Consider the following 41,327-nt stretch of genomic DNA (forward strand, 5'->3'; position numbering starts at 1 on the left):
ATGGATAATCCTTCATACTCCAATACTGGACCCACGGTCCGCCGCGGTCACCGGGAAAACCGAACACTTTCCCAACACGTTCTAAGGATTCCCCATGAGCACGGCAGCATTCCTGCAGGACTTCCACCACGTGGCCACCATCGGCGCCACGGCGAACAACGGCGTCGACCGCCAGGCCGCGACGCCGGCGGACGCGCGGACCCGGGCATGGTTTGCCCGCTGGGTGCAGGATGCCGGATATGCGCTGCACGTGGACGGGATCGGCAACATGTTCGCGCTGCTGGAGTGGACGCCCGGGGCACCGTATGTCCTGGTTGGTTCACATCTGGACAGCCAGCCCCTGGGCGGCCGCTTCGACGGCGCGTACGGCGTCGTGGCCGCACTGCACGCCGCACGCCGCATCGATGTCGCCGTCGCTGAATCGGGCAGCGCCCCCGCGTTCAACCTTGCTGTGGTCAACTGGTTCAACGAGGAGGGCGGGCGGTTCGCCCCCAGCGTCATGGGCAGTTCGGTGTTCGCCGGACTGTTCGACGAGGATGCCATGCTGGCCGTGACCGACTCGGCCGGCACCACGGTGCGGGAGGCGCTGGCGGGGATCGGCCACCTGGGGTCCGACGCACGCCCCACGCCGGTGAGCTACGCCGAAATCCACATCGAACAGGGCCGCATCCTGGAGCGCGAGGGCATCCCGATCGGACTCGTGGACAGCAGCTGGTACACGCAGAAGCTGGACATCGAGGTGCTGGGCGAGCAGTCGCACACCGGAGCCACGGCCATGGCGGACCGCCACGACGCCCTGGTCGCGGCAGCGAAGATCGTGCTCATGGTCAACGACGTCACCAAGGATTTTGCGGAGGAAGCCCTCGTCTCGTCGATCGGGCAACTGGCGCTGGAACCGAATTCGCCGATCGTCGTGGCCCGTCGGGTCCACATGGTGGCCGACCTGCGCTCCGGGGACCCGGAGATCGTCAAGGCCGCACGGGCCACGTTGCTCAGGGACATCGCGGAACTCGCCCGCGCCCACGACATCCGGATCAACGTCTTGGACTTCGACATCCGGCCCATCCGGCGCTTCCCCGAAGCCGGGCTTGAGCTCACCGGCAAGGTCGCCCGCGAGCTGGGACTGGCCTCGCGCCGGATCCAGACGATGGCCGGCCACGACGCCGTGGCGATGAACACGCTGGTCCCGTCCGTCATGCTGTTCATCCCGAGCGTTGACGGCGTCTCCCACTGCGAGCGGGAGTTCTCCACGGATGCGGACATGGCCACCGGCGTCGACATGCTCACCCGGGTGGTGCACAAGCTGGTGGATGGCGCGCTCGCCGGGGACACGGACCGCTGCTTTGCCGCGGCCGGGGGGCGGGGCTGACGTGACGGACCTCCACTACCTGGACGCCGGCACCGCCCTGGGCCTGTTTCGCCGCCGGGAGCTCTCACCCGTGGAATTGATGCGGGCCGTCATCGACCGCGCGGAAAACATGGACGGGCACGTCAACGCCCTGACCGAGACGCTGTTCGACGACGCCCTGGCCGGGGCCCGCGACGCCGAGGACCGGTACCGGCGGGGCGGGGAACTGCCGCCGCTGCTGGGCATCCCGGTCGCGGCCAAGGAGAAGCACGGCATCGCGGGCCGGACCCTGTCCCAGGGCCTGGTGGCGTGGCGGGACAACGTCGCCGCGGAAAGCCACCCCGTCATCCGGCGGATCCAGGCGGCCGGCGGCATCATCCACGCCCGGACGGCCACCCCCGAATACAGCTGCGCCACGGTGACGCACTCCCCGCTGTGGGGCGTGACGCGCAACCCGTGGAATCCGCGCTATTCCCCGGGCGGGTCCTCCGGCGGGTCCGGGGCGGCCCTGGCCGCCGGGTTCGCGCCCCTCGCCACGGCCTCGGACATCGCCGGATCGACCCGGCTGCCGGCGTCGTTCACGGGCACCGTGGGCTTCAAGGCGCCCTACGGGCGCATCCCCGGCTTGGCCCCGCTAGCGGCGGACCACTACCGGGGCGACGGGCCCATGGCACGGACGGTCGCCGACGCCGCGCTCTTGGCCAACGTCATGGCCGGCCGGGATGCCGGCGACCATGCAACCCTGGCCACGGGACCGGACCTGCCCGCCCGGTACGACTCGGTCGCCGGCCTGCGGATTGCGCTGTGCATCCGGCTGGGCGACTACCGCGTGGCGGCCGACGTGGAACGCAACACCCGGGCCGTGGCCACCGCGCTGCGCGATGCCGGGGCCGTCGTGGAGGAGATAGCCCTGCCCTGGACCTCCGCGCGGATCAGCGAGACCATGTTCACCCATTTCGGCCACCTGCTGGGTCCCGCCATGGAGGACGACACCGCCGACGCCCCGGAGCTGCTGGCCGGCTACACCCGGCGCTTCATGGCGGATGCCCGGGGGGCGGCGGCCCGCAACCGGCATCTGGACGGGCTGCGGGCGGAGGCGCGGATCCAGGCGGAACTGGCCGCCGCCATGGCCGGCTTCGACGCCCTGCTCTGCCCGGCCTCCGCGGTGCCGGCGCTGGAGGCCGACGGAGACTACCTCGACGGGATCGACGTCGACGGCGTGCACCTGGACCACTATTGGCAGGCCCACATGACGGCGCCCTTCAACATCAACAACCGCTGCCCCGTCCTGGCCGTGCCCAGCGGCATGGCCGACTGCGGCATCCCGACCGGCGTGCAAATCGTCGGCCACCCCTTCGACGATGCGATGGTGTTCGGGATCGGCGCCGCCGTGGAGGAGCTGCTCCCGTGGCGGGACAGGCGGTGCATGATGGGGGCATGACCCGAATCACATCAGCCGCCGGCAACCCCAGCGTCGGTGACCTCCGGGAGGCCGGCGTCCGTCTCATCATCGGCACGGTGGTGAACGCCGCGGGCATCACGCTGGCCAAGGGCGTCCCCCTGGCACGGCTGGCGGCATTCCAGCAATCGGGCATGGGGGCCGCACCCGTGTGGGATGTCTTCACCAGTGGCGGCGACATCGCCTACACGGGCGGCATCGACGCCGTCGGTGACATGCGCCTGAAAATCGACCCCAACGATTTGCGTGTCCTGGGCGCAGGCAGGGCGTGGGCGCCCGGAAGCCTTTTCCGCCAGGACGGATCGCCCGCGCCAACCTGCCCCCGCCGCGCACTCCGCACTGTCGAGACGAGCCTCGGGGACGCCGGATTCCGGGCCCTCGTCGGCCACGAGCTCGAATTCGTGCTCGTGGCCCCGGACGGCTCCCCGCTGGAAACCACTCCCTGGGTGCCCTACGGTGCCACCGGGCTCTTCGACCGGGCCGGATTCCTGGATGACCTGCTCGTGTCGCTGGACGGGGCCGGTATTCCGCCAGAGCAGATCCACGCGGAATACGGCCGAAACCAGTTCGAATTCTCGCTGCCCCCCGCCGGGCCGGTGGCGGCGGCCGACGCCGTCGTGCTGGCCAGGATCGTCGTCGGTCTTGCCGCCAGGGCCCACGGCCTCCGGGCGTCCTTCTCCCCGTCCCCGTTCCCCGGCGTGGTCGGCAACGGGGCCCACCACCACCTCTCCCTGTCACGCAACGGCGTGCCACTGTTCGCCGGGGGCACCGGGCCGCACGGGATATCGACGGCGGGCGGCGCCGCCATCGGGGGAATCCTTGCGGGTCTGCCGGACATCCAGGGGTTTCTCACCGGTTCGATCCTGTCGGGAGGCCGCCTGGCGCCGGGCGCCTGGTCCGGGGTCCACTTGTGTTGGGGCCTGGAAAACAGGGAGGCGTCCGTCCGTTTCCTGGCCGACGGCGAGGGCAACCCGCACGGGGCCAATGTCGAGGTGAAGATCGTCGACCCGTCGGCCAACGTCTACCTGGCCTCCGCCTCGATCCTGGCCCTTGCGCTCGACGGCCTCCGGACGAACCATCGGTTGCCGCACGAGATGCCGGGGGACCCGGGGAGGCTGACCGACCAGGAACGCAGGGCCGCCGGGGTGGAGCTGCTCCCCAACTCCCCGGCCCTGGTCATCGACACGCTCGACCGGTCACGGTTGGCGCGACGACTACTGGGTGATGACATCGTCGATGTGACCGTCGCCGTCCGCCGCCATGAACAAGCAACGTACGGTGGGATGGCACCGGACGAGCTGGCCAGTCGTTTCCGACTCGCCTAGTCGATCTGATGGCCCCGGATTCCTTTGGCGACTTCGTCGACCAGGTCAGCCTGATCGACCATCACGTCCATGGGGCGTTTCGCGTCGATGGCAGCGAGGCCCGTTTCCAGAACGCCCTCAACGAGGCCAACAACGAACCCCTGGTCCGGCCGGCGGAAGCGTACGAATCGCAGCTCGGCTTCGCGGTCCGGCGCTGGTGCGCGGGGCTCCTTGACCTGCCGCCTCATGTCGAGCCCGCGCAGTACTGGCGCCGCCGGAGCGAACTCGGCGAACATGAGGTGGGTCGCCGCATGACCCGCGCCGCGGGAGTGAGCGACTGGCTGGTCGACACCGGATTCACGCCCACCGACTGCCTTGGCCCCGATGACATGGCCGCGATCTCGGGCGGCAACGCGTACGAGATCGTGCGGCTGGAGGCGGTCGCCGAGTCCCTGATGGCCGACATCCCGAATCCGGCGGACTACGCCGACGCATTCGGCAGGCGCCTGCACGAACGTGCCCGGTCCGCCGAACGCCGGTCATGCTGCTGCACTGCTACCCGTTCGAACGGGAGGCCGGATACCTGGCCCAAGCGTTCGAGAACGTGTACCTGGATGTGGGACTGGCGGTGAACTTCACCGGGGCCGGAGCCGGGCCCTGGTGGCCCACTCCCTGGAACTGGCCCCCTTCACCAAGATCCTCTACTCCTCGGACGCCTGCGGCCCCGGCGAACTGCACTACCTCGGCGCCCGGCTGTGGCGCAACGCGATCGCCACGGTCATCGGTGGATGGATCGACAACGATGACTGGTCCGAGGCCGACGCCCGCAGGGTGGTCCGTCTCATCGCCCGCGACAACGCGCGCCGGGCCTACGCGCTGCCCTGAAGCGCCACCTCGGTCAGCGGGACCGCGGCCGATCGCTCGCACGTGCTGGCCACGGGCACGGCCTGCCCTGAGCGGGCGCTGGCCAGCAGCGACTCCATGACGTCCAGGACGTGGAACGCGAGCCGCCCGCCGGCGCGCGGCTGCGCGCCGGCCGCCGTCGTGGCCAGGTCCTGCACGCCGATGCCGCGGGACGAACCCACGTAGCCGGCGGACACCGGCACCGGCTCCCACCCTTCGCCGCCGAGCCGGTGCACCGACACGTCGCCGTCGAAGTGGTTCGGGTCCGGCACCACCAGGGATCCGCGCTCGCCGTGGACCTCGATGTTCGCCGACCGCGTTGCCACGGCGTCGAAGCTCATGACGAGCGTCGACAGGGCCCCCGATTCGTGGACCAGCACGCCGCTGACGTGCGTGTCCGTGGCCACCGGGATGACCTCGCCGGCGCGCGGGCCGGAGCCGATGGTGCGCTCCGCGCGGGTGTGCGCCGCGGATCCCACCACCGACCGCACGGGTCCCAGCAGCGTCACGAGCGCGCTGACGTAGTACGGGCCCATGTCCAGCAGCGGTCCGCCGCCGGGCTGGTAGTAGAAGTCCGGGTTCGGGTGCCAGCGTTCGTGCCCGGGGGTGACCATCGTGGCCGTCGCCGCGATCGGCGCGCCGATCAGCCCGTCGTCGATGGCCTTGCGGGCCGTCTGCGTGCCGGTGCCCAGCACGGTGTCCGGTGCGCAGCCGACGACGACGCCGGCGGCCACGGCGGCGGCGAGAACCTCGCGTGCCTCGTCGGTCGTGGCGGCCAATGGCTTCTCGCCGTACACGTGCTTGCCGGCGGCGATCGCCTTCAATGCGATGCCGGCGTGGGCTGCCGGGATGGTGAGGTTCAGGACCAACTGCACCTCGTCGTCGTCGATCAGTTCATCGACGCCCAGTGCGCGCACGCCCGGGTGCGCGGCGGCCACGGCCTCGGCGCGGGCGTGGTCCAGGTCGGCGACGGCCACCAGGCGCACGTTCGGAAGCTTCGGGAACGTTTCGAGGTAGGCGGCAATGATCGTGCCGGCCCCGATGATGCCGACATTGAGCGGGTTCAGCGGCTGGCCCACAGCAGGCCCCTTTCGATGATGGTCTTGACGTTGGTGTCCTGCAGGACGTCGACGCTGTGGCCGGGGGTGGCCACGAAGATCCGGCCCGCACCCCACCGCCGGGTCCACACGGCGGGCGCGATGACCGGACGGTGCCACGGGTCGAACGCGCGGGCCGGCAGCGTGGTGGTCGCCAGCACGTCGATGTAGTCGTCCGTGAGCACCCAGTACTGCTCGGTGGTGAGGCTGAAGTCGTCGATCCCGGCCGTGATGGGGTGCCGGCGATCGGTGATCTCGACCCGGTAGTCCAGGAAGTTGTCCGACGCATCGCCCACGCGTTCGTCCGGGTGCTTGCCGGGGTGGCAGGCGAACTGGCCGCCGATGAAGTGGAGGTAGTCGGAGGAGTTGCGGTAGGAGTCGGCGATGCCGCCGTGCCAGCCGGCCAGGCCCGTGCCGGCCTCCACGGCGCCCATCAGGCCGGCGAGCTCGTCGCGTTCGATCGTGTTCATGGTGTTGCACTGGACGATCAGGTCGACGCCGGCCAGGTACCCGGTGTCGGTGTAGATCTTCGGGCCCTCCTCGATACGCACGTCGTAGCCGTTCACGCGCAGGAACGGGATGAACAGGTCGGTGGCTTCGACGGGCTGGTGCCCGTCCCAGCCGCCGCGCACCACGAGGGCGGATTTCGTTTCGGTCATGGTCTTCGCTTCCTTGGTGTGGTTATTTCGTGGCGAATGCGGCGTCGAAGGAGGCCGTGGCGGGGGTGATGGTGGCCAGGCGCCGGGCCAGGGCGAGCGCCTCGGGGGCGCCGACCAGCCGGTCCATGCCGGCGTCCTCCCACTCGACGCTGGTGGGCCCGGCGTAGCCGATGGCGTTGAGCATGCGGAAGATCCGCTCCCACGGCACATCGCCGTGCCCGGCCGTGACGAAGTCCCAGCCGCGCCTCGGGTCGCCCCAGGGCAGGTGCGAGCCGAGCCGGCCGTTGCGTCCGTCCAGCTGCTTCACCGATTCCTTGAGGTGCACGTGGTAGATCTTCTCGGCGAAGTCGGCCAGGAACATGGCCGGGTCCAGGTCCTGCCAGATGAAGTGCGACGGGTCGAAGTTCAACCCGAACCCTTCCCGGTGCCCGATCGCCTCCAGCGTCCGCTTGGTGGTCCAGTAGTCGTAGGCGATCTCCGACGGGTGCACCTCCAGCGCGAACCGGACGCCCACCTCGTCGAACACGTCGATGATCGGGTTCCAGCGATCCGCGAAGTCCTGATAGCCGCGCTCGATCATGGCCTCGGAGGCGGGCGGGAACATGGCCACGCACTTCCAGATCGCGGACCCGGTGAACCCGGTGACGGTCGTGGCGCCGAGCCGGGCCGCGGCCCGCGCCGTCATCTTCAGCTCCTCGGCGGCCCGCCGCCGCACGCCCTCGGGCTCGCCGTCGCCCCAGACCCGGGTGGACACGATGCCCTGATGGCGTTCGTCGATCGGGTCGTCGCACACGGCCTGCCCGTTGAGGTGGTTGGAGATCGCGTGCACGGACAGGTTGTTGCGGGCCAGGATGTCCAGCCGGTCCTGCAGGTACGCGTCGTCCGCCACCGCCCGCCACGGGTCCAGGTGGTCGCCCCAGCACGCGATCTCCAGCCCGTCATACCCCCAGTGGCCGGCCAGCCGCGCCACCTCCTCGAACGGGAGATCGGCCCATTGGCCGGTGAACAGGGTGATGGGGCGGGTCATCGGGTCTCCTCGGTGGCTGTCTCGGCGGTGGTCCATCGGCTGTGGTTGGTGGCGCTGGTTTCGACGGCGGCCAGCACGCGCTGGACGGCGAGGGCGTCGGCGAACGACGGCGTGGGCTGGGTTGCACTGCCCAGTGCGGTGAGCAGGTCGGCCACCTGGTGCGTGAAGCCGTGCTCGTAGCCGAGCCCGTGGCCGGTGGGCCACCAATTGCCCACGTAGGGGTGGACGGGTTCGGTGACCATGATGCGGTGGAAACCGCGGGCGTCCTCGGCGTCCGTGCCATCGTAGAACTGCAGGAAGTTCATGTCCTCGAAGTCGAACGCGATCGAGCCGAGGGAGCCGTTGACCTCCAGCCGCATGGCGTTCTTGCGACCCAGCGCCGTGCGGGTCGCCTCGAACGAGCCGATCGCGCCGCCGTCGAACCTGGCACTGAAGATGACCGCGTCGTCGACAGTGACCGGGCCCTTCCGCGCGTCCGCGGCCATGTCACCGTGCCCGCCGAGCCCCATCAGGTCGCCACCCACGGGGCGCTCCTTCGTGAACGTCTCCATGAGGGCCGAGACCCCCGTGATCCGCTGTCCGGTGACGAACTGGGCGGCGTCGATGCTGTGCGCGCCGATGTCGCCGAGCGCGCCGGACCCGGACTTCGTCTTGTCCAGGCGCCACGTCAGCGGCGCGTTCTCGTCGGAGAGCCAGTCCTGCAGGTACTGGGCCCGGACCTGGCGGATCGTGCCGAGGCGGCCGTCGTCGACCATCCTCTTCGCCAGGGCCAGCGCCGGTGTCCGGCGGTAGGAGTAGCCGCACATGGCGAACACGCCATTGCGCGCGGCCTCCTCGGCGACCGCTGTCATCTCCTGCGCCTCGGCGACCGAGTTCGCCAGCGGCTTCTCGCACAACACGTGCTTGCCCGCTTTCAGCGCCGCAATGGCGATCTCGGCGTGCGTGTTGCCGGGCGTGCAAATGTCGATGAGGTCGATGTCGTCGCGCTCGATGAGCGCCCGCCAATCCGTCTCCGTGGATGCCCAGCCCTGGGTGTGGGCGGCCGCGGCGACGGCATCGGCATTGCGCCCGGCGACGGCCGCCATGACCGGGGTCAACGGCAGGTCGAAGAAACGGTGCGCGGTCCGCCACGCGTGCGAGTGGGCGGCGCCCATGAACGCGTAGCCGACCATGCCGACACGCAGCTCCGGCGTGGGGTGTGTCATGGGGAAGTCCTTTCGGTGGGGGTCTACTTGCTGAAGCCGGCGGTCAGGCCGCTGAGCAACTGCCGGCGGCCGAGCACGTACAGCACCAGGATGGGCAGCGTGGTCAGCACGACCGAGGCCAGCACGGCCGGGATGTTGACCGAGTACTGGCCTTGGAACGTCCACAGCGCCAGCGGCAGCACGCGCAGCTCGGGGCTCTGGGTCAGGATCAGCGGCAGCAGGAAGCCGTTCCACACGTTGAGCCCGTTGTAGATGGACACGGTCACGATGGCCGGCTTCGTCAGCGGCAGTGCCAGCCGCCACATGGTTTGCCACTCCGAGCAGCCGTCCAGGCGCATCGACTCGAATAACTCATTCGGCACGTCCCGGATGAAGTTGGCCATGATGAGCACGGTCAGCGGGATGGCGAACGCGATCGACGGCAGGATGAGGGCCAGCAGGGAGTCGTACAGGTGCATGCGAATGATCAGCAGGTAGATCGGGATGATGGTGGCCTGCAACGGGATGGCCAGGCCCATCAGGAAAAGGGCGTTGACGCCCTTCAGGAACCGGCCGGTGCCGCGCACTATCGCGAACGCGGCCATGAAGGAGAACGCCACGGCCGGCACGACCGAGCCGACGGTGATGATGACGCTGTTGAGGAAGTAGCGGCCGAAGTCGTTGGCCAGCACCATCTTGTAGTTGTCCAGCGTCGGGTGCGCCGGCAGGGCCAGCGGGTTCTGGCTGAAGTAGCCGGCCTGGTTCTTGAACGACGTGATGAGGATGTAGTAGATCGGGATGATGATCACGGCCAGCCAGATCCAGCCGGCCAGACCGCCGAGGACGTTTGTGCGGCGCACGCGCGCCCACGGGCTGCGGCGGCGCTCGACCAGCGGGGCCGTCGCCGAACCGGTGCGTCGCGTCAGTGAGGCGGTCACGTCAGGCACCTTCCAATTGGCTCTTGTTCGCGTCCTTGCCGCCCAGGCGTTGCAGGAATAGCGCCAGGGCCAGCCCCAGCACGACGAGGATGACGGCGATGACGCTGGCCGGGCCCATCAGGTTGGCCCGGAACCCGGTCAGGTACATGTCCAGGGCCAGGTTGCGGGTCGCGTTGCCGGGTCCGCCGCCGGTGAGCACGAAGATCATATCGAAGTAGGTCAGCGAGCCGACCACCATAAGCGTCGAGGAGGTGATGATGGTGTACTTCAGCTGTGGGACGGTGATGTAGAAGAACTGCTTGACTCGGCCGGCGCCGTCGATCTCGGCCGCCTCGTACAGCGACTTGGGGATCTGGCGGACGCCGCCTTGGTAGATGAGCGTGTGGAACGGGATGAACTGCCACGACACGACGAAGATGACGACGCCGAGCGCCAGGCCGGGCTGGCCGAGCCAGTCTTGGGCCAGGATGGGCAGGTGCAGGCCGGCGGCCAGGCCGAAGTTCGGGTCCAGCAGCGCCTTGTACGCGATGGCGATGGCCGCGGAGGAGAGCAACAGGGGCAGGAAGTACAGCACTGCCAGGAGCGCCCGGTATTTCTGCGAACCGGCCGTGAACGTGCCCAGCAGCAGGCTCAGTGGCGTCTGGATCAGCCAGGAAAGGGCCATGATGACGAACGTCAGCCACAGCGCGTGGTACATCATCGGGTCCTTGAGCGTGTCCAGCCAGTTCGCCACGCCGGCGAATGAGATCGCCCCGATGCCGTCCCAGTGCGTGAAGCTGAGCAGCAGCACGCCGGCCAGCGGCAGGACGGCGAACACGACGAACACGACGAGGGCGGGCATCACCAGCCAGGCCAGCGGGCCGGTTGTGCCCTTGCTGCGCTGCCCGGCCGTGGCCGTGCGCCGGCCGGGCAGCGTGGTGGTGGCCGTCATTGGCCCAGTGTCGCGTTCATGTTGGTGGCGAACTGCTGCGGGGTGATCGACTTGGTGAACAGCTGGTCGATGTTGTTCAGCAGTGCCTCGGCCGCTGTCGGACTCAGCGCCTGGTCCCACGATTGCTGGAAGTTCGGTGCGTTCTTGGCCAGGTTGTAGACGTAGGTCAGGAAGTCCTTGTCGGGGGTGGCGGCCAGCTTGTCCTCGATGCCGGTGACGATCGGCACCTGCCCGTTTTTGATCCAGCTGTCGATCTCGGCGTCGGTGCGCAGGCCTTCCGCGAAGTACTTCTTCGCCGTCGTCTGCTCCGCCTCGCTCGCCTTGGACGAGATGGACAAGTACTGTCCCGGGTTGCCGGTCGTGTTCTTCGGGTCGCCCTTGCCGCCGGAGACGGTCGGGAAGTTGACCCAGCCGAGCTTGCCGCCCGTGACGAAGTCGCCGCCGTCGCTCTTCATCGACCCGTACGTCCATGCGCCGTGCAGCATCATGGCCGCCTTGCCCGTGTACAACAGGGCCTGGTCGGCGTTTGAGTCAGCCGTGATGGAGGAAAAACCCTTGATGAAGCCGTTGGCCGAGACGAGGTCCTGGATCTTCGTCAGCGCCTCGATGGCGGCCGGGTCGGACCAGGCGTTCGCCTTGCCGGCGAAGATGGCGTTGAACACCTCTGGCCCGCCGATCCGGTCGAACAGGTACTCCAGCCACATCATGGACGTCCAGCGCGACTGCCCACCGAGTGAGATGGGCGCCACCCCCATGTCGTTGAACGTCTTCGCCAGGGCCATCAGATCATCCCACGTCTTCGGTGGCTGGGCGCCGGCCTTGGCGAACAGGTCCTTGTTGTAGAAGAAGATGATCGGCGCGACGTTCTCCGTGGGCAGGGCGTAGATCTTCCCGTTCACGGTGGCGGCGCCGAACGAGGACGGGAACAGCTTCTCCTTGACCTTCGGGTTGTCGGCGAACCAGCTCGTCAGGTCGATGACCTGGCCGGCCTGGGCGTACGTCTTCAGGCCGCCGCCGCCCCAGCCGAAGATGATGGTCGGCGCCTCGCCGGCGCCGATGGCCGTCTTGATCTTCGTCTTGTACGCGTCGTTCTGGAAGAACGTGAGCTTGATCTGGCTGTCCGGATTCGCCTTGTTGAACGCGTCGACGGTGTCCTTGCGGAGCCCCTCGTTGGGCTGGCCGGACAGCGACCACATGGTCGCCGAGCCGGCGGAGGCGCTCGAGCCGCCGCCCGGACCCGCGGTGCCGCAGGCGGACAGGCCCCAGGCGGCCAGGGGCGTGAGGACGGCGAGTGAGAGGAAGGACCGGCGGGAGGTCTTCTTGTCCATGACTTGTCTCCATAACGTGAGGGCCGCGGCTGCGGGATTTTCGAAACATTTCGCAAATAATTCTGCACTGGCAATGAAACTAGCCGTGAGCTGCGTCACGCGTCAAGGGGTCATGGTGAAAATCTTGACGACTGGGGCGCGGATCGGACAGACTGCAGACGACGAAACTTTTCGAATCTAGGGATGCGGGGCATCATGGGATCACCGAACGCCAAGCCGGTCCTGGCGACCGTGGCGAAACTCGCCGGTGTGTCGGCACCCACCGTGTCCAAGGTGATCAACGGCCGGGACGATGTGGCGGCCAGCACCCGCGAACGCGTCCAGGCGGCGCTACAGCAGCTGGGGTACGAATCGCCGGTGCAGCGCCGCGTGCGGGCCACGGGCCCGGCACTGGTCGACGTGGCCATCTCTGCGCTGGATGCCGGGTACCCGGTCGGAATGCTCAAGGGCATCCTGGATGGGGCGGAGGCCAACGGCGTGGAGGTGGTGCTCACGACCGTCGGGGCGGCCATGCCGGGCAAGGCCAACCACGACGACTGGGCGGCGCGGATGGTGGACACGGGGCGCCGGGGCCTGATTCTGGTCACCTCCGAGGTCACCGGGCCGCAGCTGGAATCGTTCAAGCGGCGTAACATCCCGGTGGTGATCGTCGATCCGCTGAACCCGCCACGCACCGGGTACGTCAGCGTCGGGGCGACGAACTGGGCCGGCGGGAAGGCCGCCACCGAGCACCTGTTGGAACTCGGCCACCGTCGCATCGCCTACCTGGGCGGACCCGAGGCGGCCGAATGCAGCATGGCGCGTCTGCACGGCTACCTGGCCGCGCTCAGGGGCCGCGGTGTCGCCTCGCGTGGGGAGTACATCCGGGCGGGCGAGTTCAACCGCGAATCCGGCATCGACGGCGCACGGGCGCTGTTCGACCTCGCCGAACCGCCCACGGCCATCTTCGCGGGCAGCGACACGATCGCCATCGGCGTGCTGGCCGAGGCCCGCCGGCGCGGCATCCAGGTGCCGGTGGACCTCAGCCTGGTCGGGTTCGACGGCACCGACATCACCGAGCAGTCCGTGCCGCGGCTGACCTCCGTTGCACAGCCACTGGAGGACATGGGCCGGGCGGCCTTGCGGTCCGTGCTGCGCCTGGCCAACGGCGAACGGCTGGACTCCCCGCACGNTGGAGCTGGCCACGGAATTGGTGGTCCGTGACTCCACGGCGCCGCCGGCGTCCCGCTGAGGGAGGCGGTTGATGCGGCCGGCACGGACGACGGCGGCGGCGGCCGGCCGTCGTCGTCCGATTGCTCATGACGCGCCGTGGACCGGGGCGGGCACCTGCCGCGCNCAGGATCTCGCGGACGGACGGCCAGGAATGCATCATGGACCGCACATCGGGACGGGTTTCGGCCGCGACGGCGTCTCGACGGGCCGCGTCCAACAAGGCGTCGATGGAGACGCGTGTTCCGTGGGCGGCGCTTTCGACGGCGGCCTCGACCATCGCAAGGCTCATGATGTTCCCGTGGACTCGTCCCATGGGGGACGCGCCGGTGCGCAACGCCCGGACGAAGTCGCGCAGGGACCCGGCGATCTCCTGGCCCGGATCGGGGACGTCGGCGGCGGGCGCCTGCCCCGTGGCGTCGATCGCCGGCCGGTTGTCGCCGTCCCACAGGACCGATCCGTGCTCGCCGCTGATGCGCCAGCGCCCGTTCCACGACGTCTCAAGCCCCGGGCTGCACCAGCTGCCCGTGAACACGTAACGGCAGCCGCCGGACATCTCGAAGACCGCGGTGGCGCCGGCGTCGCCGTCATACCAGCTCCAGCCCGGGTTGTATTCCTCGCAGAACACGGAGACCGGGTCCTGGTCCAGCAGGAACCGGGCCATGTCAAACTGGTGGATGGCCATGTCCAGCAGCAGCGGGTGGGCCATGGCGTCGCGGAACCCGCCGAAATGGGGGGCTTTGAAGAACTCCGTGGAGATGACCCCCACCCTGCCCAGGGTCTGCGCCATCGCCTTGGCGGTGTGCAGCTGGTGGTTGTAGCGGCGCGACTGGCTGACCATGAATAGTTCCCCGCTCAGCTCCGCTGCCGCCGCCAGGGACAGTCCCTGGGCTACGCTGGACGCCACGGGCTTCTCGCCGAGCACGGGCAGGCCGGCGAAGAGCGCCGCCGTCGTCACCGCGTGGTGGGCCGCGGGAACCGTCACGTTGATGACGGCCTGCGCGCCCACCTGTGCCGCCAATTCGGGCGTGTCCCGCCCGATCGGCAGGTCCGGCCGGCCCAGGGCCGCGGCGGCCGCCCGCGCCGTATCCAGGTCCAGGTCCACGATGCCGCACAGGTCGACGTCGGGCGACTCCTCCACGGTGGACAGCCACGCCTTGCCCATGCCGCCGGCGCCGACGACGAGGACCCTGAGCGGGCCGGCGCTCGGCACGGTGTTGAACGACACGTTCATGACGTTGCATCCTGGTAGTTCTGGCCGCGGAAGAACTCGCCCGTGTCGTATCGAAGCAGCTCGGGAATCTGCCGCTCCGGCCGATCCGTCACCGCCCACTCCACCGCATTGGAAATCACGCGGCGGACGTCCTTGTGGTGGTAGACCGGATAGTCCTGGTCTCCGGGGCTGAAGAAGAAGATCTTCCCGTGCCCACGGCGGAACGTGCAGCCCGAGCGGAACACCTCGCCGCCGCTGAACGAGCTGATGAACACCAATTCCTCAGGGGTGGGGATGTCGAAGAACTCCCCATACATCTCCTGCTCGTCGATAACGATCGGATGCGGCACGCCCTTGGCGATTGGGTGAGTGGGGTCGACCGTCCACACCAGCTCCCGATCCTGCTCACTGCGCCAACGCAACGTGCAGGTCGTTCCCATCAGCTTCGTGAAAATCTTGGACCAATGGCCCGAGTGCAGGACTATCAGTCCCATGCCGGAGAGTACGTGGCGGTGCACGCGCTCGACGATTTCATCGCTGACCTCAGCATGGGCGGCATGACCCCACCACGTGAGCACGTCGGTGTTCGCCAGCACCTCCTCGGTGAGACCATGCTCTGGTTCGTCCAGGGTCGCCGTGCGAACCCGAACCCGGTCGCCCAGGTTCTCCTCGAGGCCTTCCTTGACCGCGCCGTGCATGCCTGCCGGGTACCGCTCGGCGACCTGCTGCTCGACCTGCTCGTGACGATTTTCACCCCACACGACGACTTTCAGCGGGCTCTGTGATGCTTCATCGGACTGCATTTTGATTCCTTTGCTTATAAGGTTCAACGACAAAAATGGTTCGCGGGACTACTTGATGGATCCGCCAAGCGCACCCGCCGCGATATATCGTTGCGCGATGACGAGCAGGATAATCGCCGGAATAGCCGACATCACCGCAGTCGCCATGATGGGGCTCCAGCTCTGGATGTTGCCACTGAGATAGCCATAGATACCAAGCGTGACGGGCCTGACCGCGTTCGACGTGGTGAGCGTCAGTGCGAAGATGAAATCGCTCCAGGTGAAAAGGAAGCTAAATAGCGCTGCCGTGATCAGCGAATTTCGACTGACCGGTAGGACGATCGAAACGAATGCCCGGACGTGTCCGGCACCGTCGACCCGCGCGGCCTCGACCAGGGAAGAGGGTAACGACCCCATAAACGCCCGCAAGATCAGGACCGCGAAGGGGATCGAGCTTGACGCGTCCGCGAGAATCAAGCCCGGGATTGTGTTCAGCAGACCGATGTCGTTGTACGCCGTGTACAGCGCGTTCGCGATGACGATTCCGGGAATCATCTGGGCAACCAACAGTGACAACACGATGACGCTGACCCAGCGCAACTTGAACTTCGCCAAGGCATACGCGGCGGGCGCCGAAATCAAGAGCGTGAGAACGACGGTTCCGAGCGAGACGATCAGGCTGGTGATCAGGTTTCCCCCCTGCTCGGTGAGTGCCTGTGCGTAACCCGCGAAACTTGGGTTCGTCGGGAAGAAGGAGCTGCTGACGGCGTTCCCATTTTGCTGGAATGACGCATTGACCATCCAGTACACCGGAAAGAGCATGATCGCCAGAAAGACGGCACCGAGAATCGTGTACGGAATCCGCTTCATTGTTGAAGTATTCATGACGTTCCCTACTCGTCCACCGGACGGCGATTGACCCGGAGATAGATAAAAGTGAAGACCATCGAAACGACGATCAGGATGTTGCTGATGGCGGCACCCGTACCGAACGAGAAATTCACGAACGATTCGTGATAGGAGAGAGTGGTAAGAGTCTGGGTGGCGTTCGCCGGTCCACCGCCGGTGAGCCCGAGGATGATGTCCAACGCCTTCAGGGTGTACACGACCCCGAGAACCAATACCACGCTCGCGACCGGCCTGAGCATCGGCCAAGTGATGTGCCTGAACGCTTTCCACTTGGTCGCGCCGTCGAGCGCGGCCGCCTCATAGAGTTCCTCGGAGATGCCCTGCAAGCCACCGTAGAGAATCGTGACATTAAACGGAATGCCCAGCCAGATGTTGACAATGATAACCGCGACCAGTGCCATATCCGGACTGCTCAACCATGGAATCGGCGTGTTGATGACGTGAAAAAAGAGGAGGGTCTGGTTCAGTACCCCACTGTCCTGATCAAGAATCCATTTCCACACCGCGCTCGACGCGATGAGGGGAAGCAACCATGGCAGCAGAAGCAGCGACCTCAGCAAATTGTTGAGGGGGAACCTGCGCCGGAAGTACACCGCAAGTGCGAGCCCGATCACGAACTGGCCGATGATAGAACCGATCGTGAACAACGCCGTGTTTATCACTGCGGTGGAGAACAGGCTGCTCGAGATCACCGCCACATAGTTGGAGAATCCAACCCACGGAGCCTCTCCCGTGAAAAAAGTCTTGGTCGAATAGTCCTGAAAACCCATGATCATGTTCTTGACCACGGGATAGCCAAAGAACAAGACGATGAACGCGAGTGCCGGCACCAGGAACATCCATTGCTCCGTGCGGGAACGCAATCGCCTGCGGCGGCGGGAAGCCGGAGCGCCCCGATGAGGCGTCGATGTGCCGGAATCGGCGGTCAGGGAAGAAATTTCACTGGCGGCCATCATACTCACGCACCTTCCATGAAGTCGTCATCGGGGTACTCCGTCTGATTCACTGGCTCTGTGCTTGATTGAGAGCAGCCGCCGGCGACATTTTGCCTGTGAGCGCGAGCTGCTCGGCCGTGTAGATCTTGGTCGCCGCCTTCGGCCAGTCTGGACCGAGCTCAGCCGTACGTGCACGAGCATTCGCCACGACCGTCACGAACGGAGCCAGCAGCGGGTTCGACGTGGCCACCTGCTGCGCCACGGCCGTGCGCGAAGGAATGTTGAGGTTGGCCTTGGCGATGGTTTCCTGGCTCTTGGCGCTGTTGATGCAGGCGACGAGTTTGCCGGCCAGCGCCATCTTGCTCTTGTCACCGGTCTGGGGGACCGTGAATGTCTCGCCGCCGAGAGGTGCGATCGAAGTCTGCCCAGCAGTAGGCGTGGGGATGGGTACCGTCGCCCACTTCAGACCTGTTGCAGCCTGAAGTGCAGGGAAGTTCCAGGGGCCGTTGATCATCATGGCAGCCTTGCCGGCCGTGAACTGGTCGAGCACGTCCCCCTGTCCCCAGTTGACAACACTCTTCGATACCGAGCCGGCGTTGACCATGTCGACCAAAAGCTGCAGCGCTTGAGCGGTCTGCGGCGTGTTGATGTTCTTCTCGTTCCCGCCGTTGGACCACATGAACGGCATGAACTGCCAGGTCCCCTCGTACGTGTTGATGCCGCTGAACGCAAAACCGTACTGACCCGGCTTGGTCAGTTTCTTCGCGGCGTCTTGCAGCTCAGCCCACGTCTTCGGCGGTGTGATGCCAGCCGCCTTGAGGATCTCAACGTTGTAAATGAGTGCGATCGAGTTCACCGCAGGGGCGAGACCGTACAACGTGCCCTGATACGAGCCCGCCTCGACGACGGCGGGGGCAAAGCCGTCGCCGTTGATCCCGTAGTCCTTCAGTGGCGACAACGCTCCCGACTCGGCTATCTGCTGCACATCGGGATTGTCGAGCATCAAAACGTCCGGCAGCGTCTTCGAAGAGCTCTGCTGAAGCACCTTCGCGATGAGCCCGGCACCGGGCACATGGGTGGCGTTCACCGTCGCACCGATGTCGGTGCCGCATGCCTTGTACACGGCCTCCATCGGGGCCAGGCTGGGCGGACTGTAGTAATCCTCGATGGTCAGTGTCGTTTTGCCGCTTGACCCGGATCCGCCAGACGAGCATCCGGCGATGGCGAGGGGAATCATCATCGCCCCGGCGAGGACGGCTGCGATCTTTGTGTTTCTCATTTTATCTAGCTCCTTTGCTGAAACTTCATGGCCTGCGCCCCCACTTCGGGGTGAATCTGTGATCTGGTTATGGCACATCAGGGCGCTTGATCGTGCTGTCCCGATGGACGATGACCGGTGATATCAATTCCACACATTCGTGGTCTTGTTGCAATTGGCCTGCCAGTATTGCGCAGAGTATTTGCACGGCCCGTCGAGACACTGTGGCGGGCTGCAGATCGATCGTGGAGAGCGGGATGATTTGTCGCTCCGCGACGGCCGCGGAACACCCGCCAATGACCGATACGTCCGTCCCCGGTGTCAGGCCGCGGATGCGCAACGTATCCAGGAGCAGCTCCTGGATACCGGCATCCGGGCAGACGAACGCCGGGGCTCCGGCAAGGCCCGCCAGCCCCTCGTCGACGGCCGCTGCCATGCCGGCGCGGTCGTTGTTCCCGGCGACAGTGACGATCTGGACCTTCCTGTCAAGGGCCGCGGAGCGCACGCCTTCATGGAACCGCTGCACGTAATTGACGTGTCGCTCCACCACGGAGGTCTGCCAATTTACGATGCAAATGCTGCGATGACCGGCGTCGGCAAGGTCGGTGATACACAACGCGCCGGCCTGTTCAAAGTCCGCATCCACGCAATTGAGACCCGTTGTTTGCTGGGGAATCCCAATCAGGACCACCGGAACGCCCAAGGAACGAACCACCGGAATGCGGTTGTCGACGCCTTCCACCTGCATGAGAATCAGTCCGTCGCACAACTGTTGGCCGACAACTCGCTGGAGCCCAGCGGCACCTTCATCATCGGTGACGAGCAGGATGTCGTGGTCCAGCTGCCGGGCCGTTGCCGCGATCACGGCGATGAACTCCATGATGGAACTCATGTGAAGCTCGGGGATGAAGGGGATGACCAGGCCGATGACCCTCGTGCGACGACTGGCCAACGCCCTTGCCCCCGCGTTTGGTTGGTAGGTCAGCTTCTCCATGGCGGCTTCAACACGTTTCCGGGTTTTTTCCGAGATGGGCCGCTTTCCGCTCATGACATAGGAGACGGTGCTTTGGGAGACGCCGGCGGCGGCCGCTACGTCCTTGCTTGTTGGCACAGTTACCTGTCCTTTGAGTCGAAGGCATCCTCGGCGGGGGCTTTAGCCCGTCATCGATGCGTATCGTCGATGCGTATCGAGTCTCAGTGTGACATGGGTCTCGTGCGGTTGGCAAGGGGCAATCGCCGCCCAGCTGCACCCGGCGCCGGCCCGCCGCCACTCGGGATGGGAGAATGGCCGGGTGGGACATATCGACGTGGCAAGCATTGACTACTTCCTCTCCGACGGGCGCCAACTGCTCAACGGGGTGACCCTCCGCGTCTCCGACGGCACCAAGACGGCGCTGATCGGCCCGAACGGCACCGGCAAGACGACGCTGCTGCGCATCATCTGCCAGGACATCAAGGCCGACGAGGGCGCCGTGTCGCGCTCGGGTTCAATGGGCGTCATGCGCCAGTTCGTCGGCCAGGTCCGCGATGGCAGCACCGTGCGCGACCTGCTGCTGTCCGTCGCCCCGCCCGCCATCGCCGCCGCCGGCCACGCCGTGGACGCCACCGAGCAGGCCATGATGGAGCACGACATCGAACCCACCCAGATGGCCTACGCCCAGGCGATCGCCGACTGGGGGGATGCCGGCGGGTATGAGATCGAGACACTGTGGGATGAGGTCACCACGGCCGCCATGGGCGTGGATTTCTACAACGCCCAGTACCGCCACGCCTCCACGCTCAGCGGCGGCGAACAAAAGCGCCTGGTGCTGGAAGCGCTGTTCGCCGGCCCCGACGAGGTCCTGCTGCTCGATGAGCCGGACAACTACCTGGACGTGCCTGGCAAGCGCTGGCTGGAAGCGAAGATGGCGGAATCCGACAAGTCGGTCCTGTTCGTCAGCCACGACCGGGAGCTGCTGGCCAACGCCGCGGACCGGATCGTCACCCTGGAACCGGGCATCAACGGTGCCTCCAGCTGGACGCACGGCGGCGGCTTCGCCTCTTACGTGACAGCCCGGGCGGACCGCAACGCCCGGTTCGAGGAACTGCGCAAGCGTTGGGACGAGGAGCACATCAAGCTCAAGGAACTCGTCAACATGTACAAGAACAAGGCCGCGTTCCGCTCCGACATGGCCAACAGGTACCAGGCCGCGCAGACGCGGTTGGCGAAGTTCCTGGAGGCCGGCCCGCCGGAGGCACTGCCGATCGAGCAGAACGTGAAGATGCGCTTGAAGGGTGGCCGGACGGCGAAACGCGCCATCGTGGCCACCAAGCTGGAGCTGACCGGTCTGATGAAGCCGTTCAACGCCGAGATCTGGTTCGGCGACCGGGTGGCCGTGCTGGGCTCCAACGGCAGCGGCAAGAGCCACTTCCTGCGGCTGCTGGCCGCCGGCGGCACGGACCCGGAGAAGGAACACGAGCCGGTCTCGGACGTGGAGATCGCACCCGTTCCGCACACCGGGACGGCCAAGCTCGGCGCCCGCATCCGGCCGGGATTCTTCGCCCAGACCCACGCTCGCCCGGACCTGCTGGGCCGGACCCTGCTGGACATCCTGCACCGCGGCGACGAACACCGCTCCGGGCTCGGCCGCGAACCAGCCGCCGGCGCGCTGGACCGGTACGGGCTGGCATCCAGTTCGGAACAGAAATACGACTCGCTCTCCGGCGGCCAGCATGCCCGATTCCAGATCCTGCTCCTCGAGCTGTCCGGCGCCACGTTGCTGCTGTTGGATGAGCCGACGGACAACCTCGACCTGCACTCGGCCGAGGCGCTGGAACGCGCCATCGACGCGTTTGAGGGCACCGTCCTGGCCGTGACCCATGACCGCTGGTTTGCCCGCACGTTTGACAGGTTCTTCGTGTTCGGCTCGGACGGGAAAGTGTACGAATCCGACGAACCCGTGTGGGACGAGAAACGGGTGGAGCGCGCCCGCTGACCCGCATCTGGGGCGCACTTAAGCACCATTTTGGGCCCAGAATGGTGCATAAGTGCGCCCCAGACGCACGGTTGACACCCAAATTAGTTTTAGGATAAAAGTAATTGGTGCCTATCACCGCCAGCCTCACGCCCGGGACGACGCGCGCCGCGGCGAGTGCGACGTTCTCCATCTTCGCCCTCAACGGGCTGGTCTTCGCCAGCTGGGCCGCCCGCATCCCCGCCGTGACAAGGACCCTGGGCCTGACCTCCGGCGAGATGGGCCTGCTGCTGCTGGCAATCTCCGCCGGATCCGTCATCACGCTGCCCATGGCCGGCTCGGTCGTCGCCCGGCTCGGTACGGCCAAAACCGTCCGGCTGGGCGGATTCACGGCCGCCTTCGGCGGGCTGGTGGTTGCCATCGCCCTCGGGCTGGCTTTCGTGCCGTTGACCGCCGTCGGCCTGTTCTTCTTCGGGGTGGGCATCGGCCTGTGGGATGTGTCGCAGAACGTGGAAGGCGCCGAGGTGGAACGCCACCTGGGCCGGACAATCATGCCGCGTTTCCACGCCGGATTCAGCGGCGGCGCGTTCATCGGCGCCCTGGCGGGGGCCGGCCTGTCCGCACTGAACGTCAGCCTGACCGGGCACCTACTCGCCATCGTCGCGCTCGTGTGCGTCTCCATGGTGTTCGTGCCCCGCGCGTTCCTGCCTCCCGCGGTGGCCGCGTCGACCGCAGTGACCCCGGACGCCACCAGCCCGGCTCCCGGGCCGGTGCGGGGCCGCAGCGCCTGGACCGAGATGCGCACGCTCATGGTCGGTCTGGTGGTGCTCGGCGCCGCCCTGACCGAGGGAGCCGCGAACGACTGGATCGCGAAGGCGACCGTCGACGGGCTGGGCACCTCGGAATCGCAGGGCGCCATCATGTTCGCCGTGTTCGTGGCCGCCATGACCGCCGTCCGGTTCATCGGCGGGACGTTCATCGACGCCTACGGCCGGGTGACCGTGCTGTACGCCAGCCTCGGCGCATCGCTGGCCGGCCTGCTGTTGTTCGTCTTGGCGCCGAACGTGTGGCTGGCCGGTGTGGGCGCTGTCCTCTGGGGCGCCGGCGCCGCGCTCGGTTTCCCCATGGGCATGTCGGCGGCCGCGGACGACCCGGCCCGCGCGGCGGCGCGCGTTTCCGTGGTTTCCACGGTGGGGTATGTGGCCTTCCTGGCCGGCCCGCCGCTGCTCGGCTTCCTCGGCGACCACTTCACCATCCGGTGGGCCCTGCTGGCGATCGGTGTGGCGGTCGTGGCATCCATCCTCACGGCCCCCGCCGCCCGGCCGCTGCCGGCATCCGAGCAGGCGACGGCCGACGCCGAGGTTTAGCCCGTCCCCTTCACAGGGAGCCCGCACGGGCCTAGGCTGGTGGGTTGTTGAATGCACCGCCGCGCATCGGGGCGCGGCCCAACGCAGACGGGAACCACGAGGGCGGGGACGTTCATCATGGCCATGATTGAAGCGACCGGACTGGTCAAGACCTACAAGGCCAAGGGTGGGACCGTCCATGCCCTTGACGGCCTGGACCTGAGCGCCCGGCGCGGCACCGTCGAGGCGCTGCTGGGGCCCAATGGCGCCGGGAAAACAACGGTGGTGAAGATCCTCACCACGCTGATCAAGCCCGATTTCGGCACGGCCGCGGTGGACGGCATCGACGTGATGAGGGACCCCCGGGCCGTGCGCCGCAAGATCGGCGTCTCCGGCCAGTACGTGGCGGTCGACGAGAACCTGACGGGCTTCGAGAACCTGGAAATGGTGGGCCGGCTCTACCACCTGGGCCGGTCGGTGGCCCGCCGGCGGGCCGCCGAACTCATCGACCTGTTCGAGTTGTCGGAGGCCCAGAACCGGCCCGTAAAGGGGTTCTCCGGTGGCATGCGCCGGCGCATCGACCTGGCCGGGGCGCTGGTGGTCCGCCCGCCGGTGCTGTTCCTGGACGAGCCCACCACGGGGCTGGATCCGCGCAGCCGACTCGCCATGTGGGATGTCATCAAGGGGCTCGTGGCCGACGGGACCACCTTGCTGCTGACCACCCAGTACCTGGAGGAGGCGGACCAGCTGGCCGACCACATCTCCGTCATCGACACGGGGAAGGTGATCGCGGACGGCACGGCGGACGAGCTGAAGGCGCAGATCGGCGGGCACCGNCGTCGAGGTGACGGTCGTGGACGAGGGCGACGCCCCGGCAGTCCTGCGGATCCTGGCGCGCTTCGGCGCCGGCGAGCCGGCGCTTGAGTCCGACGGCCGGTCGGCGCACGTCCGCGTCGACTCCGGGCCGGCGGCACTGCACGCCGTGCTGGGCGAGCTGAAGGAGTCCGGGATCCCGCTGCACGACGCCGGGATACGGCGCCCCACCCTGGACGACGTGTTCTTGAAACTCACCGGCCGCGCCGCTACGGAGCAAGAGCCGGAACCGGCCGGGAAACAGCCGGCGAACGACGAGCGGGAGGTGGTCCCGTGAGTGCGGCGACGCTGCCTGCCGCGCCCTACAACGCGGCCGCCATGTGGCTCTCCGACGGGTGGATGATGACGTGGCGCAACCTGCTGAAGATGCGCCGGTCCCCGGACATGATCATCTTCGCCGTGCTGCAACCCATCATGTTCGTGCTGCTGTTCAGCCAGGTCTACGCCGGCTCGATCTCCGTGGCGGGCACCGACTACACGCAGTACCTGATGGCCGGCATCTTCGGCCAGACGGTCGTGTTCGGGGCCACGTACTCGGGCTCCGNCCATGGCCCAGGACCTCAAGGACGGCATCATCGACAGGTTCAGGACGCTGCCCATGAGTGGTTCGGCCGTGCTGGTCGGGCGCACGAATTCGGACCTGGTGCTCAATGCCATCTCCATGACCATCATGATGGCCACCGGGCTGATCGTCGGGTGGCGGGTGAACACGTCCGTGCCCCAGTTCCTGGCCGGGGCGGGCCTGTTGATGTTGTTCGCCTATGCGTTCAGCTGGGTCATGGCGTTGCTGGGCATGAGCGTACGGTCCCCGGAGGTCATCAACAATGCGGCCTTCATGATCCTGTTCCCGCTGACGTTCGTGTCCAACGCCTTCGTGCAACCGGCCAACCTGCCGACGCCGCTGCGCATCTTCGCCGAGTGGAACCCGGTCTCGGCCCTGGTCCATGCGGCCCGGTCGCTGTTCGGCAACCAGGGCACGGCACCGATCCCGGATGCGTGGCCGATCCAGCACGCCGTGCCCATGGTGGTGCTCGGGGCGTGCGCCATGCTGCTGGTCTTCGTGCCGTTGTGCGTCCGCAAGTTCGCGTTGATCAGCTCGCGTTGACGGGTATATACGGTTGCAGGCATTTATCCTGCACCGCCGCCCACAACAGGAACACGAGGCCGGCGCCCAGCAGCGCGCCGGCGATCGTGTCCCAGAGCCAGTGCGCGCCCAGGTAGGTACGGCTGTACATCATGGCGACGCTGAGGATGGCGCCGCTGATCCACACCCACAGCCGTCCCAGTACGACGGCGGTCGTCACCGCCGCCGCGACGGTCACCGTCGTATGCCCGGAGGGGAATGAACCGGAGTCCACCGTCACGAGGCGGCCGGCGGGCCGCGGCCGGGCCGTGAGCGCCTTCAGCAGGTGGGTGGCGGCGAGCACGGCCAGGTTGGCCCCGGCCGTGAAGAACGCGAGCCGGTGGTGCCGGAAGAGCAGGGCGACGAACAGGCCGGCGCAGTAGACGATCATCCCCGTCTGCCCCACGAAGTTCAGCACCAGGTTCGCACCGGTGAGCCACGGCGTCCGCGAGCCGCGCACCCACCCGTCCCACCCGTCGTCGTACTGCTGGAACCAGGGGGCCGTGTGGCCGGCCAGCAGCGTCACGGCACCGAGGGTGACGAGCGCCAGGGCGGCCACCGACCACGGCATGAGGGCGCGGACGGGCAGGCGGACGGGGCGGACCAGTGCTGGCATCAGCCCATCATAGGTCGGGGTCCGGGCCGGGGGCCGCCCAGCCCAGCGTGCCCCACACGATCACGCCCAGCCCGACGATGAGGCAGGCCGGCGCCGCGCCCTGCAGCACCGTGGGCCAGGGAGCCATCGAGTAGGTCAGCTCGCCCAGCGTCCGGGGTTCCGTGCCCATTGACAGAGGTGTCAGGTGTGGCGCGAAGATGGCCGCGAACCCCAACAGGACGAGTGCGCCGCCGGCCAGCCAGGCGCCATGCGGGGACGGCCGGGCCGGGCCCGCCGGCGGGAGCACGACGACGACCGCGGCCAGGGCCAACCCCGGGGCCAGCAGCGCCGTGGCGACGGAGGACACGGCGTAGGGCCAGGGCATCGCATACACGGCGAGGCCCGCGCCGCCGCCGTCCAACCGGTGCAGTTGGGGTTCCATCGTCGCATCCGGAAACAGGCCGGGCGTGAACATGGCCCAGAGGCCGGCGGCCACCAGCGCGAGCGCCCACGCCAACGCGGTGGCACGAAACGATCGGTCGGCCGCCGGCCGGTTCCGGGCGGCAAAGAACAGCACGGCAACACCCAAGCCCACCCCGGCGCCCATGAAGTGCGGGGCCGCCGCGGCCACCGTTGGCCCCCAGGGACTCACGGCGATGCCATGGAGCGCGGCGGGGTCCATGACCAGCGAGGCCGGCAGCCAGTACTGGATCGTCAGGCACGCCACGCCCGCGGCCACCAGCGCCGCGGCCAGGATGAGCAGCACACGCGCCCGCCCGGCCCGCCACGGGGCAGGGCGTGGACCGTCGGCGTCCGGCTGGTCGGGGTCGGGGCCCGGGGCATCCGCGGCGGGCACCGCGTCAACGACCGGCACCGCCTCAACGGCCGGCGGGGCCTCGGCCGGCGGCGCCCCGGCCGTGGGGAACGCCGCCGGCGGCGCGACGGCGGTCCGGGGCAGGTCATCCCCGCCGCGTTGGTAAATGGCCGGGTAGCGGTCGTCCGTCGGCGCCATTGAGGTCCCCCATCCGCAGAGTTTGCTCCACCCTAACCCACCGCGTCCGCCCTGCCGTCAGTAGCTGATCACCTGCGGCGCACCGAGGCCCTTGAGCCCCTCGACACCGAACTCCAGGCCGTAGCCCGAGGCCTTCGCGCCGCCGAACGGCACCCGCGGGTCCACGGCACCGTGCTTGTTGATCCACACGGTGCCGGCCTCGATGCGGGCGGCGACCTCGCGGGCCTTCGCGGGGTCGGACGACCACACCGAGGCACCCAGCCCGACGTCCAGGCCGTTGGCCATGGTGATAGCCTCCTCCACGCTCGAGTACTTGATGATCGGCAGGGCCGGGCCGAACTGCTCCCTGGCGACCAGCGGGTTGTCGTTGTCGATGTCCGCCACCAGCGTCGTCGGGTAGAAGTAGCCCGGCTGGCCGGCCTCGGGTTCGCCGCCCAAGAGCACCCGGGCGCCGGAGTCCTTGGCCGCCTGCACCAGATCCGCGACGATGTCGAACTGCGCCTTGTTCTGCAGCGGCCCCAGGACGTTCTGCTCCTCCAGCCCGACGCCCATCGGCATCTGCCCGGCGAAGCCGACCAGGGCGTCGCAGACGGCGTCGTAGATGTCCTCGTGCACGTACAGGCGCTTCAATGCGGCACAGGTCTGGCCGGTGTTGATGAACGCGCCCCAGAACAGGCCCTCGGCGATCGCCGCCGGATCGGCGTCCGGCAGCACGATCCCGGCGTCGTTGCCGCCCAGCTCCAGGGTCAGCCGCTTCACGGTGTCCGCCGAGGAGCGGATGATCGCCTTGCCGGTGGCGGTGGAGCCGGTGAACATCACCTTGTCGATGCCCGGGTGCGCCGCGAGCCGCTCGCCGACGCCGCGGCCGCCGGAGACCACGGAGAGCACGCCGGCCGGCAATTCCTGGTTGATGACGGCGGCCAGGGCCAGCACGCTCAGCGGGGTGTACTCGGAGGGCTTGACGACGACGGCGTTGCCCATGCGCAGGGCGGGGGCGAGCTGCCAGACGGAGATCATCATGGGCCAGTTCCAGGGGCCGATCGCGCCGACGACGCCGAGGGGCCGGTAGTGCAGCTCGGCCCGGGATTCGCCGTCGTCGACCAGCACCTCGGGGCGCAGCTCGAACGACGCCGTGGCGCGCAGCCACGCGGCGCACGCGCCGACCTCGAAGCGGGCGTTGGGCCCGTTCAGCGGCTTGCCCTGCTCGCGGGAGAGCAGCCGGGCGAGCGCCTCGGCGGAGCGCTCGACGGCGTCCGCGGCCCGGTTGAGGAACGCGCTGCGCTCCTCGTGGCCCAAGGCGGCCCAGGCCGGCTGGGCGGCCCGCGCGGCGTCGACGGCGGCGTCGAGGTCGGCGGTCGTGTGCTCGGGGGCGCGGCCGACGACCTCACCGGTGGCGGGATCGCTGATCTCGCGGCCGCCGTCGTTGGCGACAATGGCTTGCAACAGGTCCTCATACGTGTCGAGCGTGGTTTCGGTCTGCATGGATCCTCCTGGTGGTCGATGCGCCGCACATCGGCGTCGCGGCTGGGTGACTCATTTCACTATGCCCCATGGCACGCGCACCTGGCTTGTCATTCCGTGGCCGGCATTTGACGCTCAGCGCACGGGCGGGCCGCTGCCGGGGTAATCCCTCCGGACGACCCTGAGCGGCCCCTGATTCATCCCTGAGGCAGGCGAAATCGGGGCCCGGACGCCGTAGCGTGGACGCATGGCCTGAAGCAGGCCGCCGAATGCAACCCAAGGGGATGTCCACATGATCGAGGCAGTCAACCTCGCCAAGCATTACGGGCCGAAAACGGCCGTTGCCGGTGTCACGTTCACGGTGAAGCCGGGCCAGGTGACCGGATTCCTGGGACCGAACGGCGCCGGGAAGTCCACCACCATGCGCATGGTGGTCGGGCTGGACCGGCCGAGCGCCGGCACCGTCACGGTCAACGGCAAGCACTACGCGGAGCACCGCGACCCGTTGCACCAGGTCGGCGCCCTGCTCGACGCCAAGGCCGTGCACACCTCGCGCAGCGCCTACAACCACCTGCTATCGATGGCGGCAACGCACAACATTCCCGCCAGCCGGGTCAACGAGGTCATCGACATGACGGGGTTGGCGCAGGTGGCGAAGAAGAAGGCCGGCGGTTTCTCGCTGGGCATGGGCCAGCGGTTGGGCATTGCCGCGGCACTGTTGGGGGACCCGCAGACCCTCATCCTGGACGAACCGGTCAACGGCCTGGACCCGGAAGGCGTGCTGTGGGTGCGCAACCTGGTCAAGTACCTGGCCGGCGAGGGCAAGACCGTGTTCCTGTCCTCCCACCTGATGAGCGAGATGGCGCAGACCGCCGACCATCTCATCCTCATCGGCCGCGGCAAGATCATCGCCGACGCGCCCATCGCCGACATCCTCGACGGCGGGCACCAGACGCGCGTGCGGGTGCGCACGCCGGAGGCGTCGAGGCTGGCCGAGCTCCTCGGCGGCACTGGCGTCAGCATCGACAGTTCCGAGTCGGAGACGCTGGAGATCAGCGGCCTGGACGCGCGCCGGATCGCCCAGTCGGCGCTGGACAACCGGGTGTTGGTCTACGAGCTGACCCCGATCATGGCCTCCCTCGAGGAGGCCTACTTCGACCTCACGAAGGACGAGGTCGAATATCATTCACACGAACTGTCCGACGTCGCGTCGTCGGCACCGGAAGGACGCTGACCATGAGCACGACGACGGTACCCTCGCCTTCGCACGCATCGGCGGCGGGCACGCACGGCCTCAGCTTCGGTGGCGTGCTGCGCAGCGAATGGATCAAGTTCCGGTCGCTGCGCTCGACCAAGTTGCTGCTGTTGTTCACGTTCGTGGCCGTGGTGGGCGTGGGCGCGTTGGCGGCCTGGTTGCGCGGGACGATCATCCAGTCCCTCATGACGACCGGATCTGCCAGGCCCGAGGGCGGCGTCCACGCCACCACGATGACGCTGGCGCAGGCCGAGGCGGCGGCGCAGGCGCAGGGCATCAACATCTACGGCATCCCGAACGCCGGCCTGCAACTGGGCATCCTGGTGCTGGGATCGCTGGCCGTGCTGCTGATCGCCTCCGAGTTCGGCACCGGAATGATCCGCTCCACCATGACGGCCGTGCCGAGGCGTCTCCCGGCTTTTGCGGCCAAGGCCATCGTGCTCGTCGTGGTGTCCTATGTGCTCACGCTCGTCGCGGCGCTCGTGACGTTCCTGATCTCCATCCCGATCCTGCACCATTATGGGATTGACATGTCGTTCGGCCGCGACGGGGTGGTGTACGGCATCTTCATGGGCGGCGTGTATGTGGCCGGTGTGGCGTTGATCGGGCTTTCGCTCGGGACGCTGTTGCGTAACTCGGCCGGCGGGATCATCGTCCTGGTGGCCCTGTTCTTCGTCCTGCCGTTCGGCACGCAGTTGCTGGGCCTGGTGCCGGGCGACTTCTGGAAGTACGTGAACCAGTACGTGCCCAGCGTGGCCGGTGGCCGCATGCTCGAGGTGGGCCACAAGGACGCGTTCATCGACCCGCACGTGGGTGGGCTGCTCTTCCTGGCCTGGATCCTGGTGGTGACCATCCCGGCGGTCATCACGCTCAAGACCCGTGACGTCTAGGACGGCCCGGGGCACCGCCCATGCCGGCTCCTGTGCCTGCACCCGGTGACATGGGCGCCATCGACCCGGCGGGGTCCGCGGAACGAACGGCCGCGGATTCCGCCGAATCATTGACGGCGGCCGCGCCCAGGGCCGAGGAGCTCACGTCGGCTAGGCGCGGCTGGCTGCGCCGCTACCTCCACCGCCACCCGCGCGTCACCGACGTCGTGGTGGCCGCGTGTTACGTGCTCACGAGTTCGGGCATCTTCCTGGCACCCAACCACCGGAACCTGCTGCCCCACGCCGCCCTGGTCGTCGCGGCCGCCGTGGCGTTGATGTTCCGCCGGTATGGGCCGCTGACCGTGGTGTCGGTCCTGTTCGTGCTGGAGATCGTGAACCTCATCATCTATCCGACCGGCAGCAACACCGGAGTCAGCCTGTGGTTCGGGCTGTATGCGGTGGCGGTGCACTATTCGGCCGTGCGCAGCTTTGCGGCAGCGGCCGCCGTCAGCCTTCCCATGGCCGGGTACCTGCTGTTCCTGTACAAGGTGCCGCCCGAGGCGTTGACAGACGGTGGACCCAGCGCCCAGGTGACGTCCATCATCAGCGCCGTCATCATCGTGCTTTCCAACGTCATCGCCACCGGCATCGGCGTCTCGGTGCGGCGCGGGCGCGAGCATGAGAAGGAGTTGCGCTCCTGGGCGGTGCGCAACGCGCAGCTGGCGTCGGTGGCCGAACGCAACCGCATCGCCCGGGAGATGCACGATGTGGTGGCCCACTCGCTGACTGTCATGGTGGCACTGTCGGACGGCGCCGCCGTCGTCGTCAAACGGAATCCGGACCGCGCCGCCGAGGTGCTGGGCCAGCTGTCCGAGACCGGCCGCACCGCGCTCGCGGACATGCGCCGGGTGCTGGGGGTGTTGAGGAACGACGACGGCGGCACCCGGGCACCGCTGCCCGACCGGGCCGACCTGACGGGGCTGATCGAGGGGTTCCGGCAGGCCGGGCTGCCGCTGACCGTCACGCATTCGGGGCCGACGCTGCCCGGGGACGCGGCACTGCAGCTGTCCGTGTACCGGATCGTGCAGGAATCGCTGACGAATGTGTTGCGGTACGGCACGGCCGTCTCCCGCGTGCAGCTGGTGATAGAGAACAACGAGGCGTCTGGGGAGCTGCGCATCAAGGTCACGGACGACGGGCGCGGCTCGGTCCACCCGTCCGCGGGCGCCTCGATGGGAACCGGGCAGGGCATCGCCGGCATGCGGGAGCGTGCGGGCATCTACGCTGGAACCGTGACGGCCGGACCGGGTGCCCATGGGGGCTGGGTGGTCGAGGCCGTGCTGCGCCCGCAGCCGGCCGGGGACTGACGTGTGATTGAGGGGGGGTACGTGGACGAAACCACAGGACCGATCAGCGTGCTGCTGGTGGACGACCAGCCGCTGCTGCGCATGGGGTTCCGGCTCATCCTGGAGGGTGAGGCGGACCTGGTGATCGTGGGCGAGGCCTCCAATGGGGCCGAGGCCGTCGCCAAGGTGGCCGAACTGGCGCCCGACGTGGTGCTCATGGACGTGCGCATGCCCGTCATGGACGGCATCGATGCGACGGCGCGGATCGCCGCGTCCGAGGCCGAGTCGCGGGTCATCATCCTGACCACCTTCGACCTGGACGAGTATGCGTTCGCCGGGCTGCAGGCCGGGGCCAGCGCGTTCCTGCTCAAGGACGTGGCGCCCGCCGAACTGGTCAACGCCGTCCGGCTGGTGGCCAGCGGCGACGCCGTCGTGGCACCGCGGGTGACCGCCCGGCTGTTGGAGAACTTCGTGCGTTCTCAGCGGGCCCGGGTGGCGCCGCCGAGTGATCCGCTGTTGGCGGACCTGACCCCGCGCGAGTTGGAGGTGCTGCACGCCATCGCCCAGGGCGGCTCGAACGCGGAGATCGCCCACCAGCTGTTCCTGTCCGAGGCGACGGTGAAGACGCATGTGCGCCGCATCCTGACGAAACTGCACCTGCGTGACCGCGTCCAGGTGGTCGTGTACGCGTATGAGACGGGGCTGGTCACGCCCAGTAACCCCGACTACTGATCGGGTCTATCATGGCCTCAGCAGCTTATTGCCGGCAGCGGAGGATATCATGGCGTCCCCGAATGAACAAATCGCGTCGTCTCCCGGACAGGTGGTCATCGCCAGGCTTGAGCGCCTTGACGTGTGGTCCCTGTCCTACGTTTTCATCGGCATCATCGGCCTCGGCTTCCTGTTCACCTTTTACGATATTTTCGACATCAACGTCTCTTTCATCCAGACCTGTGTGGCCCTGAAACCCGGCTGCACGCCGGAGAACGCGCTGGACGCCCTGCCGTTCCCGGTGGTGCTGAACCTGGCCGGCTACGTGGTGGGCACCCTGGTTCTGAGCCCGTACGCCGACAAGGTGGGTCGGCGGAACATGCTGCTGATCACCATGTTGATCACCGGCCTCGGTTCCCTCTACAACGCCCTGGCACCTGGGTACGTCAATTTCAACATCGCCCGCATCATCACCGGCATCGGCATCGGCGCGGACCTGGCCATCGTGAACACATACATCAACGAGGTGGCCCCCCGGCGCGCCCGGGCCAAATTCACCACCGTCATCTTCATCATGTCGGCGCTGGGCGCGCTGGTCGGGATCTGGCTCGGGCTGATCTTGACCACGCCGGCTACGCCCTGGCCGCTCGGGCTGCCGTTCGCGGTGGCCGGTCCGGGCTTCTCAAACGGCTGGCGGTGGATGTACGGCGTGGGCGCCCTGCTGGCCTTGGTCGCCATCCTGCTGCGGGTCCAATTGCCGGAGTCCCCGCGCTGGCTGATCGGCCAGGGCAGGGTTGAGGAAGCGGACGGCGTGGTCGCGGCGATGGAGTCCCGCGCCGTGCGGCACGGGACGCTGCGGGAGCCGGTCCTGGCCGACGCCGCGGCCGTGGCCCCGCCGCCGTCGAAGATGCCGTACCGGGACCTGTTCACCAGCCCGCTGTACCTGCGGCGGATCGCCCTGCTGTTCGTCATCTGGTTCATCGCCTACATCACCGTCTACTCGTATGCCTCCGGGTTCACCAGCGTCCTGACGGCGCTGCGCTTCCCGCCGCCCGAGGCGGGCGTGATCGCGGCCGTCGGCACGTTCGGGTTCGTGGCGGAGGCGATCGTCATGTCGTTTCTGGTGGAGAAGCTCGAACGCCGGTTCTGGCTGCCCATCGGCGCGGCGGTGACGATCATCGGCGCGATCCTCATCGCGGTGGCCGGGACCACCATCACGGTCTCCTTCATCGGCGCGATCCTGATCTTCGCCGGGTTCAACCTCTGGGTTTCCCCGACGTACGCGCTGACCGCCGAATGCTTCCCGACCCGGGCGCGGACCACCGGCTTCGCGTTGGTGGACGGCGTGGGGCACATCGGCGGTGGCATCGGTGTGCTGGTGATTGCGCCGTTCCTGCCGCACATGTCGGTCCTGGGCGCCTTCCTGCTGATCACCGTCTTCATTGTGGTGGCCTCGATCCTGGTGCAATTCACGCCCCACACCCGCAACCGCCCGCTCGACGTGATCTCTCCGTGAGACGTTGCCATTTCACAAGGGGCCCTGCGGAAATTGGGCGAAAAACGAGTAGTCGTACCCCCCTACCGCATTCGGCGGTCGGGAGAGTACTCTGGCCACGCAACGGATTGCCGTGCGGTTCCAGCCGCCAACGACGAGGCCGTGCTTTCCCGATCGTCAGAGGGAGGGTTGGTCATGCGGGGAATCATTGGCGGGTTTTCATCTTGCGCGGTGGCGGTCTCGGCAGGGCTTGCGTTGATCGCGGCCACCCTCACCGGCGTTGCACCGGCGTCGGCGGCGAGTGCACCGGTCACCCTGCCGGATATGCAGGTGTCGGTGCCGACGAATCAGATCTCTATCGGCAACGACTCGGGCACCGGCGACCGGATGTTGCGGTTCACCCATATCACCTGGGACGCCGGGACCGGCCCGTTCGAGATCGACCCGAGCTACGATTCGGCCACCGGCACCGCCAGCTTTGTGCAATCCATCTACAACAGTCCCTCGGCCGGCGCCTGGAATCTCGACCACACCGTCCCGCTGGCCACCGTCGGCGTGTTCGACCAGCCCAGCGACTACCAGTTTCCGCTGACCAGCTTCGCGCTCTATCACCGCAACGCCGACGGCAGCCTGGGGGCGCTGGCGGCCAGTAGCCCGAAGAAGGACTATTGCATCACCGCGGACACCTACGTCGGCACGGTGCCCAACACACCCTCCAGTTCATTCATCCCGCAGGGCAACTGCTCGGATCCGACCAAGGCATTGGGCTGGTCGGTCGGCTGGGGCGATCAATACGACCAGACCGACAGCGGGCAGCCGATCGACCTGACCGGGGTGCCGGACGGCAGCTACGTGTTGCGCGGCATCGCCGACCCCCAGCATGTGCTGACCGAAAGCGACACGACCAACAATGTCACGGACACGGTGCTGACCATCGGCGGCACCTCGGTGACGATCGGCGCGCAGTCGCAGCCGGCCATCACCCCACCATCGGTGTCGGTGACGAGTCCGGCCGCCAATGCGTCGGTGTCGGGTACGGTGAACCTGACCGCGACCGCGGCCGGTGCCTCGGGAGCCTCCATCGCCTCGGTGCAGTTCCTGCTCGACGGCCACAGCCTGGGGAGCCCGGTGACCAGCGCACCGTATCAATATGCCTGGACGGTGGGCTCGGTGACCCCCGGCCGGCATGAACTCTCCGCGCGGGCCACCGATTCGAACGGAACCATGAACACCGCTGCGTCGGTTCCGGTCACGGTGACCAGTGGGGCCGGTCCGAACATCGACCAATCGGTGAACATCACCGGCGTCGGCACCGTGACGACTCCCGTGTTCAGCACCTCGGCCGCGAACGAGGTGCTGCTGGCCGAGGTATCCAGCGACGGCCCCGGCGGGAGTGCGCAGACCGCCACCGTGAGCGGTGGCGGTCTGCGCTGGAAGCTGGTCAAGCGCAGCGACAACCAGCCTGGTGACGCCGAAATCTGGGCGGCCAGCACCGCCTCTGTGCTATCAAATGTGGCGGTGACGTCGACGCCGGGGGTGAGCGGATACGGTCAGCAACTGAGCGTGCAGAGTTACGGGAACGCCTCCGGCGTCGGGGTCTCCGGCGTCGCATCGGCCAACACCGGCGCTCCGAGCCTGAGCATGACATCGAGCGCGGCCGGATCGGTGGCCATCGGCGTCGGATACGACTGGGACAACGCGACCGCCCGCACCCTGGGCGGCAACCAGCTGATGCTCGGCCAATGGCTCGACCAGGCGTCCGGGGACACCATGTGGGCGCAGCAGACCATCAATGCCAGTACTGCCGCCGGGCAGACCATGACCATCTCCGACACCGCTCCCACCGGTGACCGGTGGGATTTGGCCGCGGTCGAGCTGGAGGCGAGTACCGGCCCCCAGCCGCCGGACACGACCCCGCCGACGGTTTCGATCACCAACCCGACAGCGGGCGAAACCGTCTCCGGAACGATCCCGGTGGCCGCGAATGCCACCGATAACGTGGCGGTCGCCCAAGTACAGTTCCAGCTGGACGGCAAGCCCCTCGGCCAGCCGGTCACCGGCTCTCCGTATACGATCAGTTGGGACACCACGACCGCGACGGCCGGAAGTCATACCCTGTCCGCGGTGGCCACGGATACCAGTGGCAACACCGGCGCCTCGGCGAATGTGAGCGTCACGGTGCAGAACCCGGCGCCGCCAATGACCTGTTTCGTCCAGCAGGCGGAGGTGCACGTCAATGGCACCGGAAAGCTGACCACCGCTTCCTTCCACACCGCTGCAGCGAACGAAACGCTGATGGCCTTCGTCTCCCTGGACGGTCCGGCCGGGGCCGGACAACAGAGCACCACGGTCAGCGGTTCCGGGCTGACTTGGAAACTCGTGGACCGGGCCAACGGACAATCCGGCGATGCGGAAATCTGGGCGGCCACCGCGCCCAGCGTGCTGACGGCGGCCACGGTGACCTCGACGCCGGCCAAAGGCGGCTTCGAGCAGCAACTGACCGTTGTCGCGTATGAGGGTGCCTCCGGTACCGGGGCCACCCTGGTCGGGTCGGCCGCCGGCGGTGCGCCGATGCTCAGTGTGACGACGACGTCGGCGGCCTCTCTGGTGTTCGCCGTCGGCCACGACTGGGACAACGCGACGGCGCGCACCCTCCCCACGGGGGACGTCATCCTCGAGCAGTTGCTGGATACCACCGCCGGCGACACGTTCTGGTCCGAATACACCAACCAGACGACCGGGGCGAAGGGCACGGTTGTCAAGATCGGGGCCAGCGCGCCGACCACCGACCAATGGAACATGGCGGTGGTGGAGCTGGTCAACAGCGGCTCCTGATTTGGGGTGTTTGTACTGGTCGGAGCGTTTTCTGGGTGTATTACCTAGACTCGGACCATGACAACGCGCGATCACATCCAGGACCTGGCCGATTTCATCGCGGCGTCGCCGTCGAGCTACCACGCCGCCCACGAGGCCGGCCGCAGGCTCGAGGCGGCCGGTTTCAGCCGGCTGGACGAGGCGGCGGGGTGGCCGGCCCGCGGGAAGCACTTCGTGATCCGCGACGGCGCCGTCATCGCGTGGGTCGTCCCCGAGGGTGCCACGGCCACCACCGGGTTCAACATCCTGGGTGCGCACACCGATTCGCCCTCGTTCAAGCTCAAGCCCAAGCCCACCACGAGCCGGTACGGCTGGCTGCAGGCCGGCGTCGAGGTGTACGGCGGGCCGCTGCTGAACTCATGGCTGGACCGCGAACTGCAACTGGCCGGGCGCCTGGTGGACGTGGACGGGAACGAGGCCCTGGTGGCCACCGGGCCGCTGCTGCGCTTCCCGCAACTGGCCATCCACCTGGATCGCGGCGTCAACGACACCGGCCTGAAACTGGACAAGCAGCAGCACATGAACCCGGTCTGGGGTCAGGGTTCCGCGCAGGACGCCGACCTGCTCGGCCTGCTGGCCGGGCACGCCGGCGTCGACGCGGCCCGCATCGGCGGCTACGACATCATGGTGGCCGACACGCAGCCCGGCGCCGTGTTCGGCGCCAACGACGAGTTCTTCGCCGCCGGCCGCATGGACAACTTGACGTCCGTGCACGCCGGGCTCGTCGCGCTGATCGGCGGCGCGGGCGCGGGCGGCGTCATCCCCGTGCTGGCCGCCTTCGACCACGAGGAACTGGGCAGCGCGTCCCGCTCCGGTGCGTGCGGGCCCCTCCTGGAGGATGTGCTGACCCGCGTATCCGACGGGCTGGGCGCCTCGGTGAGCGACCGGCGTCGTGCCTTCGCCAACTCCTTCTGCGTCTCCGCCGACGCCGGCCACGCCGTGCACCCCAACTATGCGGACCGCCACGACCCGGCCAACCTGCCGGTGCTGGGCGGCGGCCCGTTGCTGAAGATCAACGCGAACCAGCGCTACGCCACCGACGCGCCCGGCGCGGCCATCTGGGCGCGGCTGGCCGCGATGGCCGGCGCCCCGTACCAGGAGTTCGTGTCCAACAACGACGTGCCGTGCGGGTCGACGATCGGCCCGTTGACGGCCACCCGGCTGGGCATAAGGACCGTCGACGTCGGCGTGCCGCTGCTGTCCATGCACTCGGCCCGGGAACTGTGCGGCGTGGACGACCCGTACCACCTGGCGCGGATCATCGGGACGTTCTTCCGCACGGCGGTGTAGGCCCGTCAGGACGCCAGGCTGACCACCAGGTTGATGGTCGTGGCCAGGATGCCGGTGCCAAACACGAAGGCCAGCAGGCTGTGCCGCAGCGCCGCCGACCGCATGGCGCGTGTGGTGATCGACGTGTCGGAGACCTGGTACGTCATGCCGAGGCTGAACGCCATGTACGCAAAGTCGGTGTACTGGGGAGCCTCGTCCTGGTTGAAGCTGATGCCGCCCGGTTGGGGGCCCGTGTAGTAGGTCTCCGCGTAGCGCAGCGTGAACAGCGTGTGCACGAGCAGCCATGACATGGCGGTGGTGGCCAGCGCCAACAACGCCAGCAGGAGCCGCCCGCCGCCCGTCACGTCCTTGCTGCCGATCATCACGAGCACGACGGCGGCCAGGCTGCCCAGCGCCGCCAGCAGGATCAACAGGTCGGAGGTACTGCGGCCCGGGTCCTCCTCCTGGGCGTGCGCGGCCGTGCGCACGTTGTCCATGGGGGCGATCAGGGTCCAGACCCATACGTTGTACACCAGGGCCGCCGCCAACCACCCGGCCGCCGGCGCGTACACCCATTGGCCGAGCAGCCCGGTCAGCCCGGCCGCCGCCACGGCACTCATCGCCATCGCGGTCAGCCGCAGCCGCCGGCGCACCGTGCGCCGGGAGCGTGGGTCGGGGTTGCCGGTCGTCATGGGACGATCATGCCACGCGTCGCCGTCTACGCGCCTGCAGGCCGCGACAGGGCCGTGATGGCCGGCGCGAGCTCATCGCGCAGGCGCTCGGAGCTGCGGGAGACGGCGAGGATGCGCGCGTCCTTGACCCGGTCGAGATCAAGCCGCGCCCAGTCGATCCGCCAGCCCGCCTGGCGGGCCAGCTGGTCGAAGAACGCCGACTGGCTGCGCGTGTTCCCGTCCCGGAACGGATGCAGGGCGGTCAGCTCGCCCCAGTGATGGGCCAGCCGCCCGGTGAACGCGTCGTGGTCCAGCCCGGCCAGCAACTTGTCCTTGGCGATGCCGGCGAAGACCTCCCGCGCGAACTCCTGGATGAATTCCGGCCTGCAGTACGGGACCCCCGTGCCCATCGCCTGGGTGTCGGTGGTGCGGATCTCCCCGGCCCACTCGTACAGGTCTCCCACGAGGCGGCGGTGGATGGCCTGCAGGTGGGGGAGGTTGAAATGGCCGGGAATCGGGTGCACGCGCAGCCTTGCCAGCCCGATTTCGGCCAGATCCTTTTCGGCCAGGTCAAGGAGCGCCTGATCTCGGTACCCGGGGATGTTTATGAGGACTTCGGTGCCGGGGTATGTGTATCGGTCCGGCATCGGGTCTACTTGCCTGTTGCCTTGATCTCGGCCAGCCGGATGGCCACGGCGTCGTCGGCCTCGATGTTGCCGCGCAGGACTTCCCGCGCCAGTTCGCGCCCCCGCTCGGACGCACGCCCGCCGGCCAGGTACTGGGCGGCATCGGCGAAGTCGATCCCGTCCTGGACTTCCTCTTCGGTCAGCCCGCTCTTGTTCTTCAGTGTCGACAACGCGAACTCCTTGCCGGTGGTGGGGCAGACGCTCCGCCCAATGCCTCCAGTCTACCGATCGGGCCTACGAAGGGGCTGGGAGATGGCTTCCCTGTGGACAACCGTCGTCGATCGCGCAGTGGACGCCGCCGTCGCCCGCGAACGCAAGGGCCGCCGTCGTCCATACGGTAGACTTGACGAGTCTGTGCCGGCACCGGGGTAAGGCCTAACGCCGCATCCCACGCCCGCAGGCACCGCAAATGAACCTCCTGTTACGGAAAGACCGTAACCGCTTAGCCCAGAGGAGGTGGGTTCACATATGCGTCCTTATGAATTGATGGTGATCATCGACCCCGAGGTCGACGAACGTACGGTCGAGCCGTCGCTTCAGAAGCTCATCGCTGTCATCCCCGCCCACGGTGGAACGATTGACAAGGTTGACATCTGGGGCCGTCGCCGGCTCGCCTATGACATCAAGAAGAAGTCCGAAGGTATCTACGCCGTGGTGAACTTCACCGCCGAGCCGGCTACCGCCCAGGAACTTGACCGCCAGCTTGGCCTCAACGAGACCATCCTGCGCACCAAGATCATCCGTCCGGAAGACCAGAAGGTCGTGGCCGAGTAACCTCGGCCCCGTTCCTGCACGGTTTTTCGATCAGTAGGCACCAGCTAAGAAGGAAGAGCAGGGCAGATGGCAGGCGAAACAACTATCACGGTCATTGGCAATCTCACCAACGACCCCGAACTCCGGTTCACCCCGAGTGGTTCGGCAGTAGCCAACTTCACCATTGCGTCGACTCCGCGGACCTTCGACCGCCAGTCAAACGAGTGGAAGGACGGGGAGACCCTGTTCCTTCGCGCCTCGATTTGGCGTGAAGCGGCCGAGAACGTGGCCGAGTCCCTGACCAAGGGGACCCGTGTCATCGCCCAAGGCCGGCTGAAGTCGCGTACCTACGACACCAAAGAAGGCGAAAAGCGCACCGTCTTTGAGCTTGAGGTCGATGAAATCGGCCCCTCGCTGCGGTACGCCAACGCGAAGGTCAACCGCACACAGCGCTCCGGCGCGCCGGGCGGCGGCTTTGGCGGGGGCAACCAGGGCGGCGGGTTCGGCGGCAACCAAAGCGGAGGCAACTCCGGCTGGGGCGCCCAGCAGCAAACCCAGTCCGCACCGGCGAACGATCCCTGGGCCACGCCCGGCGGCGGTTCGCAGGGGTGGACCACCGGCCCGGACAACTCCGAACCGCCCTTCTAACCCGTGGCGCCCGGCGCCACACCCACACCCACACCACAGTGCGGCAACCGCCGTACGCTTTCCATCCCGCGGATCAATATCCACGGGCTCCACTGATACAAAGGAGCTCCACGATGGCTAAGGCTGAACTCCGTAAGCCCAAACCAAAGTCCAACCCCTTGAAGGCCGCTGACATCACCGTCATCGACTACAAGGACGTAGCATTGCTGCGCAAGTTCATCTCCGACCGCGGAAAGATCCGGGCACGTCGTGTCACGGGTGTGACCGTCCAGGAGCAGCGCAAGATCGCCCAGGCAATCAAGAATGCCCGCGAGGTCGCACTGCTGCCCTACTCCGGCGCTGGCCGCGGTTAAGGGAGGGAACACAACATGGCAAAGCTCATTTTGACCCACGAAGTAACTGGTCTCGGCACCGCCGGCGACGTTGTCGAGGTGAAGAACGGTTACGCCCGTAACTACCTTCTGCCCCGCGGCTACGCCCTCACCTGGTCCAAGGGTGGCGAGAAGCAGGTCGAGTCGATCAAGGCCGCCCGCGCCGCCCGCGCGCACGCCTCGATCGAGGCGGCCCAGGCCCAGGCCGGCGCCCTGTCCGCCAAGCCGGTCACGCTGACCGTCAAGGCCGGCCAGTCCGGCCGCCTGTTCGGCACGGTCAAGGCCGTCGACGTTGCGAAGGCCGTCGAGGCCGCCGGTCTCGGTGCCATCGACAAGCGCATGGTTGAACTGCCGACCCACATCAAGTCGGTCGGCAAGTACACGGCGACCGTTCGTCTGCACGACGACGTGTCCGCCGTGATCGACCTGAACGTCGTGGCCGGCTAGTCCCAATGCCGTGTAGTTAGGCTGGCTGGCGGGTTGTCAAGCGGGTGTTGTCGGCGATGATCTCGATGTCGATGGTTGCCTGGT

General features: G+C 67.7%; 40 protein-coding genes and 1 pseudogene. 22 read left to right on the forward strand and 19 right to left on the reverse strand.

Annotated features, from left to right (window positions below):
- Positions 1 to 94 precede the first annotated feature (94 nt).
- From EJC77_RS15240 to EJC77_RS21165, 5 genes are read left to right on the forward strand one after another with little or no spacing between them, the layout of a single operon-like run.
- Positions 95 to 1,369, forward strand: a complete 1,275-nt coding sequence (locus EJC77_RS15240; RefSeq protein WP_125614429.1) for a M20 family metallo-hydrolase — start codon at positions 95 to 97, stop codon at positions 1,367 to 1,369.
- A gap of 1 nt (position 1,370) precedes the next feature.
- Positions 1,371 to 2,789 (forward strand): amidase, encoded by a 1,419-nt coding sequence (locus EJC77_RS15245; RefSeq protein ID WP_240630283.1) that lies wholly within the window; start codon positions 1,371 to 1,373, stop codon positions 2,787 to 2,789.
- Positions 2,786 to 4,132, forward strand: coding sequence for a type I glutamate--ammonia ligase (locus EJC77_RS15250; protein ID WP_125614433.1), 1,347 nt, complete (start codon positions 2,786 to 2,788; stop codon positions 4,130 to 4,132). Before EJC77_RS15245 ends, EJC77_RS15250 begins: the two co-directional genes overlap by 4 nt.
- 8 nt (positions 4,133 to 4,140) lie before the next feature.
- Complete coding sequence (locus EJC77_RS15255) at positions 4,141 to 4,743, forward strand: hypothetical protein (protein WP_240630284.1); 603 nt, start codon at positions 4,141 to 4,143, stop codon at positions 4,741 to 4,743.
- Positions 4,744 to 4,771: 28 nt separating this feature from the next.
- Entirely contained in the window at positions 4,772 to 4,996 is a 225-nt protein-coding gene (locus tag EJC77_RS21165; protein WP_240630285.1) for a hypothetical protein, read from the forward strand.
- Here the strand turns inward: EJC77_RS21165 and EJC77_RS15260 are convergent.
- The 7 genes from EJC77_RS15260 to EJC77_RS15290 are packed head-to-tail and all read right to left on the reverse strand — an operon-like array spanning position 4,981 to position 12,178.
- On the reverse strand, positions 4,981 to 6,093 hold the full coding sequence (locus EJC77_RS15260; protein WP_125614436.1) for a Gfo/Idh/MocA family protein: 1,113 nt from the start codon (positions 6,091 to 6,093) through the stop codon (positions 4,981 to 4,983). The two genes, EJC77_RS21165 and EJC77_RS15260, sit on opposite strands and share 16 nt — an antisense overlap.
- Positions 6,078 to 6,770 (reverse strand): ThuA domain-containing protein, encoded by a 693-nt coding sequence (locus tag EJC77_RS15265; RefSeq protein WP_125614439.1) that lies wholly within the window; start codon positions 6,768 to 6,770, stop codon positions 6,078 to 6,080. Before EJC77_RS15265 ends, EJC77_RS15260 begins: the two co-directional genes overlap by 16 nt.
- Before the next feature lie 22 nt (positions 6,771 to 6,792).
- A complete protein-coding gene (locus tag EJC77_RS15270; RefSeq protein WP_125614442.1) occupies positions 6,793 to 7,797 on the reverse strand; it encodes a sugar phosphate isomerase/epimerase family protein in 1,005 nt (334 codons plus the stop codon).
- Complete coding sequence (locus EJC77_RS15275; RefSeq protein ID WP_125614445.1) at positions 7,794 to 9,002, reverse strand: Gfo/Idh/MocA family protein; 1,209 nt, start codon at positions 9,000 to 9,002, stop codon at positions 7,794 to 7,796. Before EJC77_RS15275 ends, EJC77_RS15270 begins: the two co-directional genes overlap by 4 nt.
- 23 nt (positions 9,003 to 9,025) lie before the next feature.
- On the reverse strand, positions 9,026 to 9,919 hold the full coding sequence (locus EJC77_RS15280) for a carbohydrate ABC transporter permease (RefSeq protein WP_125614448.1): 894 nt from the start codon (positions 9,917 to 9,919) through the stop codon (positions 9,026 to 9,028).
- 1 nt (position 9,920) lies between these two features.
- On the reverse strand, positions 9,921 to 10,850 hold the full coding sequence (locus EJC77_RS15285; protein ID WP_125614451.1) for a carbohydrate ABC transporter permease: 930 nt from the start codon (positions 10,848 to 10,850) through the stop codon (positions 9,921 to 9,923).
- Positions 10,847 to 12,178: an extracellular solute-binding protein gene (locus tag EJC77_RS15290; RefSeq protein ID WP_125614454.1), complete on the reverse strand. Its 1,332-nt coding sequence runs from the start codon at positions 12,176 to 12,178 to the stop codon at positions 10,847 to 10,849. The genes EJC77_RS15285 and EJC77_RS15290 overlap by 4 nt, the downstream gene beginning before the upstream one ends.
- A 195-nt stretch (positions 12,179 to 12,373) precedes the next feature.
- On the opposite strand from EJC77_RS15290, the pseudogene EJC77_RS15295 reads away from it, so the two are divergent.
- A pseudogene (locus EJC77_RS15295) lies at positions 12,374 to 13,285 on the forward strand (LacI family DNA-binding transcriptional regulator); the annotation flags it as partial.
- On the opposite strand, the gene EJC77_RS15300 reads toward EJC77_RS15295, so the two are convergent.
- The 6 genes from EJC77_RS15300 to EJC77_RS15325 form a co-directional block, all read right to left on the reverse strand.
- Positions 13,230 to 14,621: a Gfo/Idh/MocA family oxidoreductase gene (locus EJC77_RS15300; protein ID WP_338069484.1), complete on the reverse strand. Its 1,392-nt coding sequence runs from the start codon at positions 14,619 to 14,621 to the stop codon at positions 13,230 to 13,232. The pseudogene EJC77_RS15295 and the gene EJC77_RS15300 overlap by 56 nt on opposite strands.
- Positions 14,618 to 15,403, reverse strand: coding sequence for a ThuA domain-containing protein (locus tag EJC77_RS15305; protein ID WP_125614457.1), 786 nt, complete (start codon positions 15,401 to 15,403; stop codon positions 14,618 to 14,620). Before EJC77_RS15305 ends, EJC77_RS15300 begins: the two co-directional genes overlap by 4 nt.
- Before the next feature lie 48 nt (positions 15,404 to 15,451).
- On the reverse strand, positions 15,452 to 16,267 hold the full coding sequence (locus EJC77_RS15310; protein ID WP_125614460.1) for a carbohydrate ABC transporter permease: 816 nt from the start codon (positions 16,265 to 16,267) through the stop codon (positions 15,452 to 15,454).
- Positions 16,268 to 16,275: 8 nt separating this feature from the next.
- Positions 16,276 to 17,244, reverse strand: coding sequence for a carbohydrate ABC transporter permease (locus EJC77_RS15315; protein WP_125614510.1), 969 nt, complete (start codon positions 17,242 to 17,244; stop codon positions 16,276 to 16,278).
- A 49-nt stretch (positions 17,245 to 17,293) separates the two neighbouring features.
- Complete coding sequence (locus EJC77_RS15320) at positions 17,294 to 18,505, reverse strand: sugar ABC transporter substrate-binding protein (RefSeq protein ID WP_125614463.1); 1,212 nt, start codon at positions 18,503 to 18,505, stop codon at positions 17,294 to 17,296.
- Between the two features lie 67 nt (positions 18,506 to 18,572).
- Positions 18,573 to 19,595, reverse strand: coding sequence for a LacI family DNA-binding transcriptional regulator (locus EJC77_RS15325; RefSeq protein ID WP_125614465.1), 1,023 nt, complete (start codon positions 19,593 to 19,595; stop codon positions 18,573 to 18,575).
- A gap of 181 nt (positions 19,596 to 19,776) precedes the next feature.
- On the opposite strand from EJC77_RS15325, the gene EJC77_RS15330 reads away from it, so the two are divergent.
- From EJC77_RS15330 to EJC77_RS15345, 5 genes are all read left to right on the forward strand, one after another.
- Positions 19,777 to 21,459, forward strand: coding sequence for an ABC-F family ATP-binding cassette domain-containing protein (locus EJC77_RS15330; protein WP_125614468.1), 1,683 nt, complete (start codon positions 19,777 to 19,779; stop codon positions 21,457 to 21,459).
- Between the two features lie 113 nt (positions 21,460 to 21,572).
- Entirely contained in the window at positions 21,573 to 22,805 is a 1,233-nt protein-coding gene (locus EJC77_RS15335) for an MFS transporter (protein WP_125614512.1), read from the forward strand.
- Between the two features lie 123 nt (positions 22,806 to 22,928).
- Positions 22,929 to 23,708 carry an ATP-binding cassette domain-containing protein gene (locus EJC77_RS15340; RefSeq protein ID WP_476712885.1) on the forward strand — a complete coding sequence of 260 codons (780 nt, stop codon included), beginning with the start codon at positions 22,929 to 22,931 and terminating at the stop codon, positions 23,706 to 23,708.
- Positions 23,638 to 23,934, forward strand: a complete 297-nt coding sequence (locus EJC77_RS21465; protein ID WP_338069486.1) for a hypothetical protein — start codon at positions 23,638 to 23,640, stop codon at positions 23,932 to 23,934. The genes EJC77_RS15340 and EJC77_RS21465 overlap by 71 nt, the downstream gene beginning before the upstream one ends.
- Positions 23,935 to 24,204: 270 nt before the next feature.
- Positions 24,205 to 24,762, forward strand: coding sequence for an ABC transporter permease (locus EJC77_RS15345; RefSeq protein ID WP_338069487.1), 558 nt, complete (start codon positions 24,205 to 24,207; stop codon positions 24,760 to 24,762).
- On the opposite strand, the gene EJC77_RS15350 is transcribed toward EJC77_RS15345, so the two are convergent.
- Genes EJC77_RS15350 through EJC77_RS15360 form a run of 3 tightly spaced genes read right to left on the reverse strand, consistent with a single transcriptional unit; the run spans position 24,749 to position 27,869 of the window.
- Positions 24,749 to 25,396 (reverse strand): phosphatase PAP2 family protein, encoded by a 648-nt coding sequence (locus EJC77_RS15350; protein ID WP_125614471.1) that lies wholly within the window; start codon positions 25,394 to 25,396, stop codon positions 24,749 to 24,751. The two genes, EJC77_RS15345 and EJC77_RS15350, sit on opposite strands and share 14 nt — an antisense overlap.
- A 7-nt stretch (positions 25,397 to 25,403) precedes the next feature.
- On the reverse strand, positions 25,404 to 26,387 hold the full coding sequence (locus EJC77_RS15355; protein ID WP_125614475.1) for a hypothetical protein: 984 nt from the start codon (positions 26,385 to 26,387) through the stop codon (positions 25,404 to 25,406).
- A 57-nt stretch (positions 26,388 to 26,444) separates the two neighbouring features.
- Positions 26,445 to 27,869, reverse strand: a complete 1,425-nt coding sequence (locus EJC77_RS15360) for an aldehyde dehydrogenase family protein (RefSeq protein WP_125614478.1) — start codon at positions 27,867 to 27,869, stop codon at positions 26,445 to 26,447.
- 271 nt (positions 27,870 to 28,140) lie between these two features.
- Between EJC77_RS15360 and EJC77_RS15365 the strand changes: the two genes are divergently transcribed.
- The 7 genes from EJC77_RS15365 (at position 28,141) to EJC77_RS15395 (ending at position 37,688) form a co-directional block, all read left to right on the forward strand.
- Positions 28,141 to 29,082, forward strand: a complete 942-nt coding sequence (locus EJC77_RS15365) for an ABC transporter ATP-binding protein (protein ID WP_125614481.1) — start codon at positions 28,141 to 28,143, stop codon at positions 29,080 to 29,082.
- Between the two features lie 2 nt (positions 29,083 to 29,084).
- Positions 29,085 to 29,993, forward strand: a complete 909-nt coding sequence (locus tag EJC77_RS15370) for an ABC transporter permease (protein WP_125614484.1) — start codon at positions 29,085 to 29,087, stop codon at positions 29,991 to 29,993.
- Between the two features lie 32 nt (positions 29,994 to 30,025).
- The gene (locus EJC77_RS15375) at positions 30,026 to 31,339 is read left to right on the forward strand and encodes a sensor histidine kinase (RefSeq protein WP_240630286.1); all 1,314 of its coding nucleotides are present in this window, start codon (positions 30,026 to 30,028) and stop codon (positions 31,337 to 31,339) included.
- A 21-nt stretch (positions 31,340 to 31,360) separates the two neighbouring features.
- Entirely contained in the window at positions 31,361 to 32,050 is a 690-nt protein-coding gene (locus EJC77_RS15380; protein ID WP_125614487.1) for a response regulator, read from the forward strand.
- Positions 32,051 to 32,099: 49 nt separating this feature from the next.
- Positions 32,100 to 33,545, forward strand: a complete 1,446-nt coding sequence (locus EJC77_RS15385) for an MFS transporter (protein ID WP_125614490.1) — start codon at positions 32,100 to 32,102, stop codon at positions 33,543 to 33,545.
- A gap of 141 nt (positions 33,546 to 33,686) precedes the next feature.
- On the forward strand, positions 33,687 to 36,359 hold the full coding sequence (locus tag EJC77_RS15390) for an Ig-like domain-containing protein (RefSeq protein WP_125614493.1): 2,673 nt from the start codon (positions 33,687 to 33,689) through the stop codon (positions 36,357 to 36,359).
- Between the two features lie 57 nt (positions 36,360 to 36,416).
- Positions 36,417 to 37,688: a M18 family aminopeptidase gene (locus tag EJC77_RS15395; RefSeq protein ID WP_125614495.1), complete on the forward strand. Its 1,272-nt coding sequence runs from the start codon at positions 36,417 to 36,419 to the stop codon at positions 37,686 to 37,688.
- A gap of 5 nt (positions 37,689 to 37,693) precedes the next feature.
- Here EJC77_RS15395 and EJC77_RS15400 read toward each other — a convergent pair whose 3' ends face one another.
- From EJC77_RS15400 to EJC77_RS15410, 3 genes are read right to left on the reverse strand one after another with little or no spacing between them, the layout of a single operon-like run.
- A complete protein-coding gene (locus tag EJC77_RS15400) occupies positions 37,694 to 38,359 on the reverse strand; it encodes a DUF1345 domain-containing protein (RefSeq protein WP_338069488.1) in 666 nt (221 codons plus the stop codon).
- A 26-nt stretch (positions 38,360 to 38,385) separates the two neighbouring features.
- Positions 38,386 to 38,985: a Fic/DOC family protein gene (locus EJC77_RS15405; RefSeq protein WP_125614498.1), complete on the reverse strand. Its 600-nt coding sequence runs from the start codon at positions 38,983 to 38,985 to the stop codon at positions 38,386 to 38,388.
- A 5-nt stretch (positions 38,986 to 38,990) separates the two neighbouring features.
- A complete protein-coding gene (locus EJC77_RS15410) occupies positions 38,991 to 39,194 on the reverse strand; it encodes a hypothetical protein (RefSeq protein WP_125614501.1) in 204 nt (67 codons plus the stop codon).
- Positions 39,195 to 39,492: 298 nt separating this feature from the next.
- Between EJC77_RS15410 and rpsF the strand changes: the two genes are divergently transcribed.
- From rpsF to rplI, 4 genes are all read left to right on the forward strand, one after another.
- Positions 39,493 to 39,798 carry a 30S ribosomal protein S6 gene (gene rpsF, locus EJC77_RS15415; RefSeq protein ID WP_125614521.1) on the forward strand — a complete coding sequence of 102 codons (306 nt, stop codon included), beginning with the start codon at positions 39,493 to 39,495 and terminating at the stop codon, positions 39,796 to 39,798.
- Between the two features lie 66 nt (positions 39,799 to 39,864).
- Positions 39,865 to 40,425, forward strand: a complete 561-nt coding sequence (locus EJC77_RS15420; RefSeq protein WP_125614504.1) for a single-stranded DNA-binding protein — start codon at positions 39,865 to 39,867, stop codon at positions 40,423 to 40,425.
- A gap of 113 nt (positions 40,426 to 40,538) precedes the next feature.
- On the forward strand, positions 40,539 to 40,778 hold the full coding sequence (rpsR, locus tag EJC77_RS15425; protein ID WP_003800144.1) for a 30S ribosomal protein S18: 240 nt from the start codon (positions 40,539 to 40,541) through the stop codon (positions 40,776 to 40,778).
- A gap of 15 nt (positions 40,779 to 40,793) precedes the next feature.
- Complete coding sequence (gene rplI / locus EJC77_RS15430) at positions 40,794 to 41,243, forward strand: 50S ribosomal protein L9 (RefSeq protein WP_125614507.1); 450 nt, start codon at positions 40,794 to 40,796, stop codon at positions 41,241 to 41,243.
- The last annotated feature ends 84 nt before the right edge of the window (positions 41,244 to 41,327 follow it).

Source organism: Specibacter cremeus (assembly GCF_003946885.1).
Lineage (GTDB): Bacteria > Actinomycetota > Actinomycetes > Actinomycetales > Micrococcaceae > Specibacter > Specibacter cremeus.

Bases quoted from the DNA above. Each gene is read 5' to 3' on its own strand.
- EJC77_RS15240 (WP_125614429.1), top strand. From the start codon at position 95: ATGAGCACGGCAGCATTCCTGCAGGACTTCCACCACGTGGCCACCATC.
- EJC77_RS15250 (WP_125614433.1), top strand. From the start codon at position 2,786: ATGACCCGAATCACATCAGCCGCCGGCAACCCCAGCGTCGGTGACCTC.
- EJC77_RS15255 (WP_240630284.1), top strand. From the start codon at position 4,141: ATGGCCCCGGATTCCTTTGGCGACTTCGTCGACCAGGTCAGCCTGATC.
- EJC77_RS15265 (WP_125614439.1), bottom strand. From the start codon at position 6,770: ATGACCGAAACGAAATCCGCCCTCGTGGTGCGCGGCGGCTGGGACGGG.
- EJC77_RS15270 (WP_125614442.1), bottom strand. From the start codon at position 7,797: ATGACCCGCCCCATCACCCTGTTCACCGGCCAATGGGCCGATCTCCCG.
- EJC77_RS15275 (WP_125614445.1), bottom strand. From the start codon at position 9,002: ATGACACACCCCACGCCGGAGCTGCGTGTCGGCATGGTCGGCTACGCG.
- EJC77_RS15285 (WP_125614451.1), bottom strand. From the start codon at position 10,850: ATGACGGCCACCACCACGCTGCCCGGCCGGCGCACGGCCACGGCCGGG.
- EJC77_RS15290 (WP_125614454.1), bottom strand. From the start codon at position 12,178: ATGGACAAGAAGACCTCCCGCCGGTCCTTCCTCTCACTCGCCGTCCTC.
- EJC77_RS15305 (WP_125614457.1), bottom strand. From the start codon at position 15,403: ATGCAGTCCGATGAAGCATCACAGAGCCCGCTGAAAGTCGTCGTGTGG.
- EJC77_RS15310 (WP_125614460.1), bottom strand. From the start codon at position 16,267: ATGAATACTTCAACAATGAAGCGGATTCCGTACACGATTCTCGGTGCC.
- EJC77_RS15315 (WP_125614510.1), bottom strand. From the start codon at position 17,244: ATGGCCGCCAGTGAAATTTCTTCCCTGACCGCCGATTCCGGCACATCG.
- EJC77_RS15320 (WP_125614463.1), bottom strand. From the start codon at position 18,505: ATGAGAAACACAAAGATCGCAGCCGTCCTCGCCGGGGCGATGATGATT.
- EJC77_RS15345 (WP_338069487.1), top strand. From the start codon at position 24,205: ATGGCCCAGGACCTCAAGGACGGCATCATCGACAGGTTCAGGACGCTG.
- EJC77_RS15350 (WP_125614471.1), bottom strand. From the start codon at position 25,396: ATGCCAGCACTGGTCCGCCCCGTCCGCCTGCCCGTCCGCGCCCTCATG.
- EJC77_RS15355 (WP_125614475.1), bottom strand. From the start codon at position 26,387: ATGGCGCCGACGGACGACCGCTACCCGGCCATTTACCAACGCGGCGGG.
- EJC77_RS15360 (WP_125614478.1), bottom strand. From the start codon at position 27,869: ATGCAGACCGAAACCACGCTCGACACGTATGAGGACCTGTTGCAAGCC.
- EJC77_RS15365 (WP_125614481.1), top strand. From the start codon at position 28,141: ATGATCGAGGCAGTCAACCTCGCCAAGCATTACGGGCCGAAAACGGCC.
- EJC77_RS15370 (WP_125614484.1), top strand. From the start codon at position 29,085: ATGAGCACGACGACGGTACCCTCGCCTTCGCACGCATCGGCGGCGGGC.
- EJC77_RS15385 (WP_125614490.1), top strand. From the start codon at position 32,100: ATGGCGTCCCCGAATGAACAAATCGCGTCGTCTCCCGGACAGGTGGTC.
- EJC77_RS15395 (WP_125614495.1), top strand. From the start codon at position 36,417: ATGACAACGCGCGATCACATCCAGGACCTGGCCGATTTCATCGCGGCG.
- EJC77_RS15400 (WP_338069488.1), bottom strand. From the start codon at position 38,359: ATGACGACCGGCAACCCCGACCCACGCTCCCGGCGCACGGTGCGCCGG.
- EJC77_RS15405 (WP_125614498.1), bottom strand. From the start codon at position 38,985: ATGCCGGACCGATACACATACCCCGGCACCGAAGTCCTCATAAACATC.
- rpsF (WP_125614521.1), top strand. From the start codon at position 39,493: ATGCGTCCTTATGAATTGATGGTGATCATCGACCCCGAGGTCGACGAA.
- EJC77_RS15420 (WP_125614504.1), top strand. From the start codon at position 39,865: ATGGCAGGCGAAACAACTATCACGGTCATTGGCAATCTCACCAACGAC.
- rpsR (WP_003800144.1), top strand. From the start codon at position 40,539: ATGGCTAAGGCTGAACTCCGTAAGCCCAAACCAAAGTCCAACCCCTTG.
- rplI (WP_125614507.1), top strand. From the start codon at position 40,794: ATGGCAAAGCTCATTTTGACCCACGAAGTAACTGGTCTCGGCACCGCC.